We start from the raw sequence: 57,671 nt of genomic DNA on the forward strand, positions 1-57,671 counted from the left end.
CAGGACCGTGAAACGACTCCGCGCCAATGATAGTGCTGCAACCAGTGTGAAAGTAGGTCATCGTCAGGCTTTTATTCCGCAAAGCCCTTAACTCCACAGAGTTAAGGGCTTTTGCCTTTTTGCAGAGCTTCTTCCCTTGCCTCCCGCTCCTGAAAATAAAAAGGAGCCGCAGCTCCTCTTCTTCTTCCTCCTTGATCTATCTCTAATACGCTCTTGTGGAACGCCTTGCGCTAGATTCTTGTATCTATCACCGCATTTCTTTCCCTCTAAAACGCATATCCCACCTTCAGAACCGCATAGTTCACCCCAGGGTTCGGGTGCTTTACCCCTCCGTTTGAATAGTGCTGGATTTTTAAGGCAATATCCCAGCCGTTCGCCAACACGTAGCCCATGCCAATATGATCGCCGAACTGAAATCTCGTTGAAAACGTTCTGCCGTTGTTATCGTAAATATCCGATAGCATGTGCAAACCAATGCCAGCTTCTCCGTAAAGTCCTTTTTTTGAGTCGCTTTGCAAACGGAACACAGGTGTAATACCGACATCAACCAGACTTTGTTTGCTGCCATTACCTTGGTAATTATTTTCTCGCCAATCGGCCAATGTTGCGTCCCAATAGCCACCAACATTCGTTCCGTTTGATTTAAACCATTGCTGATCCCAGTTCCATTGGGCACCTGCGCGTACCATCTTTGTTTTATTGCCAGTTGCGAATTCTAACGAAGCCGAATCAACAGCATGTGCTAACGTCTGGGTTGATATCAGCACTAAGCCACATAGAAGAGATTTTTTTGCAAATAATTTCATAAGGCCGACCTTAATAAAAGGGGAAAAAAGTATTTTGAGATTGTACCAATTACATATGCAGTTCAATATCGCAGTATAAAGATATTCTTGCTAAAAGAAATTTCTTCATCCAATTCATAGTAGTGGATTAGTTATATGGCGAAACTTAAAGTCGTTTTTTTGGGTATTGGTTTAATGGGTAAGCCGATGGCAACGCGCTTACTCCGAGCTGGTTTTTCTTTAACTATCTGGAACCGAACAAAGGAAAAATGTAATAACTTAATAGAGCTCGGAGCGGAGATCGTCACTACACCAATAGAGACCATTACAAATTCAGATCATGCTGCCGATATTATTATCACTATGCTGGCTGATGGCAGCGTCGTTGATGAGATGATTCGGCAGATTTTGCCTATACTTCATGGGCATGAGATTTGGATAGACATGAGCTCTACTCAACAAGCTGAAGCGCAAAGATTTAACGAAGTGCTGGGTACGAAAAATGTTCGGTTTATAGATGCACCCGTATCCGGGGGAGTAATTGGTGCACAAGCGGGTTCCCTCGCGATTATGGTTGGAGCAACTGATGTCGATTATTTACAAGTTGAACCGATTTTATCGGCAATGGGGAAACCAACGCTAGTCGGACCGCCAGGTACAGGCCAACTAGCTAAATTATGTAATCAGCTGATTGTCGGCGCTAGCATTAATATCGTTGCTGAGGCGTTACTTTTGGCACAGGCTGGGGGCGCAGATCCAGCTGCGGTTCGCCAAGCACTCCGGGGTGGTTTTGCCGAGAGTCGTATTTTAGAGGTTCACGGTCAGCGTATGTTGGATCGAAATTTTCTTCCCGGTGGACAAGTAAAAAGCCAGGCGAAAGACATGGAAAATATAATGAGGGCAGCGCAGATTACCAATCTTACCTTGCCAATGACGGAGCTTGTCACTAAGGTTTATCGTTCGCTAGTAGATCGTTTTCCAAGCGCCGATCATTCCGCAGCGTTGCTAGAGTTAGAACAAAAAAATCCTGGTACGCGACTGGGTACTGCAACCGATATTTTTCCTCAATAGAATTAATAGTAGATGCGTTGAATAACAATTATTCGACCAAGCTTGTATCGCTAAGGCAAGAACCACAAGTCTGTCTGGATTTAGAAAATGATGAGTCTTAAAAACAATACCGAAATAAAGAAAATTCTATGTCGACCATGCTAACAGCATCACACAAACTACTCGATCTACTAGCTCAATTAGTTTCTTTTAAAACGATTTCGCGGGATTCCAATCTCGAACTCATCATGTGGGTTAAAGAATATCTTGATCAGTACGGGGTTGAGTCCAGATTAACTTATGACAGCACCGGGAAAAAAGCGAATCTCTTTGCTACTGTTGGCAAAGGCAAAAATCCTGGGATTATCTTATCCGGGCACACGGATGTAGTGCCAGTTGAAGGCCAGGATTGGCACACAGATCCTTTTGTGACGACGATCAAAGATGGCCGGGTTTATGCTCGTGGCGCAGCAGATATGAAGGGCTACATAGCTGCTGCATTATTAGCTGTTCCAGAATATCTCGCAGCAAATCAAGATACGGCCTTACATCTTGCCTTGTCTTACGATGAAGAGGTTGGTTGTCTTGGGGTTCGTAGTCTTATTCGTGATCTGGAAGAAATTGGCCTGAAGCCAGCATCCTGTATCGTCGGTGAGCCAACATTAATGCAACCGATCATTGCACATAAAGGCACGCATAGATTCCGTTGTTGTGTGCGCGGCCGCGAAGCGCATTCCAGTTACACTACGCAAGGTGTGAACGCTATCGAATATGCCTCAAAAATTGTCGTCTATATTCGCGATATTGCAGACCGCTTATCCAAGCAAGAGCAACGTGATAATGCCTACACAGTTCCATATAGCACCTTACAAACTGGCTTGATGCGAGGCGGCCTTGCGACCAACATCGTGCCACGTGATTGCGAATTTCAATTTGAAGCGCGTACTTTACCAAATATGAAAGCTGATAGTTTGTACCAGGAGATTCAAGATTACGCCGCTAGTTTGCTACCGCAAATGTTAGCGGTTGAACCGTTGGCACGTATCGATTTTGAATGGCTTGCATCTGCCCCCGGTTTGCAAATGCAAGAGTCCGACGCAATAGTGCAATTCGCAGCACGCCTGGCGGGAAATCCACCCAGCGGAGCGGTCTCGTATGGAACTGAGGCGGGTTTATTTCAGGAGGCAGGTATTCCCACCGTGGTTTGTGGTCCTGGCAGTATTGAACAGGCGCACACACCAAACGAATATGTTGAACTCGATCAATTAGCTCAATGCGAAGTATTCATGCAGCGCTTAATTACTTCTATGTGAATCACAGAATTGCTGGCAAATGGACTATAAATATACTTTGAACTTGGCCTCGTTTGTTTATCTGTTTAGATGAGACAAAACACGAAATGGATTTAAATAAAACCGCCAGTCGGCTTGATAATGGGAATTAGGCGAGGATAGAGAATAGGTCAAAATTTGCACTGTTATCCTAAATATAGAGCATATATTGGATGCTGATTTAGCGACATAAATTGAGATTTAAAATAGGCGTTTGCATGCTGCGTCGCAGCAATTTTGTAGAGTATGAGTTCAACAAGTGAGCAAAAGACTTGCCTAGTTTTCGCATAGCCGATAGCATCGACCATCGGCGTATTTTCGGTAAATGACAGGTAGATTTTCTGCATAATAATTAGCTGCTTAATTGGCTACTTAATCGACTATTTGATCACCTTCCGTCATGGCATACGTCAACCGAATAAACCTAGAATATCAAACAACAATCAGAGACGAGGAAAACAGTATGGATAAGTTTTGGCTTAAATCGTACCCGCAAGGCGTACCGGCAGAAATCGATTTTTCACAATATAAATCTCTGGTGCAATTGCTGGAAGAAGCTTTCCAAAAATACGCGGCACGTAATGCCTACGTTTGTATGGACAAGTTTCTGACTTACGGCGAGCTAGATACCTTGTCCCAAAAAATGGGCGCATGGTTGCAAAATAAAGGTCTGGCAAAAGGTGCGCGCGTCGCGATCATGATGCCAAATGTACTGCAATATCCTGTTGTGATGGCCGCCGTGTTGCGTGCTGGTTATACCGTCGTCAACGTCAACCCCTTGTACACCCCGCGTGAGTTAGAGCATCAGTTAAAAGACTCTGGCGCAGAAGCGATTTTTATTCTGGAAAACTTTGCGCACACCTTGGCACAAGTGATTTATAAAACCGCGATCAAGCATGTGGTCGTTGCCAGTATGGGCGATATGTTGGGCGGTTTGAAGGGCATGATCGTCAATTTTGTCGTACGCAATATCAAAAAAATGGTACCGGCATTTTCTTTGCCCAACGCGATTCGCTTTAAGCAAGTCCTTGCAGAGTCGGGGCGCCTGACATTTAATCCTGTCAGCATTGGTCACGATGACGTTGCGTTTTTACAGTACACCGGCGGCACCACTGGTGTGTCGAAAGGTGCGACGCTGACACACCGTAATGTCATCGCCAATATTCTGCAAAACGAAGCATGGCTTGCACCTGGTATGCAAGGTCAGGATATGACTCAACAAAAGACCATCGTTTGCGCTTTGCCTCTTTATCATATCTTTGCGTTGACCGTCTGCAGCTTGCTCGGCACTCGTATCGGTGCGCTGAATCTGTTGATTCCTAATCCCCGCGATATGCCTGGCTTTATCAAAGAACTGGCCAAGTACAAAGTCAATATTTTCCCGGCGGTGAACACCTTGTATAACGGCTTACTGAATAATCCTGAGTTTGCGAAACTGGATTTTTCTGGTTACCAAATTTGTAGTGGCGGCGGTATGGCAGTACAAAAAGCGGTTGCCGACAAATGGCTCAAAGTCACTGGCTGCGCGATCTCTGAAGGTTATGGCTTGTCTGAGACATCGCCTGTTGCAACCGGCAATCCGGTAACGACCAAAGAATTCTCTGGCACGATAGGCTTGCCTATTCCGTCCACTGAAATTGCGATTTTGGATGACGACGGCAACCCTGTACCTTTGGGACAACCGGGCGAAATCGCGATCCGCGGCCCGCAAGTCATGGTCGGTTATTGGAATCGTCCGGATGAAACAGCCAAGGTCATGACTGCCGATGGCTTCTTCAAATCGGGCGACGTCGGTATTATGGATGCACGTGGTTACACCACGATTGTGGATCGTAAAAAAGACATGATTTTGGTATCTGGTTTTAACGTATATCCAAATGAGATCGAAGGCGTTGTCGCCTTGCACCCTGGCGTATTGGAGTGCGCTTGTGTCGGCGTACCAGATGCCAACTCGGGTGAGGCCGTTAAACTGTTTGTGGTACGCAAAGATCCGGCGCTCACCGTCGATCAGTTAATGGCATATTGCAAAGAACAGTTCACTGCATACAAAAAACCGAAGTACATTGAGTTCCGCATGGATCTGCCAAAAACCAATGTTGGTAAAATTTTGCGCCGTGAATTGCGCGATGAAAAGAAGGCCGCATAAGTACATAAGTAAGCAAGTATCGTAAAAATGTTCTTGCGATGGAATGAAATTAAATATACTCCCCTAGTCATTAAGTAAAAATATGCTGATTGTCCATAGAATCATTGGACGATTAAAATATACTAATCAGGAGTATGTATAAATAAAAAGGAAAGCTGTGTGCTTTCCTTTTTTGTTTTTTAACAATTGTTTTGCTTGTGCCAATCCAAATTGCGTCTAGAATAAATAGGGTCAAGCTGCTGCCCGACTATGTTTTGAATGCGCTCTATAAGATATTCTCAAACTAAATAAGATCGTCATCAGTGTCGTCATCAAATTCGTCAATTTGATTTTCAATTCATCGCAAACCTAATCCACCGGAGATCACCATGCCATTCCCATATCGCTTTACTGCCGCCACCTTGTTGATCGTCTCATCCTCTGCATTTGCGGCGTCGCTAAGCGACCTGAGCAATCAGGACGCTAGTGCCGGTTTAAAAGCCGCACTCGATAAAGGTTCGTCTTTGGCGGTGGCTAAATTAGGTGTCGAAAACGGCTTCTTAAATAACGACAAAGTAAGAATCCAGTTGCCATCCATCTTAGAGCAAGCGCGTCCGCTACTTAAAATGACCGGACGTGGTCAACAGCTGGATGATCTGGTTATCTCCATGAACCGCGCTGCCGAATCTGCGGTGCCAATGGCCAAGCCACTGCTGATGGATGCGATTAAATCCATGTCAGTCACCGACGCTAAAAATATTCTCACCGGCGGCGATACCTCGGTAACAGATTTCTTCAAACAAAAAACCTCCACGCCGCTCGCTACTAAGTTTTTACCTCTGGTGAAAGGTGTCACAGACAAAGCTGGCTTATCGGCTAAATACAATAGCGTAATGGGGCAGGCAGAAAAAATGGGAGCAGTACCGAAAGAGCAGGCCACGGTAGAAGGCTACGTAACTCAACGTGCGATGGACGGTTTATTTCTGATGATAGGCGAAGAAGAAAAAGCCATACGCCAGGATCCGATTGGCAGTGGCAGCAAGATCATCGGCAAGGTGTTTGGCCTGTTGAAATAAGGGTGATGTCCAACTAGGAAATGATGCCGTGCGCAGCGGCACGGTGATTAGCGTTAATTTATTTCCCTGATTGAAAAAACAAAATAAAAGAGGCGTATCAAGCGAATTGGTACGCCTCTTTTTTCTTAACAAATTACTTCAATAAATTACAGGCACGACATCAGTAAGCCTAGGCTAAATACCGCAATGGATGCGCATGTGCTGGCCACACTTCCGCAAAAAAAGTACTTACCATTTCTTCACTTACTTCGGCTAGTGTAACTGGCGACCATTGCGGTGTGTTGTCTTTATCCACCACCAGGGCTCGCACGCCTTCCAGTACTTCACCATGCTTAAAGCAATGACGCACCATCGTGCGTTCCATACGCAAGCAATCGGCCACTGACATTGTGCTACCGCGACGTAATTGTTCTAGCGTCACGCTCATCAATAAGGGAGAACGCTTTTGCATTACTGCTGCAGCCTGTTGCGTAAATTCGCTCGCATCACCCGCTAGCGATGCCGCAATCGCCTTCGCATCGTTGCCCGTAAAATGCTGATCAATCAGCGTACGATGAGTAGCCAAACGGCTGCTTGTGGTATTTGCCTGTTCTGCAAACAGAGCAGCAAACTCGCGGATCGTGTGGCGGATATCGCCAGAAGTTGTGGTCGCCAACAGCGCCATCAATGCGGGTAATTCTGTAGTCGGTATAAACACATCAGCCAAGCCTGCATACAAAGCGTCAGCCGCAGTAATGATGTCACCAGTCAAGCCCAGATACGTCCCGATCTGGCCCGGCGCGCGCGACAGAAAATAACCACCACCAACGTCAGGGAACAGGCCGATGTTTACTTCCGGCATTGCCATCTTGGTGCGCTCTGTCACGATCCTCAATCGACAATTCCCCCCCGCCTGCGCGATGCCCATACCGCCACCCATCACCACGCCGTTCATCAAGGCGATATAAGGCTTAGGATAAAAATGAATCAGATGATTCAGCGCATATTCTTCGGTAAAAAAATCTTCCAGCAAAGCGCTATCGCCTTTGGGTGTCGCAGTGCCGACATCATAGAAAAAGCGGATGTCACCACCGGCACAAAATGCTTTCTCTGCGCTGCTATGAATAAACACCGCATGCACATTGGCGTCATCATGCCAAGCCAGCAAAGTCTGCGTAATCGCCCGTACCATTTCCAGAGATAAAGAGTTGAGTGCTTTAGGGCGATCTAGTGTGATGTAGCCGATGTGATTGTTGACGGAGGTTTGGATGTAGTCGCTCATGGCTTATTGGGGAGTTGGATTGAAGGAAGATTTTAACTTTTTTATCTGAGGTACATCAGTTAACTGCGTATTAGAGAGTAGTGAAGCTTTATCTGTACTCATTGATTGCCTTATGACGCGCCGACGTGGCTCTGGAATTATCATTACATTTTTATGGTCGTTTACCGCAACCCCAGCCACAAACCTGCCGGCACAAACAAGAGCGCCGCCAGGTTTCCCAGCAACACAATCGAAGCGACTTTGTCTGGTTCTTGCTGATATTGTTCTGCCACCATAAAACAAAAAACGGCGGGTGGCAGGGCGGCGAATAAGTACATTTGGCCGCGTTGTGCCGCGCTTAATGGCAAAACTGGATCTAGCAACAGTGCGAGCAGCAATCCCGCCACCGGACAGGTGATGGCGCCGACCAGACCGATGCGCCAACTGGCGAAATTAATGTCCAGCATACGCACACCCAGCGCAAATAGCATGATGGGGATACAGGCGTCGCCCGTCATTTTAAGTGCGATGAATAAATACGCCGGCAGGTGCACATGCAGCAGCGCGAAAATCATCCCCAGCATCATCGATAACATCATCGGACTGCGTAAAAATTTGAGCGGTGAGTCTTGGTGGTCGGGATGGCCGCGCTGAATAATTTTAATGCCAACCGTGAAGTACACCAGATTGCACGCCATAAACAAGGCAACCGCTGCCGACAATCCATTGGCACCAAACGCCAGTGCCGCCAGAGGCAAGCCCATGTTGCCGCAATTGTTGTACATCATGGGCGGCACAAAGCTGCGTACATCGTAGCCCAGCAAGCGTGCCACTGGCCACGCCAGCAAGCCAGAGCCGAGCGCAATCAGCACGCCGGCCAGGATCAGCCAGGCGTTGTGAGCAACATCAAATTCTTTTGCGGCGAGCGCGCAAAACACCAGCAACGGACAGAGCACATCCATGCTGACGCGGTTAATCGCCACCATATCGTCTTTAACGCCAGCGCCTTTATCGGTAGTACTTCTAACGCGCGCATACAAATAGCCCAGACCGATGATGATAAACACCGGCAAGATGATAGCGATGATGCGTTCAAATAATTCCATGGGTATGTGTTATTAGCGAATAGAGTAGAGATTTTTAATATACTCCCCCATTTTTTTAATAAAAATGGCCGATTGTCCAGGTTATATATGGACATATAAATATACATATAGGGAGTATATTAATTTTCATAGTAACGGATGTTTTATAACTCTTCATCGAAATGCCACTTAATCACACTTTCAGCGTTTTTAACACCGCGTAATCCAGCGGTAGCGCGGTAGTGCTTTTGATGATTTCCATTACAAAGCTAGAGCTGACATCTTGCAAATCAGCGACCTTGACCAATTTTTTATATACCTGATCAAAACCGGCCATGTCCGGTACCAGCACCTTCAGCAGGTAATCGGTATCACCACTCATACGCAAAATTTCGACAATTTCCGGGATGTCCTTGGTGCCGCTGATAAAGCGCTGCATCCAGCCTTCGTTATGCTGCGCTGCTTTTAAGACAACCATCACGGTCAGTCCCAGATTGAGCTTGCCGGGATCGCATAGCACGACTTGTTGCCGGATCACGCCATCGTCCTGCAACCGTTGCACGCGCCGCCAGCATGGCGTGACCGACAAATGCACCGCCTGAGCCAGATCGGCCAAAGCGATGGAGGCGTCTTTTTGAAGAATTTGTAATATTTCGATATCTTTTTTATCCATAGATTGAATTTTATAGAAAATTATTCTCAATAAGATGAATTATCTATGATTTTTTGGTAAAAAATTTCATCTGTGTTTTGTTACGATTAGAACTTAGCCAATTTCACTATAGCAAGGTAGGACAAGGCTGCAGCTGGCGCGCTTTGGTGAGCTACGGCATCGCAGTTAATTGGACAAATCGATCAGATCGATCAGATCGAACAAATTCAGAGTAATTCAGCACAATCAAGGACGCATCATGAGTAAGCACGATCCGCAATGGCAAACCGCCACCAAACTGACTCACGCAGGGCGCAAAGGTAAAGCGCACCACGGGCCAGTGAATCCGCCAGTCATCCGTGCCTCGACCATGCTATTTCCCAATGTGGCAGGTTTAAAGGAGGCGACTGGTACCCGAGCAATTTACGGTCGCCACGGTAATGAGACGACTTTGGCGCTGGAACATGCTTTATGTGCAGCAGAAGGCGCAGCCGCTTGTTTGCTGACACCATCGGGTTTATCCGCGATCACCACTACTTTGCTGGCTTTGTTAAAACCTGGCGATCATTTACTGATGGTGGATACGACTTACGATCCGACCCGTTTATTTTGTGATGGCTTGCTCAAAAAAATGGGTATCAGTACCACTTATTATGATCCCCTGATCGGCAGGAATATCGCGTCATTAATGCAGCCTAATACCAAAGTTGTGTTTGTCGAGTCACCGGGATCATTGACGTTTGAGGTACAGGACATTCCTGCGATGGCCGCAGTCGCGCATGCAAGCGGCGCGGTGATTGTGTCTGACAGTACCTGGGCAACGCCGATAGGCTGGTCTTCGTTTGAACTGGGCATTGATGTCTCTATCCACGCGGCGACAAAATATATTGTTGGCCACTCCGACGCCATGATGGGTGTGATTTTAACCACAGAAGCCTTGCATCCTCGTTTACGCGATACCTACAAGCAGTTGGGTTTATCGATCGGTGCGGACGATGCGGCATTGGCTTTACGCGGTTTGCGCACGATGTCTGCGCGCCTGGCGGTACACAGAGTCAGCGCATTGCATATCGCGCAATGGTTACAGGCTCAGCCAGAAATCGCCGAAGTGCTGTATCCACCGTTGCCAGGTGCAGCGGGGCATGAACTATGGAAGCGCGATTTCCATCCTGATTACGCCTGTGGTTTGATGGGTGCGATTTTTCATCAGCACATCACAGAACAACAAGTTGCCGAGCTGATAGACCGTACGGAATTATTTGGTATCGGCTTTAGCTGGGGCGGCTACGAGAGTCTGATTTTGCCGACCAAGCCAAAACACTGCCGCACCGTGAATGCCAGCCAATGGCAGGCGCCGATGATACGTTTGCATATCGGTCTGGAAGCAGTTCAAGATTTACAGAATGATTTGCAGCAGGGGTTTGAGGCATTGAGAAATCTTGATTGTGCGGAACCTATTGCAGCCTAATTTGTCCATGTTCTGTAGCCAATTTTAAGAGAGGTCTTACACAGATTGGCACGATGTAACTTACCGGTTTCTACTCTCTCCAGATTGTAGATTTTGCCCGCTATTCCAGCGGGCTTTTTTTTGCACTTGGGGTTCGAGCGCACCCGGTCAGTAAGGGGCAGTAAGGGTCAGTAAGTCTAAATAAGGGGCAGTAATAGATCGTCAGAAAAAAAGTAGGCTCTGATTCAGCCTGTCATTACTCCGTAATATTTTCACCATATACTTGCTTCATCCTTGATACTCTCCAAAGGTAAGGATTTTAGCCCGCTCTGGTAGCGGGCTTTTTTTATTTGATGATTTCTTGGTTGGGAAGTGGTGCCGTTGTAGCTGGTGTTGCAGCAGGCGTTAGCCCGGGAGTTGTTCCCGCAGCTGGCGGGACCGAAGGAGTGCCGGGAAGGTCAAGATCAAAAGTTTTAACGCCCGCACCGTTCATAAATTCGTTATACATCCAATCGCCTTCTGCGTTGGATACATTCTCTGGCACAGCGCGTTGTAGTTCAGGTTTGCCTGCCATTGCCTGATGCATATAGTCGATCCAGATTGGTAGAGATAAAGTTGCACCAAACTCTCTGCCGCCCAGTGACTTTGGATCGTCGTATCCCATCCATGCTACTGCCACTAAGTTACCCGCATAGCCTGCAAACCAGCCATCGACCGCATCGCTGCTGGTACCCGTTTTGCCCGCAATGTCATGTCGTCCTAAGCGTGGCGTAGCAGATGCACCGGTACCGGTTCTGACGACCTCACGCAGCATGCTGTCCATGATAAAGGCGTTACGACCGTCAATAACTCTGGCATCTTCTTGCGCAACGGCGGGTGGTTTAATGTCTGACAATACTTTGCCACGTGAGTCGGTAATTTTTTGAATCAGCCACGGTTTAATCTGATAACCGCCATTAGCAAATACCGCATAAGCAGCCGCAACCTGGAGTGGCGTGACTGATCCGGTACCCAGCGCAAGCGTCAGATTTTGTGGTTGCTTGGTGATATCAAAACCAAAGCGAGGTAAGTAATCACGTGCATAGCTGGCGCCGATTGCGCGCAGCAAACGCACTGAGACTACGTTTTTAGATTGTGCCAATGCGGTACGCAAACTGATAGGTCCATCGTATTTGCCATCGTCATTGCGTGGATCCCACTTTAAATCTTCAGTACTGGTTTCGGACAATTGCACGTCGTTGGCGATGGTGGCTGGCGAATAGCCTTTTTCCAACGCAGCAGAATAAATAAAGGGTTTGATCGACGAACCAGGCTGACGCCATGCACTGGTTACATGATTAAATTGTTTACGGTTGAAATCAAATCCACCGACCATCGCACGATACGAACCATCTTGCGCATTCAGGGCGACGAAGGCGGCATCTACTTCCGGCAATTGACTGATCGTCCAGCGTTTTTTAGCATCTTGCATCACACGTATCAAAGCGCCTGGACGTATTTTTAAATCGCGGTTGGCATTATTTTGCAAGGCTTTGTCCGCAAAGCGCAAGGTCTCTCCGCTGAGGGTAATTGTATCGCCGGACGCCATTTCCGCTTTGAGTGATTTTGGACTAACTTCCAGCACGACCGCAGGCAGCAATTTATCATTGGTAGGATGTTTCAGCATCACAGCATCGATAGCATCATCACGTTCATCTTCGTCAGTGGGTAGCTCAATAAAAGCCTCCGGGCCACGATATCCATGACGCTGGTCGTAGGCCATGACATTACGGCGTAATGATTCGTATGCGGCGTCTTGCTCGGCTTTATAAATCGTGGTGTAGACCTTCAGGCCGCTGGTATACGCAGCGTCTTTATACTCTGCGACGATACTTTGACGCACAATTTCCGCGACGTAATCGGCATGCGCATCAAACTGCTGGCGGCTACTGATATGCAGTTCTTCTTTGCTGGCTTGATCATATTGGGCTTGCGTAATATAACCATCATCTTGCATCGCCTTTAAAACTAACAGCTGACGTTGCTTGGCGCGTTGCGGATTGACTGCTGGATTATGGCGTGCTGGATTTTGCGGTAAGCCTGCCAGCATGGCGGCTTCTGCAATCGATAACTCTTGCAGCGATTTACCGAAGTAGGTATTAGCCGCGCTGGAAAAACCATGGGTACGTTGACCGAGATAGATTTGATTCATATATAGCTCAAGAATCTGGTCTTTGCTTAATGCCGCTTCGATGCGATAGGCTAAGACAATTTCTTTAAACTTGCGCATAACGGTTTTTTCTTGTGTCAGCAAAATATTACGAGTGACTTGCATCGTGATAGTCGAGCCACCTTGATGAAAACCACCGCTCAAATCTGCTAGCAATGCCCGTAAAGCACTACGAAAATCAATCCCGCTATGCTCGTAAAATCGCTTGTCTTCTATCGCCAATAAAGCGTTTTTCATGACTGGCGGAATATCTTTGATAGCGACAAAATCTCTGTGTTCATCACCAAACTCACCGATCAAAGCATTGTCGGCGGTGTAGATACGGAGCGGGATTTTTGGCTGGTAATCGGTGACTGCATCCAGTGACGGCAAATTGGGCAAGATACCAAAAAATATATAGATCAGCGCACCTAAAAAACAGGCTGTCAGAACAGCGATACCACCTAAGATTAATTTCATCAAAGTACTCATGTCTTCCTTAGTCTTCTAATGTTTGCAGCAAATACAGTTTTTGATAAATGCCAGAGTCCAGCAGCATCAATTGTGCGTGCGTGCCTTGTTCTGCAATATTGCCGTGATTGAGTACGACAATCTGGTCTGCGTCGCGGATAGTGGATAGACGGTGCGCAATCGCCACGATGGTCACGCTGCCACGCAGTTCTGTCAGCGCTGTTTGTACGACTTGCTCGGTCTCGCTGTCGATATGTGATGTAGCTTCATCCAAAAACAAGATGCGGGGTTTGCCCGCCAGCGCACGGGCGATCGCGATCAATTGTTTTTGGCCGGTAGACAGGCGCGCGCCGCCTTCACCCAAGGGCGTGTCATAACCTTGTTCCAGTTGCAGAATAAAGTCATGCGCGCGTGCCGCTTTGGCGGCGATAATGATATCGGCCTCGCTGATATCGCGCCCCATGGCGATATTTTCGCGGGCATTGGCTGCTAATAAAAATGGCTCTTGCGGTACAAGTCCCACACTGGCGCGGAAATGCTCATCGCTAAAACTGGTCAGATCAATATCATCAATCGTGATACGACCAGACTGTGCGGTATAGAAACGCAATAATAGACTGAGCAGAGTGGACTTGCCGCTTCCTGTGTGGCCGACAATGCCGAAAAAGCTGCCTGCCGGGATATGCAAGTTAACATCATGCAGCACCGGATTGACTGGGTCATAGCCAAAAGCCAGATGCTGTAAGCGCAAATCACCTTGGCTAATTTTTTGGTCGCTGATGATGCTGGTAGTCGTTTTTTCTCTCAATAAAGTATTCACCCGTGCCGCCGAAACCACTGCTTGTTGTATCTGACCGAATTGCAAGGTGATCTGGATCAAAGGATCAACCACGCGGGCAATATAGCTGACAAACGCATACAAGATACCGACTTCAACACCAGAAAAATCACGCTGGCTAAAACAAAAGATCACCACTACCAATAGCAGCGAATTGAGTAAGTCCAGCGCAGGACGCAAGAGCCAAGCATTGGCTCGCAACTCGTCTAACCGCGCATGGTAATGTTGTTGATTGGTCGCGTCAAACCGTGCGCCGAAACGCAATTCGGCATTGCTTGCTTGCAGCGTGCTCATGCCGTTAATACTCTCTGCAACCTGCGCGTTGATCTCGCTACGCAACTGGCGCGCACGACTCACTGCTGGCGCACTCCAGCGCTGATAAAACCAAACGATGATCACTACGGCCGGGATTAGCATTGCTACGATCAGCATCAGCCGCCAATCCAGCCACGCCATTGCTACCAGTGCGCCGATCACCACGATGGAAGAGTCCAGCATGACAAACAAGACTTGGACGTATAGATTTTTAACAGCTTCGGTGTCGTTGGTTACACGACTGACTAGTTGTCCCGTAATCGCTTTATCAAAAAAAGCCATCGGCAAGCGCAGTACATGTTCATACACTTGCTCACGCAGGCGGCGCACCGAGCGCATGGCAACACCGGCCAGGCGTGACAGTTGCAGATATCGCAGCCAGGTTGCCCACCAGCCTGTGGCCAGATAGGTGACCAGCAAGCCGACTACGATGGCGGTATCCATTTGATGAGGCAACAGATAGCGATCAATAAACGCCTTACCTAGCAGAGGACCCAGTGCTTCCAGTCCTGCAGCGACAAATAAAAATAGAATCCCTAGCAGCACGTGGCGACGTTCGGGTTGTGCCGCTTGCATGAGCAAATTCACTGCGAGCTTTTTTTCGGACTTGCTTTCGGGGGCGCTCATTGCTGGGCTGCCTATCGCATTTACTTCAGACATTACTTTTAACTTTTGTAGAGTGGATAGTTGACGAAGAATAGTTGGCTTAGCTAACAGAGGCTGCGGAATACCACAGCCGGTTACTGACAGGTTTAAGCCGCATCAAGACTGGCTTCCAATTGTTGATAGCGCCATTGGGCTGCGTACCATCCTGCTTGCTCTAATAACATGTCATGCGTGCCTTGTTCAATCACTCGGCCTTCACGCAGCACTAAAATATGATCTGCATTCGCAACGGCGCTCAGGCGATGACTGACGATAATGGCGCTGCGCTCTTTACGTTGCTGACGTAATTCATTTAGATGTTGAAGGATGCGGGTTTCGGTATCGGTATCGACTGCTGACAAGGCGTCATCCAGTAACAGTAAAGGACTATCGGTCAGTAAAGCGCGAGCAATCGCAACCCGTTGACGCTGTCCACCAGAAAGCGTCACACCGCGCTCACCTACCGGTGTGTCATAGCCCTGCGGGAAGCGCACAATATCCTCATGTACGGCCGCCAGCGTAGCGGCGTGAATAATCTGTTCACGGGTCGCGTCGGGATTGCCCAAAGCAATATTATGAGCAATCGATGCAGAGAACAAAAAAGGTTCCTGCGATACCCAGTTGATCGCCAGCCGCAAACTATGTAAGCGATAATCCGATTGCGCATGCTCACCCCAACGTAGCGAACCTAGCGAGCCTAGTGTGCCTTTACCGGCGGCAGCTATATCGTATTGCCGCAATATCAAACGGATAATTGTCGATTTGCCCGATCCTGTATGTCCGACGATGCCCAGCGTTTTCCCCTCGTCTAAGTTAAACGACACATGATCCAGCGCGATGGCAGATTGTCTAGGGTACGAAAAACTGATGTCCTGAAAACGCAAACTACCCTGCGGCGATGTGGTGATCTGACCATGATCCTGCACACTAAGTTCCGCCGCCAGAACAGGCTCCAACCGATTCCATGCGGCTTTGCCGCGTTCCAGCAAGGACAATACCCAACCAGCAGCAAACATCGGCCAGATCAATTGACCCAAATACATCGTAAAGCTGGTCAGGGTACCGATGGTCATTTGTTGATTCCAGACCAGATATCCGCCCATTGCCAGCGTCAATGCGCCTGCGGAGGTCAGGGCGATACCGACTGCTGGTTCATAAGCGGCTTCCCAGCGCTGTGCGCTCAGACTGGCATCGGCTGCCTGTTCGGCCAGTTCGGCAAATTGCGCTGCGCTGCGTTGTTCCAGACCGAGAGCGCGCAAGGTGCGTACACCCGCCAGAGTTTCCTGCACCTGATCATTGAGCTTACTAAACCGGTTTAAAGAGTCACGGGATGCATCATGCACGTGATGAGTGATTTTCTTAAATGCCCACGCCATAAAAGGGAAGGGCAGCAATGCCACCAGCGCCAGCCGCCAATCCACACCCAGCAACATCATGCCGATCACCAGTGCAAAAGTCATCGTGCCATCAAAGCCCGCCAGCATGGCTTCCCCAGACGCCAGTTCAATCGCATCTGCATCATTGGTGCCGAGCGCCATTAAATCGCCAGTGCGTTGCTGCTGAAAAAACGGCGCGCCTTGTAAACTCAAGCGCTGATATAGCCTGGTGCGTAATTGCACGCCTAACTGATATGACGCTGCAAACAATTGCAAGCGCCAGCCTACGCGCAAAAAGTAAATCGCTATTCCCATCAATATCAGCTGGCCTAACTGGATCGCCAGTCCGCGACCATCTAAGGTGTGCGCCACCATCGCATCAATCACCGCGCCGACTTTGCGCGGGATCAGCACAGTCAATATTGCGACGCTAAGTAGCATAGCGCCCGCTGCAATATAGTGCCGTTTATGTTGTTTTATAAATTGTGCAAGTAGTTGGTACAAACTCATAGGGTATTCGATTGGATTGGGTGATCTTGAGGCGGAATTGCGATCGAAGCGAAGACAAACAATTTTCCAGGGTTTGAGAATTCAGCAACTTCAGAGCCACTGACGATACAGCATTTGTATTTTTCGCCGTGATTTTGTCCTCCGAAAGTGATGGCAATATAAGGTATCTGAAGCCTATATTTGGTGTAAATGGCTGCGCATATCTTAGAAGTGTACGGATATACTCCCATAAAGAAATCTGAAAAATGCCTAGATGCCCAATAATTACTTGGACTATTTAAATATACATACTAGGAGTATATTTAATCGCTTGATGCACGCTTGCATCCTATCGATGATGCGACATGTAGTGTGAATGTCAATCGCATGGAACGCCCTATGCCGCGCACGGGAGAGAGGTGCAGCCCGGCTCCGGCTCATTTCAAATCAATACCTAAGGCTGACAGAGCCAATCAACAGATCCGCATGCGGCGCAATTCATTGGGTCCGGTTCAATATCGTGAATTCGACCGATCGCACTTATTTCATTTGAAAACTCTTGTAATCGTGAAGAGTCCATATATGCGCCATGCGCACCAATGATGGAAAAACAAACGGCTTAAAAATGAGATATCCGGTGAAACGGTGCGCATGGCGCACCCTACGAGGAGACGCACATCAGGCTTTATGTGGAAACGATCCCCCAGCAAAGACGTGCCTTGCGGCACAAAAACACGCCACAAGCCGCATAAATATTGCGTAGGGTGCGCCATGCGCACCAATGATGGAAAAACAAACGGCTTAAAAAATCAGGATATCCGGTGAAGCGGTGCGCATGGCGCTACGGGCTACGCACGCTACGCTTGCTTAATTGCGACTCGAAGTACGGAATCAATTTTTTAATTTGACAAACAAGACTGCGTTTGTATTGCGCTGTAAATGAAGGATCAAACATTTCCTCACAAGTATCCCAGCGCTTTAGTAAATCTAAACTGCGTTGGAATTCTCCAGCTTCTAAAAATAATATTGCAGCATAAATCGGCTCCCGTAAAAGATCGTAGCGTGGTCTAACGGTGGATAAACGTCGAGTTTTATAAAGGCTTGAGGAAGTCAATAAAAATTCAGCTGCGCTAAGTGAATTAGAAAAATTCGTTAATACTGGCAATGCGTATTCATCATAGACATCGGAAAATTCTTGAGCAAGAAACGCAAGATTATCAGGACGACCTTCTAAAACAGGGTACTTAATCTCTAGCTTATCTTGCCATCTGTAGTGAGCGGGAAATAGCCGCATAATCGGAACTGAATCTGGCTCTATCCAGCGATCAGTTACTGGTGAACAATCACGATCTAATCCCAGATAATTAGATTTCTCAGCCGCGAAACTTGAATACAAAATAATCAGAGGCTCTATAGACCATAAATCTGGGCTAAGTGTACTACTCAATGTCACCATCATGGTTGCGCTCAGTGTCGGAGTTAATTTTTTCTCCCACGTTGCAATGTCAGTCCGAGATTTGTCAACGCCAATAAACAAAAAATCATGTCTTACCAATATCTCTGATAATGAGTTGAGCAAAGCAATATTTTGTTTCCCATTAAAATTCATTATTTTCATATAAGCCAATGGATAGAGAGATTATTATTTACCGTAGATGAGAGTACATGATTTAATGCAATCAGAGTAACGACCTGCCTCGTCAGAGTGAGTAAATAAATCAGCTGCAAAGACAACGCTAGATCCAGCTATTGCGCCAATTACACCAGCCCCTTTAATAACATACTTGCCCCACTGACGAGCCGCGCGTCCCGCAGATTCTGCGAAAAGGGAAACTCCTCTAGCTTCAATTGAGGAAATTGCTGCGCCCTCTAAAATGCCGTAACTTCGAGCAATTGCCGCTGTTTGTTTGTGAGCGTTCAGCATATCGGTGGATATGTCACTTTGCATAAACCGAGATTTTCCATTAAGCGCACCAGAGATATAAAAAAGCCGCTGACTTAAATGTCAGCGGCTTTTGAACACAATCCGCAAAATTCGGAAACTGAGCGCTTAAATGTAGCAGTAAAACTAACGCTTAATCACCACATCGCCATTATCCCGCTTCAACATATTCCACAAAAACGAATAGGTAATCGCTGCCATATCTGCACGTTGTGCATTGTTAGCCGCACCGCCGTGACCGCCTTCAATATTTTCGTAAGACCAGACATTGTCGTGACCCTGACTGATCATTTTTGCGGCCATCTTGCGTGCATGTCCCGGATGTACACGGTCATCACGGGTGGACGTGATGAACAAGACATTCGGGTATTTAACGCCCGCTTTGACGTTTTGGTATGGTGAGTAGCGTGAAATGTAATCCCATTCTGCTGGAATGTCTGGATTGCCGTATTCACCCATCCACGACGCTCCTGCCAGCAGTTTGTTAAAGCGCTGCATGTCTAGCAAAGGCACCTGGCTGACAACGGCATTAAACAGTTCTGGATGCTGGGTCAAGGCGACACCGGCGAGTAAGCCACCATTGCTGCCACCCATCGCGCCCAGATGTTGTGGGTTGGTGATTTTGCTGGCGATCAGGTCGTCCGCGACTGCGGCAAAATCATCATACGCACGCTGACGGTTTTCTTTTAACGCGGCCTCATGCCAGCGCGGACCGTATTCGCCACCGCCACGGATATTGGCCACGACATAGACGCCGCCTTTTTCTAGCCAGGTTTTACCCAGACTACCGGAGTAGGACGGTGTCAACGAAATCTCAAAGCCACCATAGCCGTACAACAGTGTCGGATTGTTACCATCGTATTTCACGTCTTTATTGCGCACCATAAAGTATGGGACTTTGGTGCCGTCTTTGGAGGTGGCAAACTTTTGTACGGTCTCGTAAGGCGTTGCATCGAAAAAGCTAGGGGCAGATTTTAAGGTTTCGCGCTGATCGTTACCCGCATGCGCCAGAATGTAAACGCTAGGAGTCAGATAGTCGGAATAGCTCAGGAAATAATCGTCAGAATGATTGGCGTCAATCGCGCTGACACCGATGCTACCTAGTGTGGGCAGGGCGACTTCACGTGAGACCCATTTGCCCTTTTTTAGCTGCCATTCAGTCAGATTACTTTTGACATTATTCAATGACTGCACCAGCAGATAATGTTTAGTAATTGCCTCGCCATTGAGTGAGCTTGTATCCGTCGGCTGGAACAATACATTGAAATTACGTTTGCCTTTTTTATACGCGTCAAAATCAATCGCCAGCAGGCTGCCAGTGGCGTAGGTCTTGCCGCCAGTGGTCCATGCTTCACGTAGGCTAACGACGAATTGTTTGCCAAAGAAACTGATATTGGATTTTGCTGGCACATCTAATCGCGTCAGTTTGCTACCTTCTTTTAAATATTCTTCCGACGTGTAAAAAGTCACACCTCTGCTAACGATTTCGTGATGAATACCATCTTGATCGTAGCTTCGGGCTGAGACCGAGATATCGGTTTTTTCACCTTCCAATAAAGTCTTGGCGGCGCTGATCGGTGTGCCACGTTTCCACTCTTTGACGATGCGCGGATAGCCAGAATCCGTCAGTGAGCCTTCGCCAAAATTGGTTCCGACGAATAGCGTATCTTTATCGCGCCAATCGATGTTCATCTTGGCTTCCGGCAGGGTAAAACCGTCTTTGATAAAGCTCTGTGTGGTCAGATCAAATTCGCGCATTACTACTGCATCTGCGCCGCCGCGAGATAATTGAATTAAGCAGCGGTCATAAACCGGATCACGGCAGTTGCTATTTTTGAATACCCAGTTTTCGTTCTCTATTTTTGCCAGTGCATCGATATCGAGCACGGTTTCCCATTTTGGTTGGGATTTGCGATATTCGTCCAGCGTCGTTTTGCGCCAGACGCCGCGTGGATGATCGGCGTCCATCCAAAAATTGTAATAATAATTTCCCATTTTGTTCACGGTCGGGATCCGGTCTTTGGAGTTCAGTACGACTTGCAAATCACTGCGTAGCTTGATGAAACCAGCATCGCTATCCAATTTGCTGCGAGTGACCTGATTACGTGCCTTGACCCAATCCAGGGCTTTCTCGCCGGTGACATCTTCCAGCCATTGCTGCGGATCGGCAGCGACTACCGATTCTGTCATTGCGCCTGCCACCGTAGTTTGTGCTTGACTGATACTCGCGGTGGCTAAACCCAATAGCGCAAGACTGAATGAGGCGATGAGCACAGCAGGTTTTTTTGATTTTGCTTTGTGTTCCATTATTTTCCTTGTCGTTATTTTTGTGTATGTTGACTTCCGAAACGCTACTAAACATCCTGTGTGACTTACTTCGATGCAGACAGGCTGATTATCGAATTAAGCAGTGCTGATGGACAAGGTAATTATGCTTTTAGTTCATCATTTTTTCCGTGAGTTGGATTCTTTGAATAGTCTGTGCAGATAAAAAACGATACCGATTTTGTCCTGCGATGTTGCCGAACTCTTTTTTGGCGATGAAATAATAAAAATTTCGCTTGCGATTAAGAATGATTCTCATTTAAAATTACATCTCGTTACAAACGTACTAGACCCAAGCCAGCTTCGACATTCTTCCCCCTCTGTCTGCCAGCCACCTTTTTTGCAAAGTGCAACTGGCGGTAGCGCAATCTTACTGATCTGCGCTCATCAACTCTGATCATGTTCAACACGCTCTGGCATTTAATGCTTGGGAGCGGTGTTGCCTCAATATTTAGCATCGGTCGTTCAGTTCATGCCTGCATCGCTATAGATACGCCCGGACAGGGCTTTTCAGATTTTTTTATTTATATATCAGGAACGAAGATGTCACACATTAAAAGTCGCAAGCATGTACGTCCCCAATTTAATCAAACTTTGACCGCCGCAGCGATCGCTGCTGTGATGCTGCCAGCACTTGCGCAGGCGGCTGATACGACTTTGCCAGAAGTAAAAGTGACGTCGAAACAGGAAAATGATTTTAAAGCGGACAAGGCCTCATCGCCAAAATATACCCAGCCTCTGGTCGATACTCCGCAAACGATTACCGTGATTAAGCGCGAGCTGATAGAGCAACAAGGCGCGGTGACCTTGACCCAAGCTTTGCAAAATACTCCTGGCGTTGGTGCATTCTTCCTTGGTGAAAACGGCAGCACGAATACAGGCGACGCGGTCTATATGCGTGGTTTTGATTCTTCCAGCAGTATTTATGTAGACGGCGTACGTGATCTGGGATCAATCTCGCGCGACTTGTTCAATATCGAGCAGATCGATGTATTAAAAGGCGCTGCAGGGACCGATAGCGGTCGTAGTGCGCCCACCGGATCAATCAATCTGGTGAGTAAACAAGCGCAAAAAGATGATGCGACTTACGGCTCGGTCAAATTCGGTAGCGGTAGTCAAAAGCGCGTTACGGCGGACTGGAATAAAGTCATCAATGCAGAGACAGGTACCGCATTTCGTTTAAATGTGATGGATGAAGATAGTGGCAGCACCAGCCGTAACGAAGTCAAAAATAAACGCTGGGGTGTCGCACCGTCGCTGGCATTTGGGCTTGGTAGTCCGACCCGGATTTATCTGAATTACCTGCATGTTGATCAAAATAATGTGCCGGATGGCGGCGTTCCAACAATAGGCTTGCCTGGCTACAGCAGTCCGGATCCTAAACGTCCTTTCCTATCAACTGCGCCGATGGTAGATCCAAAAAATTTCTATGGATCGTCTAGCGATTTTGACAAAGTCAAAGCTGATATGCTGACTGGGAGGATAGAACATGACTTTAATCCTAAAGCGAAATTGATCAACACCACCCGCTACGGCAAAACCTCGCAAAATTATTTATTGACCGCCTTCATGGGCACGACTGCGAATCTGCTTACGCCATCAGCAAGCAACTTATCTACCTGGACCCTGGCACGGAGTACTCGTACGCTCAAAGATCAAAAAAATGAAATTTTGACGAATCAAACTAATCTGCTACTTGATTTTGATACGAACGGACTCCAGCATACGGTGTTGACCGGTGTCGAGCTGACCAACGAAAAACAAAACACCTTTGGCTACAGCGGCACAGGCACACTGCCTGCTGCCAACTTCTATAATCCGAATCCGAATGATCCTGTTAGCGGCTTGAATTTAGTGCGCAACGGCGTGTTCACCCGCGGCGCAACTACCACGGTGAGTGCCTACGCTTTTGATACTTTAAAATTTACGCCGCAATGGCAATTAAGCGGCGGTGTACGGATCGATCACTACAGCACGGATTATTCTGCCACTAGTTTATCGACGCTGGCTGCTAATCCTACTTTGCCAGTCAATACTTTGATCCCGACCAATTTAAATATGGACGGTAATCTGGTGAACTGGAAAGTCGGTGGTCTGTATAAACCGACCGAAGCCAGCAGTGTGTATGTGTCCTATGCCACGTCCAAACAGCCACCGGGCGGTTCTAATTTTGCTTTAAGTGCCTCTGCGAGCAGTGCTGCCAATCCTAAGTTTGATCCGCAAGAAACCAAGAATGCAGAGATCGGTACCAAGTGGGATTTGTTAGACCAAAAGTTGTCGTTTACCGCAGCTTTGTATCGTACCGAAGTATCAAATGAGGTTGAACAAAACCTGGTTGATCTGCTGTACTACCAAACGGGCAAAAAGCGGGTGCAAGGTGTGGAGTTGGGCGTGACTGGCGCGATCACTAAAACTTGGTTAGTCAGTGCCGGTTATACCAAGATGGACACCAAAGTAGAGAGCGGAAAAATCACGACTGCCAGCGGTATCAACAATCTGGCCTACACGCCAAAACAAGCTTTCACCGCATGGACCTCGTATGAGTTACCGTTTGGCGTGAAGCTCGGTGGCGGCGCACGTTTTGTTGATTCTTTGTTGCGTGGCACTGATGGTGCCGTCGGCACACCGGCTTATACCAATTCCTATTGGGTGGTGGATGCAATGGCGAGTTATGCCATCAACAAGAATATCGATCTGCAATTGAACCTGTACAACCTTGGCGATAAAGCCTACGTTGCAGCGATTAACAAGAGTGGATATCGTTACACGCCAGTCACGCCACGCTCGGCAACTTTGATGGCGAATATTAAGTTTTAACTGAACTTGAAACTTTAGTTTCTGGCTATATTGATTGTTATAAATGGATAGCTAGAGCTAAATAGCCAACAAGAAATAACGCAATCAAAAGCCCTTCGTCTGCACGAGGGGCTTTTGCATGACAAGGAGCAGATACGATGATGTTGCACATACCTGAAGTATTGACCCGTGATCAGGTCGCGCAGATCAGAGCAAAACTGGATCAGTCAGACTGGATTGATGGCAAAGCGACCGTTGGCGAACAAGGCGCGCAAGTCAAGCGCAATCGGCAACTCCCAGAGAGTTCACCGCTTAGTATAGAACTGGGAGAGACTGTGTTGGCCGCGCTGGCGCGTAACCCTTTATTCTTCGCCGCCACCTTACCTTTGCGCACAGTCCCACCACTATTTAATTGTTATGAAGGCGGCGACCATTACGGCTTACATATCGACGGCGCGGTACGCAAACTGCCGGGTGCTGCGTATATGCGTACTGATATATCGTCCACACTTTTTCTATGCGACCCGGAAGAGTATGAAGGCGGAGAGCTGGTCGTCGTCGATACCTATGGCACGCATGAGGTCAAACTGCCCGCCGGTGATTTGATTGTCTATCCGTCCAGCAGCCTGCATCGAGTAGAGCCGGTGACACAGGGTGCGCGTATTTGCTCTTTCTTCTGGACCCAAAGTATGGTGCGCGACGACAGCCGGCGCGGGATGTTATTTGAGCTGGACCAGAATATTCAAAAGCTGCGCGGACGTTTAGGTGACTGCGATGAAGTCTTGAGTTTGACCGGTCATTATCACAATTTGCTGCGGCAATGGAGTGATGTCTGAGGCATAGCTGTTGTCGGTTTAACTCACTTTTAGCGATTCTGTGAGCAGAAAGTGGTTTGATTGATTTTAATATACTCCTGATGTGTATATTTAATTGTCCAAAGAATTATTGGGCAATCAGCCTATTTTTATAAAAAATAGGGGGAGTATAGTGATTTTGCAGTTAGCGCTGCGCTAATTTAGCTTGCGCAGGCACATTGCGTTTGATCCAGCCCAGCATGTCTTGCCAGATGCGCTGGACTTCAGCGTCTGGTGGCATGACTGTGGCGTTGGGCAGTTCTATCGTGACCACCGGGATGTCTTTGTGCAAGCCGCTATAGTTGCCTAGCGAGCCTGGGTAAACGCCAACCCGGTTGAACATCAGGCGGCCAAAGCGGATCGGCGGTGTGACCGGGCCATCAAAATCCAGCACGCCAAACGGTGCATGCACCGAGATGATGACGTCGGGCTTGAATTTTTCTATCGTATCGAATACCCAACGGCTTTCTGGCTCCGAGATCGGCGCTTTGCCGGGGAAGCGGCGCGGATCGCTGCGGGTGGTGTTGGCCCAATAACGTGGCGCGTCGTGTTCCCAATTCGGCGTCGGAAAATTACGATTTAAGTCAACGCCATGCGCGTTCACACGTTTGGATTTGGCCGCCAGCAAACCATCCGGGTTGACGATGGGCGCGACCTTCCACTGAAATTCTTGCGCGGCAGGTTTTTGCATGCTGTCCAGCCACTTAAATACGATCGCTGACGCTGTTTTTTCATCACCATGAATACCGCCGATTAGCAGAATTTTGATGGCTGGCTTTCGTTTAGTGTCAGGTTTAGTGTCAGGTTTAGTATCTGCTTTAGTGATATTTTTAGAGACCGCCTCAAAATCGCGCGCCAAAATTGGGAAGCCATTCACGGATTTCGCCCCAGTCGGCATTACCTTACTGTTGCGGCAATCATTGAGCGACACTTTAGGCAACCGAGCCACTAATGGCGTGCACCAGTCGGTGATGATTTTTGGATTTGGGAATAAGGTAGGCGCTAGAGGCGGCTTGCTCGCACTGGCGGCTGCACTAGCCACTGCACTAGCTGCAGCAGTATTAGTAACAGCGCCAGCAACGACTGACGCATTAGCTGATGAGATCAATAACATCAGGCTGGCACATGCAATGACGGACGAGGTAGAACTGGATAAATTATTACCGCCCAACTGAGTCCACCATCGCATGCTTCAACCTTACAACTTAATACGCGTCAAAAAATTACAAACCAGCCGCTTTACGCAACAACACCGCTTTGTCGGTGCGTTCCCAGGTGAACTCAGGTTCTTCACGGCCAAAGTGACCATACGCCGCCGTTTTAGTATAAATAGGGCGCAACAGATCTAACATCTGGATAATGCCTTTTGGACGCAGGTCAAAATACTCATTCACCAGAGCAGCGATCTGATCATCCGGGATCACCCCTGTGCCTTCGGTATAAACCGTCACATTCATCGGACGTGCTACACCAATTGCATACGCCACTTGTATTTGGCATTGTTTTGCCAATCCGGCAGCGACGATATTTTTTGCCACATAGCGTGCTGCGTAAGCTGCGGAGCGATCCACTTTAGTAGGGTCTTTGCCGGAGAATGCGCCGCCGCCATGTGGACAAGCGCCACCGTAAGTATCGACAATAATTTTACGGCCAGTTAAGCCGCAATCGCCTTGCGGCCCACCGATGACAAAACGTCCGGTAGGATTGATCAAAAACTTGGTATCTTGCAGCCAGTCTTTTGGCAATACGGGTTTGATGATTTCTTCAATGACGGCTTCGATAAAAGAAGACTTCATCTTGGTGCCATCGCTTTGATCGGGGCTATGCTGTGTCGACAACACGACGGTATCAATACTGTGTGGCTTGCCATCGACATAACGCATTGTGACCTGGCTCTTGGCATCTGGACGCAAGAACGGCAAGCGCCCATCTTTGCGCAATTGCGCCTGACGTTCCACCAAACGATGTGCATAGTAGATCGGTGCTGGCATCAGTTCTGGCGTTTCATCGCAGGCATAACCAAACATCAAGCCCTGGTCACCGGCACCGGTGTTCAGATGGTCGTCGGTAGCCTGATCAACACCTTGCGCGATGTCATTCGATTGTTTGTCATAAGCAACCAATACCGCGCAGCCTTTGTAGTCAATACCAAATTCAGTATTGTCATAGCCTATGCGTTTGATGGTGTCGCGTGCAACCTGAATGTAATCGACATGGGCATTGGTGGTAATTTCGCCTGCCAGAACCACTAAGCCCGTGTTGACCAATGTTTCAGCCGCGACGCGTGACAGCGGATCTTGTTCAAAAATCGCATCGAGGATTGCATCGGAAATTTGATCGGCGACTTTGTCGGGATGTCCTTCAGAGACCGATTCAGAGGTGAAGAGAAAATCATTAGCCATCGCAGGCTCCTTGTAAAAAATGACCGTATTAAACATGCCGCAGTCGGAAAGAGAACCTGCGACGCTTTAGCGGAACTTATATACCGCCTCGCAAGTTGTCTGTTAACTCGGCGGTTACTGCTTTACGTCATGAAAACAATTGTCAGTTTAATCTTTGCATTGATATCAATTTATAAGGATTGATATTGGTGCCGAGTTTAATTTTGCAATAGCCGTCACTAGGAATGTGATATTTTACGCTTCTTCTTTGCACTATGTCTAATTAGCCCGGGTTTGCCAAGGTTTTCCTAATGGAGTTTTAGTTTGGCGCCGATTTCTTAGTGCTCATTTTTCTCATGTTGAGAGATATTATGCTCGTAGCTTTATTCCGATTTTTGTCGATTTTCCCATTGCCTGTTTTGCATGCCATTGGCGCCGCATTGGGCTGGCTGGTTTATCTTTTTTCCGGATCGTATCGTCGTCGTTTGCAGGCCAATATTACCCGGGCGGGTTTTACGACACATATTTCTACCGCAGTACGGGAGGCTGGCAAAAACGTCCTGGAACTTCCCTTCATCTGGTGCGCCAACCCGGAGCGAGTATTACGTACCGCATCGGTAGAAAATTGGGAAATCGTGCAAGCGGCCTTAGATGCCAAAAAAGGTGTGATTTTACTCACGCCACATCTTGGCTGTTTTGAAATCATCGCCCAAGCTATCGCTGCCAGAACCCGTTTAACTGCCTTGTATCGGCCGCCACGCAAAGCTGCGTTAAAACCCCTGATCGAAGGTGCAAGAGCGCGTGAGAATTTGATCTTAGCGCCTGCCAATTTATCCGGTGTCAGAACAATGGCAAAAGCCTTAAAAAAAGGTGAGGCGATTGGTCTGTTGCCAGATCAGGTGCCACAACAAGGCGAAGGCGTCTGGGCCAGATTTTTTGGCAAGCCTGCTTACACCATGACCTTGTCTGCCAAGTTGCAAACGATGACAGGTGCGCCGCTGATATTGACTTACGCAGAGCGCTTGTCGTTTGGGCGGGGATATATCATCCGTTTTGTGGCTTTTGATGGCGAGCTAACTGGCGACGCAACGGAGCAAGCAGAAGCCATTAATGCGGCGATGGAGAAATTAATTGCGCATAGTCCAGCACAATATTTCTGGAGTTATAACCGCTATAAAGTACCTGATGGGGTGAGCGGCCCTACCGATGCGAATACGATCTACAGGGATATTGCATGAGATTAGTATTAGGTTTTATGTGGCTGTTGCATTGGTTGCCTTTGCCGGTATTAGGACGTTTTGGCGATGCTGTCGGCGCGCTATTGTTTGGCATTATCAAATCACGTCGCCATATTACTTTGACGAATCTGCGACTGTGTTTACCGCACTTAAGCGAGAAAGAAAGAGTCAAGCTCGCCCGGCAACATTTTCAGGCCTATGCACGCAGCGTATTGGAGCGTGGCATCTTGTGGTGGGCGTCAGAACAACGCTTAAAAAAGCTAATTCAGATTGACCCCGCAGTCCCTCTAGCCAGCATACAAGAGGGTCCGACTATTTTATTGTGCCCGCATTTTGTCAGTCTGGATGTGGCGGGTGTAGCGGTCATGCTGGAGTCTTCTTTATGCTCCATTTATACCCAGCAACGCAGCAAAGTTTTTGATCAGGCTTTGCGCAAAGGTCGCTCGCGGTTTCGTCCTGTAAAACTATTTTCGCGTGCCGAGGGCGTGAAGCCTATCATCCGCGCGATGCGTGAAGGCCTGCCTTTTTTTATGCTGCCCGATATGGACTTCGGCCCCAAGGATGCTGAGTTCATTCCCTTTTTTGGTATACCCGCGGCGACCCTCACCGCAACCGCCAGAATCGCTGCGACGACCCATGCCAAAGTGATACCTGTGATTGCAACGATGCTGCCTGATTATCAGGGTTGGAAAGTGACATTTCATCCCGCCTGGGAAAATTATCCGGGCGACGATATGATTGCCGCAACCCGTTTTATGAATGCATTTATCGAAGCTGAAATCTTGAAAGCGCCAGCCGAATATTTTTGGGCTCATAAGCGTTTTAAAACTCGGCCTCCCGGCGAGACCAGCCTTTATTAAGCAGAAATTCAGCTTGAAATGTAAGCTGAAATCAGCACAGCTTATTTATACACAGTGTTGATTTGCTTAGTTCACGTTAGTTGACACGCACCTCCATCACATCCTACAATAGCGGCACAGGTGCTCTGGGGCGCCTGCCCGCACAAGAGGCTCTCACCCTGCAATCCATTCTTTTTAATGTGATGAATCCAAGTTTCGTTTGACGTCAGCGGGTCGTCGATAAGCGAACAGGAGCCTTATCATGTTAATTCTCGTTTTCCCGTTTTACCTCACCATCGTTTTGTCGCCATGCTCTGTACTGCGATTTTCTGAAACTATTTCAGGAGCATCGCTATGAATGCGCTGACGACAGAAATCAAGACCCGCGCCCGGCTATTACTCAAGCTATTGCAGACTAATAATGTCGCCGCGACTAAACGTGCGCTATTGCTGAGCCGGCAGCACAACTGGACTTTGCCGGAGACATGGCAATTGCGACATTGTCTGAATCTGGCCGCCGCCGATGCGGGCTTTCAGCATTGGGAGCATGCGCGTGCTGTGCTGTTTGGGGAAGCCCAGACAGAAGATGTAAAGCCCGATTTTGGTGACTTCTGGCATGGCAAAGAAGTCAGTGGCTATACCAATCACTGGTACGCCAGTTATGCGGAAGCGCAGTTGCAATTGCAGGTAGATCCAGCGTCGTATTTACTACCTTATCGACTTCAGTTTATCGTCGTCAAAGTCGAGTACTTGCATGCCTTGGGCGTGAGTACAGATGCAGCATGGTGGCAGCCAATCGCAAACGATCTTGTTCTTGGTTATGGCTCGGCAAGCTGGCTGGCGCTATCGCAACAGCGACTACAAGCCAGCCGCATCGAGCGTTTTAACGTAGCTTGGGATGCACGGCAAACTACATTAGATTTAGAGTCGACAGACGCTGAATCGCAACGCGTGATGCAGGCTTTTGTCCAAAATAATCGCCTGAAAAAAATCCCCGATCAACGTAAAAAACGTCTCGTGATTTTGCGCTGGCTGGTCAATCAATTGCAAACCGAACGTCGTTATGCGGAATCAGAAATCAATCAGTTTTTTCTGCAATATCATGAAGACTACGCGACTTTGCGGCGAGAAATGATTACCAATATGTTGATGAAGCGGGAGGACGGGGTGTACTGGCGTTTGTAGTGCAAAACATATCTGTAGTGCCATTTTTTAATATACTCCCCACTTAGATTGTGTAAATATGTTCTATTGTCCAGTAATTATATGGTCGATAAAATAATACTAACGTGGAGTATATTTAAGCGAGCTTGAGATAATCTTAGTGCAATTGCCGTCGAGCCGGATGGCGAGATACTAAACGTTCCGCCAATCGCATGGCTAATACGTTTGGCGGCATTGTTTTTGGAGTGGCGTTATCTGCGTGGTAGTTTTCACTTCGGTGGATTTATGTTATTGGCTATTTCGGCATACATTCTCTGAACCGCTTATTCCAATACCGTATCGATACAAAATAATACAAAATAATATAAATCGATTCAAATCCCTGCTGTGTTTGATAGATACACTGCTATAAACTTTAGCTAAATTTACGATCTAATAATTTTTTTTTGTAGGGAGCCAAGTTTTCATGCTTACGGATATTCTTAGTCCACCGATGTTTGAGGGCGCTGATAGGAAAAAAGTGGAATATTCTCATAATCTGTATAAGCCGTTATTCACAGTAAGTCGTGTTGATAGAGAAAAATTAAACGGTCATGCCGCCAAGGTGATTTGGCTGACAGGTCTATCTGGATCAGGTAAATCTACCATCGCCAATGCGCTGGAAAATCGACTATATAGTTTGGGGCGACGCTCCTACATTCTTGATGGTGACTATGTACGCAGTGGCTTAAATAAAGATTTAGGATTTGACGGTGCCAGTCGCACTGAGAATATTCGTCGCGTATCAGAAGTCGCCAAAATAATGCTGGATGCCGGACGTATCACGATCACTTCATTCATTTCGCCATTTCAGAAGGAACGTGAGATGGCAAAAGAGTTGATTGGTGCTGAAAATTTTATTGAGATTTTTATCAGTACCCCAATTGATGTTTGTGAAAAAAGAGATACAAAAGGCTTGTACAAAAAAGCGAGATCCGGGCAACTGAGTAATCTGACTGGCATCGGCAGTCCCTATGAAGTTCCGGTAGATCCGACTGCGATAATTGACTGTAGCGTTGTCAGCGTTGAGGCTGGTGTTGATATTATTCTTGATTTGCTTGAAGCTAAATGCGCTGCCTGATATAGAGAATGAACTGGCGGGTTTGTGGGTCTTGCATCAGCAATGCTGATGATCGTCACAACCCGCCAGAGCATATCAAGACCCGACGCCAATGACCTGATGCGCAATGGCGATATACAAAGGGATTCCCAAGAAAATATTCAGTGGAAAAGTGATACCCAGCGACATACCCAAATACAGCGAGGGATTGGCTTCGGGAATGGTGTAGCGTAATACCGCAGGCACCGCGATATACGATGCGCTGGCAGCCAACACCATCAACAAACTGGCGTCGCCTGCGGGCAGTTTAAGCAAGCATGCCAGACCCAGAGCCAACGCCGCATGGCACAGCGGCGTGACCACGGCATAGACGATAATCCATGGCGATTGTCCTTTGATTTCAGGCAATTTACGCGCTGCCATCAACCCCATATCGAGCAAGAAAAAGGCGAGCATGCCTTTAAATAAATCGCCTGAAAACGGTTGCATGGCAGCCTTGCCGCTCTCGCCTGAAATAATCCCCACCACCATCGAACCGAGCAATAGTAACTGTGCACCATCGGTCAACGATTCGTGCAACACCTTGCTGAGCGAGGTTGGATGGGGCGAACCGCTAGCCGATTTTTTTCGCAAGGTATTAGCAAAGATCACTGCCATGATAATTGCGGGTGATTCCATCAACGCCATTGCCGCTGCCATATGACCGCCATAGGTCAGATGATGATTTTCCAGATACTGCACGGCGGTGATAAATGTCACCGCACTCACCGATCCATAAGTGGCCGCGATCGCGGCAGCGTCATAGTGATTGATAAAGCGTTTAAGCAATTGATAGCCAAGCGCCGGTACCAGCACTGCCAGCAAGATTGCGCATCCAAGGCTGCTGACAATTTGGGGTGTCAGTCCCGAATGCGCTAACGCAAAGCCGCCTTTTAAACCTAATGCCATCAACAGATAGAGCGATAAAAAGCGTGAAAGTTGAGGCGGGATATCTAAATTGGATTTGATCATGCCGGCAAAAATACCAAAGGCAAAAAATAAGATTGCGGGGTCTAAGATGCTTTGCATAAGAGTGTGGGAGTAGTTGGACTGGGCGCATCTTATGTGGAATAATGCATCAGGTAAAATCAATTTATTTCACATTAATCATAATTAAAACAAGATGAACGTCACTTTCCGGCAACTCAACTTATTTTTATCTCTCGCTGAATTGAAGAGCATTACCGCGACTGCGAGAGCTTTTCATGTGACGCAGCCAACGGTTTCTATGCAGCTGCGGGAATTAACCGACGCGGTTGGTCTGCCGCTGTATGAAGTCATCGGCAAGCGGCTGTCGCTGACCCCGGCGGGTGAAGAGTTGGCAAAATCCGCACGCATGATGGTGGATGAGCTGTCCTCATATGAGCAGCGGATCGATGCGATGAAGGGGCTGACGCGAGGCCGCTTGCGGGTGGCTGTGGTCAGTACGGCAAAATATTTTATTCCCCGTCTGCTAGGTGCGTTTTGTGAGCAATATCCAGAAATTGACATCGCTTTAGAGGTGTTAAACCGTGACGGCGTTGTGCAGCGATTGCGCGATAACCGTGATGATCTCTACATCATGTCCATGCCGCCGACCGACATTGATATTGATTAGCAAGTGTTTCTGCCTAATCTGTTGGAAGTGATCGCACCGGCGACGCATCGTCTGGTACAGCAGAACCATATCCAGCTTGCTGAGTTGGCGACAGAACGATTTATTTTGCGTGAGCAAGGTTCGGGTACACGACTGGCCTGTGATCGATTTTTTGCCGCGCAACATTTTCAGCCGCAAGTTCGTCTGGAGCTGGGTAGCAACGAGGCGATCAAACAGGCGGTCGCCGGTGGCATGGGCATCTCTGTCGTATCGCGTAATGCTTTAGGCGAGGCGTTGATTGATGATGCGCTGCGTGTACTGCAGGTAGAAGGTTTTCCTATCCATGCCAACTGGTATATCGTGACTTTGCATGGCAAGCGTTTATCACCGATTGCCTCTGCGTTTCTGGCTTATTTAGCGACTTATGCTGAAGCGAAAGCAGAATGATTACTCTTTGTTTATTATATACTCCCTATAGGTATATTTAAGTTGTCCAAGTAATTATTGGTTTATAAGGCTATTTTATATATTTTATAGGGGAGTATATTTTTCTTGTGGCAAATCGATAGACAAAAAAAGAGCGTACTATTCAAAGAATATACGCCCGAAGTTGGAGCACCTGATTGTCAATCGGAGTTTAACTGACGAGTTCGATCTCACCTTCAAGTAAGGTGTTTGCTGGCAAAGCGTCAAGTTGCTTGAGCTTGTCGTAGTAAGGTGCAAAATCGGGTGCCGTACCTTCAAACAATTCCTGGAAACTATTAATGACAAAATAGGTTTCCTGATACGAATCGATTTTGTATAAAGTACGCAGACAGCGTTGTATGTCCAGATGAATATGATGAGAACTGGTATTCGGCTTCAGGCAAAATTCCACCTCGCCACCCGAAGATAAAATCCCGGCGCCATAAATACGTACGCCTTCTGCTGTGTTGATCAAGCCAAATTCCACCGTATACCAATACAGACGTGCCAGATAATCCAGCCCGCCTAAATCCATCGCCTTTAAGCCGCCTTTGCCATATAACTGCATATAGTCAGCAAACACCGGATTGAATAGCATAGGTACATGGCCGAAGTAATCATGGAATACGTCCGGCTCAACAATGTAGTTAAATTCTTCTGGTGTACGCAGCCACACTGTGACCGGAAAACGGCGATTGGCCAGATGCTCAAAAAATGTAAATTCAGGTATCAGACCGGGTACCGCAACGATGCGCCAGCCTGTCGCTTTAAATAATTCTTCTGAGGTTTGTTCAAAGTTGGGGATGCCATTGGCCGCATCCATTTTATTCAAGGCATCGATAAATTCATTGCAGGCACGACCGGGCAATAGAGCCGCCTGACGTTGATACAGTTTGCGCCAGAGATCATGCTCTGCTTCGGTGTAGGCATCCCAGTCTTGCTGCACAACATAGCGCGTATCGGCCAGACTGTAGTCGCCACGCAGCACGGCGCCATAGGATTTTTCAGCCACGGTAGCCAAAAATTCTTCTCTAGTAACGCTCGCAGTTGCAGTTGCAGTCAACATGATTTTTCCTCTTCTTTGATAGACAAAAAGGCTAACAGAATATCGCTGACTATCCTGTTAGCCTTTGCAAACCAAGCGTGCAATATGGTTTGATGTAGCTTGGCGCTTACGCAGGTGCTGTGTCGTCTTTGAGTACGCCACGACGTATCTGGTCAAGTTCAATTGATTCAAACAGAGCGCGGAAATTGCCTTCACCAAAACCCTGATCACCTTTGCGTTGGATGATTTCAAAGAAGATCGGGCCGATCACGGTCGTCGTAAAAATCTGCAATAACAGCTCGCGTTTATTCTCGCTGCTATGGCCATCGACCAAGATACGCAGCTTGCGTAATTCTTCCAGATTCTCACCATGGTTAGGCAGGCGACGGTCGATCAGGTCGTAATAGGTTTCGATCGTGTCTTGGAACACGACGCCATCGTTTTTCATATCGGCAACGGTTTTGTAGACATTATCTGTACCCATCGCAATATGTTGTACGCCTTCACCGTGGTACAGATCCAGGTATTCCGCGATTTGGGATTTGTCATCCGATGATTCATTGATAGGAATACGGATTTTTCCGCAAGGGGAGGTCATTGCTTTGGATTTCAAACCGGTGTGCTTACCGGCGATATCGAAGTAACGGACTTCACGGAAATTGAACAGGCTTTCGTAATAATCAGCCCATTCTTTCATGCGACCACGGTGGACGTTATGAGTTAAGTGATCGATGTAGGTCAGGCCATTGCCAACCGGATGTTGATCTGCGCCTGGGATGGCGACAAAGTCAGCGTCATAGATGCTGATGTTGCCGATGGTGCCCGGTTGCGCGCCATCTTTGCCATGCCAGCGATCAACAAAATAGATCAGCGAATCACCGATGCCTTTGATGGCCGGAATGTTCAGTTCCATCGGGCCAGTTTTATTGTCGAAACCCCATGCGCCGAGTTCCAATGCGCGTTTATACGCTGCGTTGGCATCTTTAACACGGAAGGCAAACGCACAAACAGAGGGACCATGTTTGCGGGCAAAACGCTGGGCAAATGAATCTGGCTCGGCGTTGATGATGAAATTGACACCACCTTGGCGATACAGCGTGACATCTTTCGTGCGGTGTTTGGCGATGGCGGTAAAGCCCATACGCTCAAATAATTCGCCGACTTCTTTTGGCTCGGTTGCGGCGTATTCGATAAATTCAAATCCGTCAGTACCCATCGGGTTGTCCCAAGGCTGGAATTCCATGCTTGTCTCCTAAATTTAAGTCGTCAAAAAATAATACATTTGTCCGCGCAAAGTGAGTGAGTTGACTCGTCAGTTGATTCAATTGAATCAATCAACTGGTTAAAACACACCGCAAGCGCCGGAAGGCGGCAATCAAGGTCATCCAATCGAGCGATTTTTTGACACAGATTAAGATCTCAGTATAGTCCGCCAATCACGCCATTAAATTGCAAAATTACCCAATAAATTTCTTTTTTAAGCAATAATATTGCTGATATTGATTAATTATTGGCAGACTATGACTACAGTTCCATTGGATAAAATTGACCGTAAGATTCTGGCGATCTTACAGGCCGACGGACGATTGACTAACCAAGAGGTGGCCGAGCGCGTCAATTTGTCGCCATCGCCTTGCCTGCGGCGCATCAAGCGGCTGGAGGACAGTGGCGTGATCCGTAAGTATGTTGCACTGCTGGAACCCGCCAAAATCGGATTGGGCTTGCTCGCCTATGTCAATGTCCGGCTAGAGAAGCATAACGATGCGCCAGGCAAAGGCGCATCCCGCTCACCGCGTAATGATTTTGCCGCATCGGTAGACCAGTGGCCAGAAATTGTCGCTTGCTATGCGATGACGGGCGAGATGGATTATTTGCTCAGAGTCCATGTCGAGAATATGGATCACTTTTCCCGTTTTATGATGGAAACGCTATTACGACATCCGGCGGTATTGGATGTAAAGTCGAGCTTTGCTTTGCAACAGATTAAAGATACGACTGCCTTGCCTGTGCTTAGTGTTTAGTGCAGCGCGAGGGGTGCAAACCATTGCGTAATTCCACTCATGTTTTAAGTTACCTGCAAGTTAGCGGCGAAGCTCAACAAACGCCATCGGCTCCCATTCGCGCATCGCTAACAATAATCCGTTGCCACGACGTTTGGGCAAAGGTGAAGATAAACTTTCTTGATGCAACTCTGCAAATTTCAAACGTAGTTGTCTCAGTTCGCTTTGCATTTTTGTGATGGCATTTTCGGTCAGCATGGCGCTTGAGAAACTCAGAGTTTCATCGCTTTGTAAAAAAGGACTGTTCAAAAAATCGGTTAAACCTTGCTCTTGGAAGTAACGTTTAATAGGTCCGTTTGCAAGCCAGTCAAAGTCACGTGCGACGTTCAGACGGATACGATTACTCGGCAATAAGGCGATAAGTTGTAAACGATCTAGTCGTAATAGCTTTTGCAGGCACTCCGTTTCAGTCAATTGATATCTACCTACGATATCGTTTAGGCTCCAGTGGTTGAGCGCACACACAGCAACTAAAAGTAACTTGGGATCGGAGATCAATTCTTTTTCTTGCGCATCGGTGAGTGTTCTTAGTCGCGTCTCGGTCGCGCTAGCCTCTTGCGCTAATTCTGCCAAGGTAAAACCGAGCAGATTGCTGAGCTGCACCAGGCGATCAACTGGGAAGCGTCCTGAAGTAAAAAGCCGCTTAATACTAGGCTCCGACAAGTTAAAAGCGATCGCCACATCTTTATAAGTTTTACCTTGCAGTCGTAACTGTTTTTTGAGCGTCGCGACCAATTGCTTTACTTCTGTCATTGGGTTTTTGCCTTCGTTTGAATTTAGTTCAAGCTTAGTTTGAGCTTAGTTTGAGCTTATATTGAGTATTGATATTTGATGCTTAGTTTAATAAAAATCAGAACTATTTTAAAGAAGGTATCATTTTATTCGAGACATAGGCAAGCTTCTGATGAATCAACATTCATCAATCAGGGGGCTTACTTTGAGGCGCATTTTTATTTGCTTGCCATTTTTATTCACTACTTTATGTGGCGTTTTACTCATTGCACATGGCTCAATCGAGCAGCTGGCGCATTATCACGAGTTTGCCGATCTATCGGATTTTCTTGGTGTGCCGCATGCAGCCGATGTTTTTTCTAACCTTGGTTTCGCTGTCGTTGCCATTTGGGGCATGTATCGTTTGTGGCCAATGCGAAAACACGCAAGTATCGAAGCAGGTTGGATTGGTTATCGATTATTTTTAGCAGGTTTGCTATTGACGGCATTAGGCTCGGGCTTTTACCACCTTGCGCCCGATAATGCGCGCTTGCTATGGGATCGCTTACCGATTGCATTCGCCTGCGCTGGATTGCTTTCTGCGGTGAGAGCGGAGAATGTGCCAAACGTAAATCGCAAAACAGATGCAAATGTACTCGCTCTCTTTGCTATTTTTAGCGTCGCATGGTGGTACGTCACTGACGCATACGGTGCTGGAGATTTGCGTCCATATTTGTTTTTGCAAGGATTGCCGCTGATATTAATTCCGCTTTGGCAAACGATTTATCGGGCGCCTAAATCGGATCGTATTGCTTTTGGTGGCGCCTTGCTTTTATATCTCCTTGCGAAGGTGACAGAAATATACGATCACGACATCTTTCAGCTAGGTAGTGTTATTAGCGGCCATACACTGAAGCATCTTTTGGCCAGCGTTGCTGCCGGTGTTTTAGTGGGGCGCTTGGTACAGAGAATAAAGACCCATGCGGCTCAAGACGATAGCTTGTGCTGAGGCGTATTTTTACTGATGTGATAAGTGAGTGCTGCGGCTATACAAAACGATAGATACTCTGTGGGTAATACGGCTTCTTCTGCAAAGACAATGCGGCGGTTACCCTCAAAGACGAAATCATTTGGAAACAATGTACGGAAGCTGTCGATCAGAGTTGTATGGCAGTTGAAGTACATCGCATATTTTGACGGATCACCAGCCTTCCATGCGATGCGGATTGTGCTGCCACTTTTGCTGGCGCTGGTCAGATACGCAGGTTCGCCCCATTTCAGCGTTTCTTCAATCTTACCTACACCTTCAGTCGCAGCCGCCGTGGATAAAATAAGTTCTCTCAGCGACAAGAGTTTTTGGCGGATTGGTGGCGGATAGCTTTCAAATATTTTTGCTACCGCTGGATCTTTAATTGGATGCATATTGAGTAGATATCAGGTGTGATTGCTACTCAGACTGTTGATGTCAGGCTAGCGTAGCCTGCCCAACATGCATCTCACGAGAACTTGGTAAAAAGCGGGCGATCGTTGCCAGCAAATCATTTTCATCAACCGGTTTCCCTAGATAAGTATCGCAACCCGCCCAAGCGCCGCGGAATTTATCAAATGCAGAAGATTTGCTGCTTAGCATCACTACAGCGGTGTTTTTAGTTGATGGGTTGGATTTAATATGTTTGCAGACTTTATAGCCGTCAATACCAGGCATCATAATGTCGAGAAAAATGCAGGTATATTTTTTTATTTCGGCCATCGCAATCGCTTGCTCGCCGTTCTCGGCATAATCCACATCAAAATGAAACGGCGCTAATTTGATGCGCATAAATGCCCGGACGGTAGCGCTGTCATCAACGACTAAAACGGATTCAACAGGCTTTTTAGGGGCAGCGATTGGGGACTCTGGCGCCAATTTTTTATCGATGGTACGACGGTAAGTTTGCCCGTCCCAATGTTGGTTGATGTTTTGTGTGCGGCGGTTACGTTCTAACAGCGCCGCTTGCATCAAATCATCTAACTGCCCAAACAAGCGCATCCAATGTATCGGTTTTTGTATGAGCGGCCAACTGGCAGTTTCTGTCGCAGTGCGCCCAATCAGTACTGCTGGCGCATGGATGTTAGGAGAGCGTTTCTCTAATTGTTGTATTGCTTCGGCATTATCAGTATTCACCAGGTAAATATCAGCGCGGTCATGCTCGCTGCTTGGTTCTGCGTAACAGAATGGACGTCTTCCCGTCAGGCGGAACGTAGAGGACAGCATGGTTTTTTCCGCATCAGAGAATCCTAACATTTCAAGGATAAAGCGGTGGTTCTCTGTTCCCATTGTCTCTGCTTGCATCGTCTGGCTCATGATGAATACCAATCTTAGTTATATTTATCTAATAATTATTAACTAAATAATAACATAAACAACAATAGAATGCGTTTTCTTGCCGAAATTAGTGGCAAAAAGTTCACAATTTTTGAACTTTGTCTTAAGTAATCTGAATTTTTAGTATAGCTGACGAAATACCGAGCAACTAGAGAATACTCGTATCTGATTGTGACGTTACGTTACGCGAAAGAGCAGACTGATTAATCACTAAGTAGTTGATGTTGTGTCGATTTTTAGTTCTCCCGTAACGGGCAAATCACATCAGTTATTTTTAGCACGGCTCTAGAGATGAAAAAATGGCGGTCAGTATATTTTTTAAACGGAATTTAAGAAGTAGCGATTGTTATTTTAATTCTGATCAATCTATATACTCCCCCACATTTTTCGTAAATATGCGGCCCTATTGTCCAGACTTTACATGGACAATAAAATATACATGGAGTGATTATATTTTCTGGTGCGGGTATTTGTCAGAAGTTTGGGTATTGTCTGTTGAGTTAACATCCAGTTAGCCGGAGCATGTGTTGAGCTTAGGATTCGTTCTTTCTTCCGGGTAAATTTTCCAGCCATTTTACTGCTGCACGGGTGTTCGCTTTGAGTGTGTAATCTAGCGACGCTACTTGTTCTTGTATCGCTTCTTTAAAGATACTGGCGGCATCCGCCGGCAATAGTTTTAAATAGGCATCTGCCTCACCGTATTCTCTGTGAATTTCCATACCGGCTTTTTTTGCGATATGAATCATCGTCTGGTTGGACGACAGGCAATGCATATACAAGGTGTCGACATCGGCATTGCGGCAATGGATCGCGCCACGTTCAAATAATTTGACACCAACGCCTTTGCCGCGAGCATTTTCAGATACAGAGACGCCAAATTCTGCGACTTTATCTTTGTCGCTTACTTCGTCCTCTTTCTCGCGGGGTGCAAAAGCCAAATGACCCACGCCGACTAAGCGAAAATGTGCGCTGACAACGCCAAATACCTTGTCTCGTGAAAAATCGATGCCCTGGACATATTTTGTAATCATTTCGTCTGGCAAATAGGTACCAAAGCGCAGCAGGCGATCGCTCTCTTTTAACGCAAGAAAGTGTCGCAATATGCGGCGTCTGTCTTTCTCGGATAACTCTTTCACAAAAACGCTAGATTTAGCTGCTGGTTTAGGCGACGGAGGCTTGCCTTCTTTGTTTGCAGGGAAAATATCAGAGGCGTTCATGGTTGTCCTTCTACAAACAAATTTGTGCGGCGCACAATAATTGCTTAATTGTAGGTGAGGTTTAAAGTTTATTCCAGAAAATCGCAGGCAGTAGAGTATTTATACTGTGCTAAGCAGCATAGCCAAAGCCTGTTATCGCGCAATGGGTTTTATGCTTAGCAGATGATGTATTGTTATTAAAGGGATTAGTGAGCGATATTGTTAGGATTTTCGGCCTGGAATTGCTCTTTAAACTGACGTACAGCATCAACCCTGGCTTGTCGTATTGCCAGCGCAATTTGCTGAGATTGTCCGGGCAGATTTTTTGCCGTGACTTGTTGCGCAATCGCGCCGGACTGCACTTGCTGTGCTGCCGCCAGTGCCTGTGCCAGATATTCTGCTTGCGGAAAGCGTACATCAGGCAAATTAGCCCGGCCAAAACAGTCAGATTTTGCCGCGCTTAATAAATCCAGAAAACGTTGTGGCTTGCGGAACGCGTCGCTACGTTCTAATAAGCTGATGATAGTGTCGGGGCGTAATTCAAAAGCACGCCCGATATTACCGTGATCCCGTGCTGCCATGATGGCCAGATCGCGACAATCAGTCGGTATTTTCAACCTTTGACAAACGGCTTCTACTAGATCAATACCGCGTTGTTCATGTCCATAGTGACGCGGCCACTGATCTGGCGGCGTGGTGCCTTTACCCAAATCATGCGTCAGCGCGGCAAAGCGAACCGGTAAGGAGTACGACTCGCTAGCAGCATAATCAACCACCATCATCACATGCACACCGGTATCAATTTCTGGATGATGTTTGGGTGGCTGTGGCACGCCCCAGAGAGCATTTAATTCAGGCAGAATCCGCGCCAAGGCGCCGCATTCCCGCAGCACTTCAAACATGCGTGAGGGACGCTCCTCCATCAAACCGCGTGATAATTCTTGCCATACACGTTCCGGTACTAAGGCATCCACTTCGCCAGCAGCTACCATCTGCTGCATCAACAACATGGTCTCTGGCGCGACGCTAAAGGCATTCGGATCAACCGAGAACCTCGCCGCAAAACGTGCCAGGCGCAAGATGCGTACCGGGTCTTCTGCAAATGCAGCGGACACATGCCGGAATATACGTTGCTGTAAATCGGTTTGTCCGTTAAAGGGGTCAATAATATTGCCTGCTTCGTCCTGAGCCATGGCATTAATGGTCAGGTCGCGCCGGATTAAATCTTCGTCCAGCGTCACGTTGGCATCGGTGTGGAATACAAAGCCTTTATAACCAGGCGCAGTCTTGCGCTCGGTACGCGCGAGTGCGTATTCGTCGTGGGTCTTAGGGTGTAAAAAAACAGGAAAATCTTTTCCAACTGGCGTGTAGCCTTGCGCCAGCATATCGGCTGGCGTAGCACCTACCACAACATAGTCGCGATCTTGCACTGGCAAGCCGAGTAAGCGATCTCTCACTGCGCCGCCGACGATATAGGATTTCATACGATGATTGCAGATTCAATTTAAGAAAAATTAGCCGGTACTTGATAATTGATACTTATCCGGCTGGCTTCAGCAAATTTATTAAAACTTGCTTACTCTTCAGGCTTGTTGGGCTTGGGTTCATCAGAAGGAATTTCTTCCGCTTCCGTCAGCGCTTCTTGCATCCATTGTGCTACTGCGGGATGTGCTTCTATCCGTTCTGCATAAGCTTGCAAAGCCGGTGCCAGCGATACTGCGTAAGTTTTAAAACGCATCACTACCGGCGCAAAGTAGGCATCTGCTATCGAAAAATCTCCAAACAGATACGCATGCGCGCCGTATTTTGCGAGACAGTCTTCCCAAATTTCAGAGATGCGGCCAATATCTGCCTGCGACCCCGCAGTGCGCCCCGCGCCCGGTGCAAACGCTTTAATATTCATCGGCATTTCTTTGCGCAACGCACTAAAGCCAGAGTGCATTTCTGCACAAACGCTACGCGCCATTGCTCGTGCTGCGACGTCTTCAGGCCACAAATTCAGAAGTGGAAACTGCTCGGCCAGAAACTCACAAATAGCCAGAGAGTCCCATACCGTAATATCCTTGGCCAATAGCACAGGGACGCGCCCTGCCAGTGAGTATTCTGCGATTTGTGCAGTCGTGTCCGGCATATCCAGCAAAATCCGAATCTCTTCAAACGGGATGCCAAATGCTTTCATCGCGACCCAAGGACGCATCGACCAGGACGAATAATTTTTATTACCGATGACTAGTTGCAGAGGTATTTTTTTATCCCCAGAGAAGATGGCAGCGAGTGTGGTCTCTAGTTCTGTATCTTGCATAATATGGTCAAAGAGTAATGTGTGGAACAGTTTGGATATCGGATATTTTTAAAAAACTTAAGGTAAATCAGAGTCCGTCGCAGACATACCTTTTGGCACGACTATACCTAAACGTGCTTTAAGCGATTGCGGTTTTTTCTCAAATAGCGCGGCATAGTAAGTAGCATTAGATAAGACATTTTTAACATACCCACGCGTCTCAGAAAAAGGAATTGTCTCTGCAAAAATAGCGCCTTCTACAGGGCGCGTCAAACTGGCACGCCAAGCACGCGGACGACCTGGCCCCGCATTATAGGCAGCCGATGCCAGCGCTTGCGAGCCGCCTAAATCTGTCAAGACCATATTCAAATAATTAGTACCAAGTGCGATGTTGGTATCGACATCATTAACCTGCTCAGGCAAGAAATTACCAAGGCCGATTTTTTTGGCAACATAGCGGGCAGTGGCCGGCATAATTTGCATTAAACCTGATGCGCCTACATTCGATTTTGCCTTCATTACGAAACGGGATTCTTGTCGTATTAAGCCATATACCCATGCCATGTCCAAGCCCAAAGCTTGCGTCGTTTTATACATACTGTCATTAAACGGCGTCGGATAACGCTGGCTAAAGTCTAACTCGCCTTTAGTACGGTCAGAGGTATTTACCATGCGATCTAACAAGTCGTTTTGACGTGCAAATTCTGCTGCGGCAATGTGTTGGCGCTCACTCATTTTGCGCAGCTCCCAATTCCATTCTCGGGTGCCTTCAAAACGCAAATTCATGGCATAAAATTTCAGCGCTCTTTGTAAGCCTGGATTCGCTTGTATCGGTGCGAGTTCTTCCGCCGTTACTGGTTTAATTGTCAGTGGCACGCCAATTTTTTGACCACGTTCTTCCAGCGCTAACTGACCGTAAAAATGTAATTGATCACCAATACTGGCAAACATTACTTGTGCCTCTTCAGTCTTACCCTCGGTCATGAGTGCGCGTGCTTGCCAATATACCCATGCTGGATCAGATTTTAGACTCGCTGGCATGGCGGCAATCGCGCTTTTTACTAGCTTCCAATCACCTTCTCTGAGTGCGGTACGGACGCGCCATTGATAGCCTTCCAACGATAGCGTTGCGCCTTCAGTCCGTTGCCAATAGCCCAGTGCTTCTGGCTGTAGCTTCAAAGCAGCTTGCAAGGCAATTTGCGCCCAAGCTTGGGCGCGTTCGCTTTCAGAAAACTTAGCGCTAAAACGCGACAAAGTATCGGCCGCATCCTGAGGATCGACTTTTGCTTGCCTGCCTAATGCGAGGATATACAGCTCATGCGCTACTTTGTCAGATTCAGGGGCTTTTTTTAGCATCAAAGCTGGCTTCTCAAATACTTGGGTAATCCGTTTGTCGCCAATCTCTAATAGCCGTGCCAAGCGTTGCGCCAAAGGCTGTGCGCCATTTTCCGCCGCTATACGCATTTGCGCCCAAAGATCGTTGTCACTGAATTGACCGCTTGCCGATAAATACGTGACTAGCGAGTAACAACCAGCGCCATAGTCGCGGGGCGCAGTTAACAGCGCACGTGCTTCGGTTGCTACTTTCTGCTGTTTAGTGGCTTTAGATAGCAGGGCATAGCATTTAACTTGCGTATCGTCGGCCACGACAAATTGCGGATATTGCACATCAAACGTATCCCATTCTCCACGCTGTCCCAAGACTAGCAGCCAATCGTTGCGCAGACGGTCGGCAATTGCACTGCCTTCATATTTAGATAAGAAATTTTTAAACTCATCGGCGGACGCCGTGCGCAAGCGAGTTTTTAGACGATAGTAATCAACGTACGACGGAATACTGTATTGCGCCAGCGCGGCCGCATACTCATCTGCCTGGGCGGCATCGTCATGCATTGCAGCGTCACGCAGCGCCATAAAACGATCATCATCATTGACAAAGGTTTTACTCGTTTTTGCCGCTTCTGCGTTGGTGTACGGAGATAAAACTGCTACCATTGTTGCCAACGACAGACAAATTTTCAGGCAATTTTTAGCGCCAATTTTGAAGTCAATGGCAGGAATATTAATACCAGTATTTTTAGCAGTAATGTTGCTACCTGCTATTTTGTTATATAAAATTTTATTGAGCAAATCCATTTTCTACAGCTTCCATCTTGACGTTTAAGACAGTATGACACAGCCCACTCAGCTCGCAAGCCTTCGATTACAAAACTCTAAAACGGGATTGACTGGTCATGGTTGATCAATTTCATGGCGAATCGCGCAGTGGTTTGCGCAAACGCTTGCTAGATCAACGCCACTCCGCCAGTCTGGATGACAGACAGCAATGGGATTTACATTTGTCTCAACAAGTTTTGGCTTGGTGTCGTCAATATCAACCCGCTAGTCTCGGTGTTTACTGGCCGATTCAGGCAGAGCCAGATTTATGCGCTTGTTATGCCCAATTGCATAATTTAGGTATTCAGCTTGCCTTGCCCGTTGTAGTCGCCAAAGATAAGCCTCTATCATTTGCGGCCTGGCAGCCAGGAGATGCAATGGGGCAAGATGACTACGGTATCGCCATTCCTGAAGAACCCTGGCAATTCTTGCAGCCGCAAGTGTTGCTAATCCCGTGTGTCGGATTTAATAGTCAGCATTTTCGGCTTGGTTATGGCGGTGGATTTTATGACCGAACTTTGGCGCTAACACCAAGACCCAAAACGATAGGTGTTGCCTACGCGTTGGCAAAGACAGAATTTATTGCTTCAGCGCATGATGTGGCGCTGGATCTGATATTAACGGAGATGACGGAAAAATATAGCGCTTAATAATACGTAATCGTACTCAATAGCGCTATTAAGTCGAAGCGTTTTCCAGAACGGATATTTGCGATTAGTTCTCGCTTTACCCTTGTTTTTTAGCCAATTCTTAATTTTTCTGCTACTCTACTTTTCATCAGGTTTCTAAGCCTGAAGAATTGAGTGGAGTCGCGTATGGCACGTTCATATTATCCAAGCTTGATTGGCGTCATCTTATTCATTGGTGGTGCAACAGTGATGTTGGGTTGGCTTTTAAAGCAACCTGCGCTGCTCTATTTTTCGGCTGGCGGTAAGGCGATGGTCTCTGCAACCGCAGTGTGTTTTATGCTCGCCGGCATCGCTTTAACGTCTGCCGTATTTTCTTCCCATTATTCTAAAATAATTCGCTTTGTCGCTGCTTGCGGCATATCCATCATCGCTGGCTTGATGTTGCTTGAGAATTTCTTCCCTAGTTTTTCTGGCGTCGATTTTATTGCATTTCATACTTGGTTGAAGGACACTAATCCGCATCCTGGTCGTATGGCTCCGAATACCGCGTTGGCAATGCTGATGGGAAGTATTGCCTTACTCAGAGCAAAACCCTATTTTCAAATAATGCCTTATGCGCTTGCTGCTGTCATGCTGTCGATCAGTGCGCTGGGTATCGTCGGTGCATTACTTTTACTCGATTTGGCGTACAACTGGTACGGTTTTTCTCGTATGGCATTAATGACCGGATTTGGTGTCGCTTTGTTTGCGAGCGCATTGATTGTTGAACGACTGCAATTTAATAAAAACAACTTGGATGCGAGCCAGGATTTGCGCTTAAAAGGTGAGGCTGGAATTTATTCATTTTTAGGCGTAGCCGTCACTTTATTTGTGACGATGATGCTAGTTTCTTACGGAAGTATCCGCTCATTAGATGCCCGCAATAACTGGGTTGAGCATACCTACGAAGTCCAACTTTCTGCAGATAAAATGGTAGCGTCGTATTTAAAGATGCACCTGGTATCAGAGCGTAAGGACTTTGAGTTTCTCGCGAATGAAATTCGTAATCAATTAAGTTTTCTAATTGGCATGACTATAGATAATCCTCCTCAACAAGACCGGGTTAAAAATATTAAACGTCTTGTTGAGCAACGCTTGGAGGCAATTGACGAGATCATGCCGTCCGATCAAATTAACTTATCTTTAAATATGGCCGGTCTGGAGACTGCGTCGTTTGATCGTTTGGTAGAAGAATTTATCACCACAGAGAATCAGTTGCTGGATAAAAGAAAGGCTGAGTCAGAGCAAAGTACTTCCAGCACTATCATCGTGATTGTTGTAGGGAATATGCTTGGCTTTGTAATGTTGTTATTGGCGTTCAATCTGTTAAAACGTCAAAACGAGCAACGCTCGTTATTAGAGGTGGCATTGCAAAAAGCCAATATCGAGCTTGAGCACAATGTACATGAACGTACCCAGGAACTGGCGCGTGCTAACAATGATTTAGCTGGGATGAATGCGACATTAGAGCAGCGTATTGGTGAACGTACTGCCGAGCTGGAGAGTTTTAGTTATTCAATATCGCATGATTTGCGTGCACCTTTGCGAGCAATAGATGGTTTTGGTCTGATGTTGGAAGAAGATTATGCTGGCAAGTTGGATAAAGATGGTGCCCGCTATTTATCCGTGATACGCAGTAATAGCCAACGCATGGGACATTTGATTGACGACTTATTGACGTTCTCAAGATTGGGTCGTCAAAATATTAGTAAAAATCATCTTGAGATGACGCTATTAGTCAAAGAAGTTATGCAAGAAATTTCACAAGACTCAGCACAAAACGCGGCGTTCAAAAAAGCGGATATTCAGCTGCTAGATTTGCCCGGTGCTAAGGCTGATCGCTCATTGCTAAAACAGGTGTGGATTAATTTATTATCGAATGCCATCAAATACAGTAGCAAGGTAGAACAGGCGGTAATAAAAATTAGCGCTAGCGTGAATGTTGATCAGCATGAGGTGGTGTATTCGGTGCAGGACAACGGCGTCGGTTTTAGTATGGACTACTACAATAAGTTATTTGGAGTTTTTCAGCGCTTGCATCATAACAATGAGATTAGCGGTACTGGCGTTGGTCTTGCAATTGCGCAGCGCGTTTTGTTGCGTCATGGCGGACGGATTTGGGCAGAATCAAAAATCAATGAGGGCGCAACATTTTTTTTCACACTACCAATAGGAGAGCCAAATGAGTAATCTGGAAGTGGTTGATATTTTGTTGGTAGAAGATAGCGAAGCAGACGCGGAAATGACGATCAGAGCTTTGAGTAAGCATAATCTGGGCAACAAACTGACATGGGTCAGAGATGGCGTTGAAGCAATTGATTTTATTTATTGCCGAGGTAGTTATAGTCAACGCAGTAACGGACATCCAAAACTGATTTTGCTAGATATTAAAATGCCAAAGATGGGTGGTATTGAAGTTTTGCAACAACTGAAATCAGATGAAAATACAAGAAAAATTCCGGTCGTTATTCTCACATCTTCCGCAGAGGGTACTGATGTAACAGAGGCTTATCAGTTGGGGGTAAATAGTTATCTGGTAAAGCCGGTCGGCTTTGATGCATTTATGACGGTAGTTGCGCAAGCGGGTATGTATTGGACATTAATGAATAAAGTGCCAAACTAATTGATAGTATTAGAGCTTAATTTAAGCTCGGCGAATTTCGCTAAGCTTAGAGTACAAGGATTTTAGAGTTACTGACATGAACAATGATTTGGAGCGACGTACTAAAAGCAATAAATGATTGGTTTAAATTTTTTACGTCAGTCCTAGAGTCTGTGAACGTTTAAATCGGGGTGCGAATGACTCTGGGTAAGCAAAGTGCTAGGCGCAAGTTGCGCGGCAGTATCATCGCTTTACGCCATTTGCAATAACGCCATATGCTTTTTATGTCCAATATAAGGGGCATTCCCGGAGGGTTCATGCAAAATGCACGATGGACTGCGTTATGCCATTGCTGAGGCATTAGGCTTCTCCTTAAGAGGCTATACGCCCTTTTCAACCCTGCGTTTTAGTGGGAGCATTTATGATTAAATGTTAACCGACCCTAGTTAAATCAAAAAAATTGTATGGCACGTGGTGAGTTGAGTATATTTTTCAGTACGACTTCAAGACGTCATTCGGTCGAGCCGATTGTATTAGCGACTGATATCATGCTGTTGCCTTTGCAGACGATGTTGAAGTATTGATCTCCTTGGTAAACAAAAGCGGCCTCGCTTTTTACCCCTGTAAATCGCTAAGTGGAGTTTTACTTTTAAGTATTTCTTTCAATCTGTATTTATAAACTGAGCTTTATTTCTCCCGCTCCGCAAACACTTCTTTGGCTGCAAATGCCCCGTTCAACGCAGCAGGAAAACCAGCATATACCGCCATCTGCGTAATGATCTCGATAATTTCTTCCTTGCTGCAACCCACATTGAGTGCGCCGTGGATGTGGACTTTTAATTGTGGCTGACAGTTGCCCATGGCAGTCAGCGCGGCAACCGTAGCGATTTCTCTGCTTTTTAAATCTAAGCCGGGACGCGAGTAGATATCACCAAATGGGAATTCGATGGTATACCGCGCCAGATCAGGTGCGATGTCGCTGAGGGAGTCGATGACTTTTTGCCCGGCCTCACCGTCAATCTCTGCGAGCTTTTTGAGGCCGCGCTGATATCTGGATTCTTGAGTAGCTGGTTCTGTAGTTTGAGCTGAGATTTGATCGACAATTGTTGACACACTGTTCTCCTGATTGGGTTGGAAAACAGTAGCGTAAAGCTTAGAGTTGACTCTCAGTCAATCGCTATTTTTTCGTCGAGACTTGACTGGCGACTTTCTTGATAGCAGCGCCGCCAATTTCGTTCTGATACCAGGAAATTTTTTCTTGCAGTAGTCTGAAGCACTCTTGCTGGAGCTGTATATGTGTCGCCAGTTGTTGTGCATGGGTTTGCAGCATCTGTTGCCGTTGTTCCAGAGTTTTGGCGCCTTGTGACCGCAGACCGGAATAGACCAAAATTTCCGCCAGCGGCATGCCCGTATTTTTGAGGCGAAGAATAAAATCCATCCACGCAATATCGTGCTCACAAAAATCACGATGCCCGCTTGCCGTCCGCCTTACATCGGGTAGTAAGCCGATTTTTTCGTAATAGCGGACGGTGTGTGGACTGATACCAATTTGCTGTGCAAAGTCTTGTACGTTCATTGAGGGACGAATGAAATTTTTAATAAACTATTTAAGCCGGCTTTGATTGTGCATCCAAGGCGGCTTGTCGCATTTGCGCCAGGCTCATTCCCGGTGTGATCAGGTTGCCGTCGTAACGTAATTCAATCAATGCAGGTAAATGATTGGTCTGCGTATGCGCCAGTGCGCGTTGCAGGGCAGGGGCAAACTCTGCTGTGTTGCTGACGACCTCACCGCTTGCTCCATAGGCACGTGCCAGTGCTGCAAAATCTGGGTTGTGTAATTCAGTACCGGAGACGCGGTTTGGGAAGTTTTTTTCCTGATGCATACGGATGGTGCCAAACATGCCATTGTTGAAGACAATAATGATCACGCCAGCCTGGTATTGGACGGCGGTGGCGAGTTCTTGTCCGTTCATCAGATATTCGCCATCGCCGGCAAAAGTGATGACAGTGCGCTCTGGTGCGATGATTTTGGCCGCCACACCTGACGGGACGCTGTAACCCATCGCCCCCGATGTCGGCGCCAGCTGTGTACGCCAGCCACCGTATCGGAAGTAGCGATGCGCCCAAGTGGCGTAGTTGCCAGCACCGTTTGTCATGATGGTATCGGCAGGCGTATTTTGCATAATATCCTGTACCACTTGCCAGAGGTTGAGCGGCGCTTGCTCGTTTTTAAAAATAGCTGGTTCTTGTTGCCATGCAAGGAGTTCCGCACGTGCCGCCGCTGCGGTACCTTGCCAGGCGCTGGCATCGAGTGCCGCCATTTCTGCCAGACACTCGGCGATCTCTTTCATGCCGCTATTGATCATTAAATCAGCTTGATACACGCGTCCCAGCTCTAGTGCGTCGCTATGAATATGGATCAGTTTTTGACGCGGGATCGGCGCTTCTAACAACGTGTAGCCACTGGTGGTCATTTCTCCTAAGCGTGGTCCGATGGCGATGACGAGATCCGCCTCTTGTATCCGCTTTGCCAGCTTAGGATTGATGCCTATGCCGACGTCGCCCGCATAATTGGGATGCGCATTGTCCATCAAATCCTGAAAACGGAAAGCGCATGTCATCGGCAAGTCATGGCTAGTGGCAAAGCTAGTGATGTTGTCGCATGCTTGCTGATCCCAACCGCTGCCACCCAAGATCACCACCGGACGCTGAGCCGCTGACAGCAAGCGTCGGAACTGTGCTAATTGGGTTTCAGACGCTGACGCCTGTATCGGTGTGTAGTGGCGGGTATCCGCGACTTCCGCCATCGCGGATAAACAATCCTCAGGCAACGCCAATACGACTGGTCCCGGGCGACCACTGGTAGCAACCTGAAAAGCGCGGGCAATGTATTCGGGAATACGATCTGCACGGTCAATTTGCGCTACCCATTTTGCCATCGGACCATACATACGACGATAGTCGATTTCCTGAAACGCCTCGCGCTCGACAAAATCATTGCCCACCTGGCCAACAAATAAAATCATCGGCGTAGAATCTTGATAAGCCGTATGTACGCCAATCGATGCATTGGTCGCGCCAGGGCCACGCGTCACAAAACAAATACCCGGGCGTCCGGTCATCTTGCCGTAAGCGTCGGCCATAAAGGCGGCACCGCCTTCCTGACGATTGATGATGAAGCGAATCGGGCTGTCATGCAGCGCGTCCAGCACTGGCAAATAGCTTTCGCCCGGCACTCCAAAAATAGTATCCACGCCGTGTACTTGCAAAGCATCTACCACCAATTGACCACCAGAGCGAGATTTGAGCATGAGGATTAGACCAGTTCGGAAAAAACCATACGCTAGCAGAAAGCACCGCTGACGTGCTGTTTTTGACATTGAAATTCGCATCCTCTCGTGGTTTCAGGCAGCTATTTCGATGTTGCATTGCGCCATGCTGTTACAATAGCGCCCGAAGCAGGCCAGACAATCGCTGGCTTTGGTGTGAGCCAAAGCGGGAGGAAGGTCCGGACTCCATAGAGCAGGGTGACGGCTAACGGCCGTACGTTGAAAGCCAGAGCGCAAGCCGAGGTATAAGACGAGGAATAGGGCCACAGAGACGAGCGTATTTAGTTACGGTGAAACGCGGTAACCTCCACCCGGAGCAATTTCAAATAGGCACGCGTTGAGGCGGCTCGCGGAGCGTGCGGGTAGAAAGCTTGAGCCTGGGAGCAATCCCCGGCCTAGAGGAATGATTGTCATAGCACGAGGCAGCAATGCGCAGTGCCGTAACAGAATCCGGCCTACCGGCCTGCTTCATTTTTATCCCCCGATTGTCTATTTCAAGATGATCAAATATCAAATTAGTATTCCGCGTACCCAATTCATAAATCCCCGGTGTTACACTTAAAGCAGCTTTAAAACGATGGTATCTGATGGCATCGGCATTTGTCTCAAGTAAGTAATTGCCCGAAATTACTTGCAACCGCCACCATTTAAAATAAATCATAAAGCCGTGCAGCAAATGTTTAAGGCATTAATGTGAGGCATATCCAAATGGCGAAAGCATGTAATCTGAGTTTTAATTTGCTGAAATAGCATCGCTGTGTATGATTTAGCTTTGCCGCGAGGAAATTTTGTTTTAGTCTTCATATAAGTAAATAGCTGCCGCTAATAATAAATAACGACAATAGTCACGACATAGCCCAACAAGTACCTAGGCGAACATTCAAACGAGGGTAGCGCATGGAGAGAAAGGCAAGCAATCGTCAATGGCATGATCTGCCTACTCTGGCTTTTTTAGTCTTTGTGAGTCTGATTGTGGTCGCTATCATGGCGCAAACTTGGTGGTCTATTGCGCAAGACAAGCAATTGACGCTTGCTTCCGCACAAGAGAGCAGCTACTTGGCGGTAAGGATTTTAGAAGAGCATGCCAGCCGGATTTTGCATGATGCAACCCGTTCTATTAACGCTGCCGCAGAAGAAATCCAGACCCAAAGCGAATCTGCCGAGCTTGATGAGGCGGAAGTCCGCAAGATACTGATCAACCAGCGCCAGGATTCCCCTTTTCTTCAATCACTTTCTATGATTGACCACAATGGCATCTTGTGGGTAACGTCTTTCCAATTCCCTGCTGAGACGCAAAACATGGGGAATATCCCCTACGTTAAAGAGCTGCTTAGCCATCCGACGGACACCACGGTCGTGACTGGTAAGCCGATCATGCTAAAAAATACGACGCGCTGGGTATTGCCGGTAGCCAGAAATTTTTTCAATCAGCGTGGCGATTATCTTGGCGTGATTCAGGCATATATCGGTCTGAATTATTTGCAGGATTTTTATGAGCGCCTGGCCAGAGATGGCAGCGCAGCGATTTCTTTACATGATGATGTGGGCAATATCTATGTTAGGGCTCCATACGATGCGCGTTATTTGACGCAGTATGTCGCCAAGTCTTTGCTCGCCAACGGTGTGCGTTTAAATACGGTAGAGGGCGCAATACAAGATGCGCCGTTTATTCGCGATGCCGCCGACGCTGGAAATACAAAGGAATTGATTTATACCTATCGGAAAACGAACGATTTCCCGATTGTATTGGTGTATGCCAAAGAGTTATCCAGCATTTTGTCTGACTGGAATGACCGGTCCCGACAAAAACTAATCTTCACTGTGCTGACGATAGGCTGTATTTTGCTGTTGGTGATTCTATTAATCGCCAAGCTTCGCAGCCTGCGTAAATCAGCAGAAGAGTTACGCGCCAGTGAGAATCGCTATCGGGTCTTATTTCAGGATGCGCAAGATACGATCTTGTTGATTAATCGTGACTACGTGTATGTCGATTGCAATCTCGCCGCATTAAACATGTTTGGCGTCAGTGACCGGTCTGAGTTATTAGGGCGGCGTGCAGGGCGGTTCTCGCCAGAAAATCAAGCCGTACGCCATTTGCCCGGGTTACAACGTGACCAGTTAATTGAGTCTTTGACCAATGCCGCCTTTGCCGGCGAAGTACAGCATTTTGAATGGGTAGTGGAACGTAAGGGTATTTTGCAATATAGCGAAGTGACGATGAGCCGGGTAGAAATTGGCGCAGACGATTTAATCTTTTGTGTGATGCGGAATGTTAATTCCCGAAAATATGTAGAGCATTTAGTCGAGGGGCAAAATCAATTACTGCAACTGATTGCTAGCAATGAAGATATGTTGTCGGTCTTGGAGTCGATTTGTCAGTTTGCAGAAAAAATGTCACCCCAATGGCGTTGCGGCATTCAATTGCTGAGTAATGAACTGCATTCCTTTGGTATGAATGTAGGAAAAAATTTCCCAGAGGTCGTTAAGTCTCAGTTAAATGGCATGCCAGTCACTTACGGTAATGGTGTCTGGAGTGAAGCAATTTTGAATGCCGGACCAGTATGGATTGGGAATTTTCAACATGCAGCTTCAATGCAATTTGTGAACTCGATAGAAAGTCTGTCTGATTTTCATGCCTGTGGTGCCTGGCCGATTATGGGTAAAAAAGGCCAGTTGCTCGGCAGCTTCAGTATCTTTGTCTCTGACATGTCGCCCCTGAGCGATGATGATCTGAGACTGGTCGGCATCACAACTGACATTGCCAGCATCGCAATTGAAGGTCGTCGCTCAGAAGACAAAATACTTAAGCTAGCCCATTACGATGAGTTGACCGGCTTACCAAATCGCTTCTTATATAACCAGCATTTAGCAAAATCCCTGGCGCATGCCGAGCGCAATCGCAGCCGCTTGGCGGTGTTTTTCTTGGATCTGGATCGCTTTAAAAATATCAACGACACCTTTGGACATGACGAGGGCGATACGGTCTTGCGCAATATTTCGCAACGCTTTAAGGATTGCCTGCGTGAATCCGATATCGTTGCCCGCGTCGGTGGCGATGAATTTATTCTCTTGATCGATCAGTTTAGCGATCCTCGTGATCTGGGCGACATTGCAGACAAATTATTGCAAGAGGCATCAAATCCGTTTGAATTGCGCGGGCAAGAGTGCCAGCTCAGTGCCAGTATCGGTATTGCGACTTTCCCCGATGACGGACGCGACGCGCCCACGCTGATGAAAAATGCCGATATTGCGATGTATCGAGCCAAAAACAAAGGCAAGGATAATTACCAGTTCTATGCTTCAGAGATGAACGTGCACACGGTAGAGCGTCTGGCGTTTGAGGCGCGCTTGCGGCGTGCGCTAGAGCGCCGTGAGTTTGTTGTGTATTACCAGCCTAAGGTCCATGTAATTTCTGGCAAGATCGTCGGCGCAGAGGCACTGGTACGCTGGAATCATCCTGAACGCGGCATTCTGTTCCCGGGAGACTTCATTACATTGGCAGAAGAGGCCGGTTTAATTGCGCGGCTTGGAATGCTGGTGTTAGATATCGCCTGCCGCGATATTCTCACTTTCCGCGCGATGGATGCCTCATTTGGGCGAGTCGCCATCAATTTGTCTGGCTCGCAATTTAATGATGTGCATCTGCTGGAAGAGGTTAAGAGCGTGGTTGATTTCTGGCGCGTTCACCCGAGCTGGATTGAGTTTGAAATCACCGAAAGCATGGTAATGCATAACCGGGATCAAGCGATCGTTTTGATGGATGGCTTAAAAGACGCTGGTTTCACGCTATCGATTGATGACTTTGGTACTGGTTATTCTTCCTTGGCGTATCTGAAACGCTTTCCTGTAGATAGCGTCAAAATTGATCGTTCGTTTATCAAAGACATCCCTGGCGATGTAAATGACACCGCAATCGTGCTGGCGATTGTCGCCATGGCACATACTCTGAGCCTGAAAGTCATTGCAGAAGGCGTAGAGACGGAATTGCAACTCCAGAAACTGAAAGAAAGCCGATGCGATGAATATCAAGGTTTTTATTTCAGTAAAGCGATACCCGAGAGCGAATTTTTAGCCTTACTTCAAAAGCAGGCGCAGGCGGCGCTGAAGTGAGTAACTGATTCAGCAACTGAATTAGCAACCGAATCAGCAACTAAGTATGTAACTAAGTATGTAACTAAGTATGTAACTAAGTATGTAACTAAGTACCTAGCTAAAACCGCAGTCCTTAGCGGGTAGTTCAGTCTTTGTTTGCAACTGCGGACATGCCAGACGGCGCATAATCGTCTGAAATAACGAGTAAATATGCAATCATCTCAATATACTCCCCATTAATTTTTTTAAAATCAGTCAATTGTCCAGGTTTTAATTGGACACTCTAAATATACTGTATATGAGTATATTATTTTGACTCTGCCAGATCCTCATGAGAAATCGCGCTTAAATTTCTGATTTTGACCGCGCTGTCATGTGTCCCACGTTTTTCTTGGCTTATGGATTGGCAATTTATACCTTCCGCCATCTTCTGCAAAACCGTTCAATTTGGCTACTACAGCGGTTCATATGCCACTTATCCAAATTTCGGATATTTCTTATCAGCATTTAAAACGTGCACATTCTTTTTTCCGTAATTTTTAGCTAAACACATGGGTATATGTGAGGAGCTACTTTCACTACCCATCGTAAGTCGTTAATTTATTGGAATATTCTCTTTTTCATTAGATTGGGTATGTGCGCTAAGTCCTTGACTTCATTAAAGAATTTCAAAAAATCATACTTAAATTCGCTTGACCCGCTTCAAGTGATCCTCTAAAGTGGGCAATAGTGTGAAAAAGTGTATTTTTGTGGTGAAAATAAAGTTTCTGAAAAGAATAATTCAGTAATTTGATCAAGATAAAAGGTTCAACGTGTTCCAAGGGGCGTCCTCACTCAATCTCGATGCAAAAGGCAGAATGACAGTTCCTGCCCGGCATCGCGACGCTCTCAGCCTGCAATGTGAAGGCCGTATCACTTTAACCCGTCATCCAGATGGTTGCTTGCTGCTTTTTCCGCGCCCGACGTGGGAGGCGCACCGCGAGAAGATTGCTGCCTGGCCGATCCAGGCGCGTGATTGGAAGCGTATTTTTTTAGGCAATGCCTCTGATGTCGAGATGGATGGCGCTGGCCGCATCCTCGTAGCGCCTGAATTACGCACCGCTGTCAACATGCAGCGTGATGTGATGTTGCTCGGCATGGGCACCCATTTTGAAATTTGGGATGCTGCCCGCCTCGCCGAGAACGAAGCCAAAGCCATTGCCAGCGGGGCGCCTGACGCGCTCAGCAATTTCTCCTTCTGAGCGGCACAATGACTTTGACCTTAGCAGAAGATTACAAGCACCAGACCGTGTTGCTGGATGAGGCCGTTGAGGCCTTGGACTTGACTGGCGAAC

General features: G+C 47.3%; 44 protein-coding genes, 1 other RNA gene and 1 pseudogene (1 of these 46 running past the window's edge). 21 read left to right on the forward strand and 25 right to left on the reverse strand.

Features of this window, described 5'->3' with window-relative positions:
* Nucleotides 1–266 precede the first annotated feature (266 nt).
* Nucleotides 267–806, reverse strand: a complete 540-nt coding sequence (locus AAKU61_RS12230; protein ID WP_354332585.1) for an acyloxyacyl hydrolase — start codon at nucleotides 804–806, stop codon at nucleotides 267–269.
* 135 nt (nucleotides 807–941) lie between these two features.
* On the opposite strand from AAKU61_RS12230, the gene AAKU61_RS12235 reads away from it, so the two are divergent.
* The 4 genes from AAKU61_RS12235 (at nucleotide 942) to AAKU61_RS12250 (ending at nucleotide 6,367) form a co-directional block, all read left to right on the forward strand.
* Complete coding sequence (locus tag AAKU61_RS12235; protein ID WP_354332587.1) at nucleotides 942–1,856, forward strand: NAD(P)-dependent oxidoreductase; 915 nt, start codon at nucleotides 942–944, stop codon at nucleotides 1,854–1,856.
* Between the two features lie 128 nt (nucleotides 1,857–1,984).
* Nucleotides 1,985–3,148: an acetylornithine deacetylase gene (gene argE, locus AAKU61_RS12240; RefSeq protein ID WP_354332589.1), complete on the forward strand. Its 1,164-nt coding sequence runs from the start codon at nucleotides 1,985–1,987 to the stop codon at nucleotides 3,146–3,148.
* 481 nt (nucleotides 3,149–3,629) lie between these two features.
* Entirely contained in the window at nucleotides 3,630–5,312 is a 1,683-nt protein-coding gene (locus tag AAKU61_RS12245) for a long-chain fatty acid--CoA ligase (protein WP_354332591.1), read from the forward strand.
* 368 nt (nucleotides 5,313–5,680) lie between these two features.
* Entirely contained in the window at nucleotides 5,681–6,367 is a 687-nt protein-coding gene (locus AAKU61_RS12250) for a DUF4197 domain-containing protein (protein WP_322120164.1), read from the forward strand.
* A gap of 169 nt (nucleotides 6,368–6,536) precedes the next feature.
* Here the strand turns inward: AAKU61_RS12250 and AAKU61_RS12255 are convergent, their stop codons facing one another.
* The 3 genes from AAKU61_RS12255 to AAKU61_RS12265 all read right to left on the reverse strand — a co-directional run bounded on the left by AAKU61_RS12255 (nucleotide 6,537) and on the right by AAKU61_RS12265 (nucleotide 9,365).
* On the reverse strand, nucleotides 6,537–7,628 hold the full coding sequence (locus AAKU61_RS12255; RefSeq protein WP_354332593.1) for an enoyl-CoA hydratase/isomerase family protein: 1,092 nt from the start codon (nucleotides 7,626–7,628) through the stop codon (nucleotides 6,537–6,539).
* Nucleotides 7,629–7,789: 161 nt separating this feature from the next.
* Complete coding sequence (locus AAKU61_RS12260) at nucleotides 7,790–8,713, reverse strand: AEC family transporter (RefSeq protein WP_354332595.1); 924 nt, start codon at nucleotides 8,711–8,713, stop codon at nucleotides 7,790–7,792.
* 172 nt (nucleotides 8,714–8,885) lie between these two features.
* The gene (locus AAKU61_RS12265) at nucleotides 8,886–9,365 is read right to left on the reverse strand and encodes an Lrp/AsnC family transcriptional regulator (RefSeq protein ID WP_354332596.1); all 480 of its coding nucleotides are present in this window, start codon (nucleotides 9,363–9,365) and stop codon (nucleotides 8,886–8,888) included.
* A 238-nt stretch (nucleotides 9,366–9,603) separates the two neighbouring features.
* On the opposite strand from AAKU61_RS12265, the gene metC reads away from it, so the two are divergent.
* On the forward strand, nucleotides 9,604–10,812 hold the full coding sequence (gene metC, locus AAKU61_RS12270) for a cystathionine beta-lyase (protein ID WP_354332598.1): 1,209 nt from the start codon (nucleotides 9,604–9,606) through the stop codon (nucleotides 10,810–10,812).
* A gap of 325 nt (nucleotides 10,813–11,137) precedes the next feature.
* Here the strand turns inward: metC and AAKU61_RS12275 are convergent, their stop codons facing one another.
* The 6 genes from AAKU61_RS12275 to AAKU61_RS12300 form a co-directional block, all read right to left on the reverse strand.
* Nucleotides 11,138–13,459 (reverse strand): penicillin-binding protein 1A, encoded by a 2,322-nt coding sequence (locus AAKU61_RS12275; RefSeq protein WP_354332600.1) that lies wholly within the window; start codon nucleotides 13,457–13,459, stop codon nucleotides 11,138–11,140.
* Nucleotides 13,460–13,478: 19 nt separating this feature from the next.
* On the reverse strand, nucleotides 13,479–15,263 hold the full coding sequence (locus AAKU61_RS12280; protein WP_354332601.1) for an ABC transporter ATP-binding protein: 1,785 nt from the start codon (nucleotides 15,261–15,263) through the stop codon (nucleotides 13,479–13,481).
* 92 nt (nucleotides 15,264–15,355) lie between these two features.
* Nucleotides 15,356–17,134: an ABC transporter transmembrane domain-containing protein gene (locus AAKU61_RS12285; RefSeq protein WP_354332603.1), complete on the reverse strand. Its 1,779-nt coding sequence runs from the start codon at nucleotides 17,132–17,134 to the stop codon at nucleotides 15,356–15,358.
* A gap of 820 nt (nucleotides 17,135–17,954) precedes the next feature.
* The gene (locus tag AAKU61_RS12290) at nucleotides 17,955–18,740 is read right to left on the reverse strand and encodes a hypothetical protein (protein WP_354332605.1); all 786 of its coding nucleotides are present in this window, start codon (nucleotides 18,738–18,740) and stop codon (nucleotides 17,955–17,957) included.
* A 15-nt stretch (nucleotides 18,741–18,755) separates the two neighbouring features.
* Nucleotides 18,756–19,037: a hypothetical protein gene (locus AAKU61_RS12295; protein ID WP_354332606.1), complete on the reverse strand. Its 282-nt coding sequence runs from the start codon at nucleotides 19,035–19,037 to the stop codon at nucleotides 18,756–18,758.
* Nucleotides 19,038–19,181: 144 nt separating this feature from the next.
* Nucleotides 19,182–21,362, reverse strand: a complete 2,181-nt coding sequence (locus tag AAKU61_RS12300) for a prolyl oligopeptidase family serine peptidase (RefSeq protein WP_354332607.1) — start codon at nucleotides 21,360–21,362, stop codon at nucleotides 19,182–19,184.
* A 561-nt stretch (nucleotides 21,363–21,923) separates the two neighbouring features.
* Between AAKU61_RS12300 and AAKU61_RS12305 the strand changes: the two genes are divergently transcribed.
* Together AAKU61_RS12305 and AAKU61_RS12310 are read left to right on the forward strand one after the other, a co-directional pair.
* Entirely contained in the window at nucleotides 21,924–24,197 is a 2,274-nt protein-coding gene (locus tag AAKU61_RS12305) for a catecholate siderophore receptor Fiu (protein ID WP_354332609.1), read from the forward strand.
* 137 nt (nucleotides 24,198–24,334) lie between these two features.
* Nucleotides 24,335–25,012 carry a Fe2+-dependent dioxygenase gene (locus AAKU61_RS12310; RefSeq protein ID WP_354332611.1) on the forward strand — a complete coding sequence of 226 codons (678 nt, stop codon included), beginning with the start codon at nucleotides 24,335–24,337 and terminating at the stop codon, nucleotides 25,010–25,012.
* 163 nt (nucleotides 25,013–25,175) lie between these two features.
* Here AAKU61_RS12310 and AAKU61_RS12315 read toward each other — a convergent pair whose 3' ends face one another.
* Together AAKU61_RS12315 and metK are read right to left on the reverse strand one after the other, a co-directional pair.
* A complete protein-coding gene (locus AAKU61_RS12315) occupies nucleotides 25,176–26,219 on the reverse strand; it encodes a M14 family zinc carboxypeptidase (protein ID WP_354332613.1) in 1,044 nt (347 codons plus the stop codon).
* A gap of 34 nt (nucleotides 26,220–26,253) precedes the next feature.
* A complete protein-coding gene (metK, locus tag AAKU61_RS12320; protein WP_354332615.1) occupies nucleotides 26,254–27,432 on the reverse strand; it encodes a methionine adenosyltransferase in 1,179 nt (392 codons plus the stop codon).
* Between the two features lie 350 nt (nucleotides 27,433–27,782).
* Here metK and AAKU61_RS12325 point away from each other — a divergent pair, with 350 nt between their 5' ends.
* From AAKU61_RS12325 to cysC, 4 genes are all read left to right on the forward strand, one after another.
* Nucleotides 27,783–28,649, forward strand: coding sequence for a lysophospholipid acyltransferase family protein (locus AAKU61_RS12325; protein ID WP_354332617.1), 867 nt, complete (start codon nucleotides 27,783–27,785; stop codon nucleotides 28,647–28,649).
* The gene (locus AAKU61_RS12330; RefSeq protein ID WP_354332618.1) at nucleotides 28,646–29,509 is read left to right on the forward strand and encodes an LpxL/LpxP family acyltransferase; all 864 of its coding nucleotides are present in this window, start codon (nucleotides 28,646–28,648) and stop codon (nucleotides 29,507–29,509) included. The genes AAKU61_RS12325 and AAKU61_RS12330 overlap by 4 nt, the downstream gene beginning before the upstream one ends.
* 333 nt (nucleotides 29,510–29,842) lie before the next feature.
* Nucleotides 29,843–30,673: a DUF2087 domain-containing protein gene (locus AAKU61_RS12335; protein ID WP_354332620.1), complete on the forward strand. Its 831-nt coding sequence runs from the start codon at nucleotides 29,843–29,845 to the stop codon at nucleotides 30,671–30,673.
* A gap of 445 nt (nucleotides 30,674–31,118) precedes the next feature.
* Nucleotides 31,119–31,772 carry an adenylyl-sulfate kinase gene (gene cysC, locus AAKU61_RS12340; RefSeq protein WP_503012608.1) on the forward strand — a complete coding sequence of 218 codons (654 nt, stop codon included), beginning with the start codon at nucleotides 31,119–31,121 and terminating at the stop codon, nucleotides 31,770–31,772.
* 75 nt (nucleotides 31,773–31,847) lie between these two features.
* Here cysC and AAKU61_RS12345 read toward each other — a convergent pair whose 3' ends face one another.
* A complete protein-coding gene (locus AAKU61_RS12345; RefSeq protein WP_354332624.1) occupies nucleotides 31,848–32,819 on the reverse strand; it encodes a sodium-dependent bicarbonate transport family permease in 972 nt (323 codons plus the stop codon).
* Nucleotides 32,820–32,913: 94 nt separating this feature from the next.
* Here AAKU61_RS12345 and AAKU61_RS12350 point away from each other — a divergent pair.
* Nucleotides 32,914–33,813, forward strand: a pseudogene (locus AAKU61_RS12350) (LysR family transcriptional regulator).
* A gap of 190 nt (nucleotides 33,814–34,003) precedes the next feature.
* Here the strand turns inward: AAKU61_RS12350 and phhA are convergent.
* A complete protein-coding gene (gene phhA, locus AAKU61_RS12355; RefSeq protein WP_354332626.1) occupies nucleotides 34,004–34,897 on the reverse strand; it encodes a phenylalanine 4-monooxygenase in 894 nt (297 codons plus the stop codon).
* A gap of 106 nt (nucleotides 34,898–35,003) precedes the next feature.
* Entirely contained in the window at nucleotides 35,004–36,119 is a 1,116-nt protein-coding gene (hppD, locus tag AAKU61_RS12360; RefSeq protein ID WP_322120142.1) for a 4-hydroxyphenylpyruvate dioxygenase, read from the reverse strand.
* A 277-nt stretch (nucleotides 36,120–36,396) separates the two neighbouring features.
* On the opposite strand from hppD, the gene AAKU61_RS12365 reads away from it, so the two are divergent.
* Entirely contained in the window at nucleotides 36,397–36,897 is a 501-nt protein-coding gene (locus AAKU61_RS12365; RefSeq protein WP_322120141.1) for an Lrp/AsnC family transcriptional regulator, read from the forward strand.
* Nucleotides 36,898–36,957: 60 nt separating this feature from the next.
* Here AAKU61_RS12365 and AAKU61_RS12370 read toward each other — a convergent pair whose 3' ends face one another.
* Complete coding sequence (locus AAKU61_RS12370) at nucleotides 36,958–37,689, reverse strand: transcriptional regulator (RefSeq protein WP_354332628.1); 732 nt, start codon at nucleotides 37,687–37,689, stop codon at nucleotides 36,958–36,960.
* A gap of 205 nt (nucleotides 37,690–37,894) precedes the next feature.
* On the opposite strand from AAKU61_RS12370, the gene AAKU61_RS12375 reads away from it, so the two are divergent.
* On the forward strand, nucleotides 37,895–38,656 hold the full coding sequence (locus AAKU61_RS12375; protein WP_354332630.1) for a hypothetical protein: 762 nt from the start codon (nucleotides 37,895–37,897) through the stop codon (nucleotides 38,654–38,656).
* On the opposite strand, the gene AAKU61_RS12380 is transcribed toward AAKU61_RS12375, so the two are convergent.
* The 6 genes from AAKU61_RS12380 to AAKU61_RS12405 all read right to left on the reverse strand — a co-directional run bounded on the left by AAKU61_RS12380 (nucleotide 38,635) and on the right by AAKU61_RS12405 (nucleotide 45,484).
* Entirely contained in the window at nucleotides 38,635–39,069 is a 435-nt protein-coding gene (locus AAKU61_RS12380; RefSeq protein ID WP_354332632.1) for a DUF1801 domain-containing protein, read from the reverse strand. The two genes, AAKU61_RS12375 and AAKU61_RS12380, sit on opposite strands and share 22 nt — an antisense overlap.
* Before the next feature lie 43 nt (nucleotides 39,070–39,112).
* The gene (locus tag AAKU61_RS12385) at nucleotides 39,113–39,991 is read right to left on the reverse strand and encodes a response regulator (RefSeq protein WP_354332634.1); all 879 of its coding nucleotides are present in this window, start codon (nucleotides 39,989–39,991) and stop codon (nucleotides 39,113–39,115) included.
* A 554-nt stretch (nucleotides 39,992–40,545) separates the two neighbouring features.
* Entirely contained in the window at nucleotides 40,546–41,229 is a 684-nt protein-coding gene (locus AAKU61_RS12390) for a GNAT family N-acetyltransferase (RefSeq protein WP_354332635.1), read from the reverse strand.
* Nucleotides 41,230–41,414: 185 nt separating this feature from the next.
* Nucleotides 41,415–42,692 (reverse strand): multifunctional CCA addition/repair protein, encoded by a 1,278-nt coding sequence (locus tag AAKU61_RS12395; RefSeq protein ID WP_354332637.1) that lies wholly within the window; start codon nucleotides 42,690–42,692, stop codon nucleotides 41,415–41,417.
* Nucleotides 42,693–42,784: 92 nt separating this feature from the next.
* Entirely contained in the window at nucleotides 42,785–43,510 is a 726-nt protein-coding gene (locus AAKU61_RS12400; RefSeq protein ID WP_354332639.1) for a glutathione S-transferase family protein, read from the reverse strand.
* A 57-nt stretch (nucleotides 43,511–43,567) separates the two neighbouring features.
* Entirely contained in the window at nucleotides 43,568–45,484 is a 1,917-nt protein-coding gene (locus tag AAKU61_RS12405) for a lytic transglycosylase domain-containing protein (protein WP_503012609.1), read from the reverse strand.
* A gap of 239 nt (nucleotides 45,485–45,723) precedes the next feature.
* Here AAKU61_RS12405 and AAKU61_RS12410 point away from each other — a divergent pair, with 239 nt between their 5' ends.
* The 3 genes from AAKU61_RS12410 to AAKU61_RS12420 all read left to right on the forward strand — a co-directional run bounded on the left by AAKU61_RS12410 (nucleotide 45,724) and on the right by AAKU61_RS12420 (nucleotide 48,937).
* On the forward strand, nucleotides 45,724–46,296 hold the full coding sequence (locus AAKU61_RS12410; RefSeq protein WP_354332643.1) for a 5-formyltetrahydrofolate cyclo-ligase: 573 nt from the start codon (nucleotides 45,724–45,726) through the stop codon (nucleotides 46,294–46,296).
* Nucleotides 46,297–46,461: 165 nt separating this feature from the next.
* Nucleotides 46,462–48,504 (forward strand): sensor histidine kinase, encoded by a 2,043-nt coding sequence (locus AAKU61_RS12415; protein ID WP_354332645.1) that lies wholly within the window; start codon nucleotides 46,462–46,464, stop codon nucleotides 48,502–48,504.
* Nucleotides 48,497–48,937, forward strand: coding sequence for a response regulator (locus tag AAKU61_RS12420; RefSeq protein ID WP_354332647.1), 441 nt, complete (start codon nucleotides 48,497–48,499; stop codon nucleotides 48,935–48,937). The genes AAKU61_RS12415 and AAKU61_RS12420 overlap by 8 nt, the downstream gene beginning before the upstream one ends.
* A gap of 666 nt (nucleotides 48,938–49,603) precedes the next feature.
* On the opposite strand, the gene AAKU61_RS12425 is transcribed toward AAKU61_RS12420, so the two are convergent.
* The 3 genes from AAKU61_RS12425 to AAKU61_RS12435 form a co-directional block, all read right to left on the reverse strand.
* Nucleotides 49,604–50,029 carry a carboxymuconolactone decarboxylase family protein gene (locus tag AAKU61_RS12425; protein WP_354332649.1) on the reverse strand — a complete coding sequence of 142 codons (426 nt, stop codon included), beginning with the start codon at nucleotides 50,027–50,029 and terminating at the stop codon, nucleotides 49,604–49,606.
* Nucleotides 50,030–50,093: 64 nt separating this feature from the next.
* A complete protein-coding gene (locus tag AAKU61_RS12430) occupies nucleotides 50,094–50,492 on the reverse strand; it encodes a MerR family transcriptional regulator (protein WP_354332651.1) in 399 nt (132 codons plus the stop codon).
* Nucleotides 50,493–50,523: 31 nt separating this feature from the next.
* A complete protein-coding gene (locus AAKU61_RS12435) occupies nucleotides 50,524–52,227 on the reverse strand; it encodes a thiamine pyrophosphate-binding protein (protein WP_354332653.1) in 1,704 nt (567 codons plus the stop codon).
* A gap of 144 nt (nucleotides 52,228–52,371) precedes the next feature.
* On the opposite strand from AAKU61_RS12435, the gene rnpB reads away from it, so the two are divergent.
* From rnpB to rsmH, 4 genes are all read left to right on the forward strand, one after another.
* Nucleotides 52,372–52,719, forward strand: an RNA gene (gene rnpB, locus AAKU61_RS12440) — RNase P RNA component class A.
* Nucleotides 52,720–53,142: 423 nt separating this feature from the next.
* On the forward strand, nucleotides 53,143–56,355 hold the full coding sequence (locus tag AAKU61_RS12445; protein WP_354332655.1) for an EAL domain-containing protein: 3,213 nt from the start codon (nucleotides 53,143–53,145) through the stop codon (nucleotides 56,353–56,355).
* Nucleotides 56,356–57,149: 794 nt separating this feature from the next.
* Nucleotides 57,150–57,578 (forward strand): division/cell wall cluster transcriptional repressor MraZ, encoded by a 429-nt coding sequence (mraZ, locus tag AAKU61_RS12450; protein WP_354332656.1) that lies wholly within the window; start codon nucleotides 57,150–57,152, stop codon nucleotides 57,576–57,578.
* 8 nt (nucleotides 57,579–57,586) lie between these two features.
* Nucleotides 57,587–57,671, forward strand: partial view of a 16S rRNA (cytosine(1402)-N(4))-methyltransferase RsmH gene (gene rsmH, locus AAKU61_RS12455; protein ID WP_354332658.1) — the 5' end (the start) only. The gene runs 887 nt beyond the window's last position; 85 of the gene's 972 nt are visible here — the first part of the coding sequence; the start codon lies at nucleotides 57,587–57,589; its stop codon lies off the right edge, out of view.

Source organism: Undibacterium sp. GrIS 1.2 (assembly GCF_040544435.1).
GTDB lineage: Bacteria > Pseudomonadota > Gammaproteobacteria > Burkholderiales > Burkholderiaceae_D > Undibacterium.

Bases quoted from the DNA above. Each gene is read 5' to 3' on its own strand.
- AAKU61_RS12230 (WP_354332585.1), bottom strand. From the start codon at position 806: ATGAAATTATTTGCAAAAAAATCTCTTCTATGTGGCTTAGTGCTGATA.
- AAKU61_RS12300 (WP_354332607.1), bottom strand. From the start codon at position 21,362: ATGGAACACAAAGCAAAATCAAAAAAACCTGCTGTGCTCATCGCCTCA.
- argE (WP_354332589.1), top strand. From the start codon at position 1,985: ATGTCGACCATGCTAACAGCATCACACAAACTACTCGATCTACTAGCT.
- AAKU61_RS12280 (WP_354332601.1), bottom strand. From the start codon at position 15,263: ATGTCTGAAGTAAATGCGATAGGCAGCCCAGCAATGAGCGCCCCCGAA.
- AAKU61_RS12245 (WP_354332591.1), top strand. From the start codon at position 3,630: ATGGATAAGTTTTGGCTTAAATCGTACCCGCAAGGCGTACCGGCAGAA.
- cysC (WP_503012608.1), top strand. From the start codon at position 31,119: ATGCTTACGGATATTCTTAGTCCACCGATGTTTGAGGGCGCTGATAGG.
- AAKU61_RS12335 (WP_354332620.1), top strand. From the start codon at position 29,843: ATGAATGCGCTGACGACAGAAATCAAGACCCGCGCCCGGCTATTACTC.
- AAKU61_RS12365 (WP_322120141.1), top strand. From the start codon at position 36,397: ATGACTACAGTTCCATTGGATAAAATTGACCGTAAGATTCTGGCGATC.
- metK (WP_354332615.1), bottom strand. From the start codon at position 27,432: ATGGCTAATGATTTTCTCTTCACCTCTGAATCGGTCTCTGAAGGACAT.
- AAKU61_RS12445 (WP_354332655.1), top strand. From the start codon at position 53,143: ATGGAGAGAAAGGCAAGCAATCGTCAATGGCATGATCTGCCTACTCTG.
- AAKU61_RS12435 (WP_354332653.1), bottom strand. From the start codon at position 52,227: ATGCTCAAATCTCGCTCTGGTGGTCAATTGGTGGTAGATGCTTTGCAA.
- metC (WP_354332598.1), top strand. From the start codon at position 9,604: ATGAGTAAGCACGATCCGCAATGGCAAACCGCCACCAAACTGACTCAC.
- AAKU61_RS12410 (WP_354332643.1), top strand. From the start codon at position 45,724: ATGGTTGATCAATTTCATGGCGAATCGCGCAGTGGTTTGCGCAAACGC.
- AAKU61_RS12380 (WP_354332632.1), bottom strand. From the start codon at position 39,069: ATGCATCCAATTAAAGATCCAGCGGTAGCAAAAATATTTGAAAGCTAT.
- AAKU61_RS12330 (WP_354332618.1), top strand. From the start codon at position 28,646: ATGAGATTAGTATTAGGTTTTATGTGGCTGTTGCATTGGTTGCCTTTG.
- AAKU61_RS12400 (WP_354332639.1), bottom strand. From the start codon at position 43,510: ATGCAAGATACAGAACTAGAGACCACACTCGCTGCCATCTTCTCTGGG.
- hppD (WP_322120142.1), bottom strand. From the start codon at position 36,119: ATGGAATTCCAGCCTTGGGACAACCCGATGGGTACTGACGGATTTGAA.
- AAKU61_RS12295 (WP_354332606.1), bottom strand. From the start codon at position 19,037: ATGCTGAACGCTCACAAACAAACAGCGGCAATTGCTCGAAGTTACGGC.
- AAKU61_RS12315 (WP_354332613.1), bottom strand. From the start codon at position 26,219: ATGCGATGGTGGACTCAGTTGGGCGGTAATAATTTATCCAGTTCTACC.
- AAKU61_RS12395 (WP_354332637.1), bottom strand. From the start codon at position 42,692: ATGAAATCCTATATCGTCGGCGGCGCAGTGAGAGATCGCTTACTCGGC.
- AAKU61_RS12325 (WP_354332617.1), top strand. From the start codon at position 27,783: ATGCTCGTAGCTTTATTCCGATTTTTGTCGATTTTCCCATTGCCTGTT.
- AAKU61_RS12310 (WP_354332611.1), top strand. From the start codon at position 24,335: ATGATGTTGCACATACCTGAAGTATTGACCCGTGATCAGGTCGCGCAG.
- AAKU61_RS12275 (WP_354332600.1), bottom strand. From the start codon at position 13,459: ATGAAATTAATCTTAGGTGGTATCGCTGTTCTGACAGCCTGTTTTTTA.
- AAKU61_RS12405 (WP_503012609.1), bottom strand. From the start codon at position 45,484: ATGGTAGCAGTTTTATCTCCGTACACCAACGCAGAAGCGGCAAAAACG.
- AAKU61_RS12305 (WP_354332609.1), top strand. From the start codon at position 21,924: ATGTCACACATTAAAAGTCGCAAGCATGTACGTCCCCAATTTAATCAA.
- AAKU61_RS12415 (WP_354332645.1), top strand. From the start codon at position 46,462: ATGGCACGTTCATATTATCCAAGCTTGATTGGCGTCATCTTATTCATT.
- AAKU61_RS12255 (WP_354332593.1), bottom strand. From the start codon at position 7,628: ATGAGCGACTACATCCAAACCTCCGTCAACAATCACATCGGCTACATC.
- AAKU61_RS12420 (WP_354332647.1), top strand. From the start codon at position 48,497: ATGAGTAATCTGGAAGTGGTTGATATTTTGTTGGTAGAAGATAGCGAA.
- AAKU61_RS12430 (WP_354332651.1), bottom strand. From the start codon at position 50,492: ATGAACGTACAAGACTTTGCACAGCAAATTGGTATCAGTCCACACACC.
- AAKU61_RS12250 (WP_322120164.1), top strand. From the start codon at position 5,681: ATGCCATTCCCATATCGCTTTACTGCCGCCACCTTGTTGATCGTCTCA.
- AAKU61_RS12260 (WP_354332595.1), bottom strand. From the start codon at position 8,713: ATGGAATTATTTGAACGCATCATCGCTATCATCTTGCCGGTGTTTATC.
- AAKU61_RS12285 (WP_354332603.1), bottom strand. From the start codon at position 17,134: ATGAGTTTGTACCAACTACTTGCACAATTTATAAAACAACATAAACGG.
- AAKU61_RS12265 (WP_354332596.1), bottom strand. From the start codon at position 9,365: ATGGATAAAAAAGATATCGAAATATTACAAATTCTTCAAAAAGACGCC.
- AAKU61_RS12370 (WP_354332628.1), bottom strand. From the start codon at position 37,689: ATGACAGAAGTAAAGCAATTGGTCGCGACGCTCAAAAAACAGTTACGA.
- phhA (WP_354332626.1), bottom strand. From the start codon at position 34,897: ATGTTGACTGCAACTGCAACTGCGAGCGTTACTAGAGAAGAATTTTTG.
- AAKU61_RS12385 (WP_354332634.1), bottom strand. From the start codon at position 39,991: ATGAGCCAGACGATGCAAGCAGAGACAATGGGAACAGAGAACCACCGC.
- AAKU61_RS12235 (WP_354332587.1), top strand. From the start codon at position 942: ATGGCGAAACTTAAAGTCGTTTTTTTGGGTATTGGTTTAATGGGTAAG.
- AAKU61_RS12345 (WP_354332624.1), bottom strand. From the start codon at position 32,819: ATGCAAAGCATCTTAGACCCCGCAATCTTATTTTTTGCCTTTGGTATT.
- AAKU61_RS12390 (WP_354332635.1), bottom strand. From the start codon at position 41,229: ATGAACGCCTCTGATATTTTCCCTGCAAACAAAGAAGGCAAGCCTCCG.